The organism is Bradyrhizobium sp. WSM4874, from assembly GCF_055811835.1.
In genome coordinates, this window is sequence record NZ_JBVVPR010000004.1 from 1 (window position 1) to 52958 (window position 52958).

Here is a 52958-nt window from a genome sequence, read left to right on the forward strand (position 1 = left end):
ACTTTCCTGCTATCTCCTACCCCCGCCGTCCCGGCCCAAACCAAAAATCCTCCATCCGTTCAAGGGAGCAACAACCATGCGATACCTCCACACCATGCTGCGCGTGCGCAATCTCGATGTTGCGCTGAAGTTCTATCAGGATGCGCTGGGGCTGAAGGAGGTGCGGCGGATCGAGAACGACAAGGGGCGTTTCACGCTGGTGTTCCTGTGCTCGTCGGACGATCTCGAGGCGCTGAAGAAGCAGCCACGGTCGCGCGGCGCGCCGCTGGTCGAGCTCACCTGGAATTGGGACGAGGAGAAATATGGCGAGGATCGCTTCTTCGGCCATCTCGCCTATGAGGTCGACGACATCTATGCGACCTGCGAGAAGCTGATGAAGGCGGGCGTCACCATCAACCGTCCGCCGCGCGACGGCAACATGGCCTTCGTGCGCTCGCCCGATTTGCACTCGATCGAGATCTTGCAGAAGGGCGACCCGAAGCCTCCGCAGGAGCCGTGGTCGTCGATGCCCAACATCGGCCATTGGTAGAGCCTTTCCGCGGGAACCAGCCTTGGCCCTAAACGTTCTCTCTTCGACAATGCAATTGGAGGAGGACGCGATGGGACGCGGAATTTTGTTATGGATGTTGGGTGTGCCGATCCCGGTGATCATCTTGCTGTGGCTGTTCTTCGGCCGCTGATCGCCTGACCAGCTTTGCCCTGCAATGAAAGCTCCGCCTCGGGCGGAGCTTTTTGCATGCCGACCTTTTTGCATGTGGACCTTTCTGCATGAGAGGATCGGCGCAATCGCGCATCGCTCGCGGCGGCGGATTCCGCTATCACCCGCGACACCAAGAAACTCCTGGGGAGGATGATGTGCCGGAGCAAAAGCTGACGATCTGGGGCCGTGCCAATTCGGTCAACGTGCAGAAAGTTCTGTGGTGCCTCACCGAGCTCGGCCTGGCTTATGAGCGCATCGACGCCGGCATGGCCTTTGGCAAGACTCGCGAGGCCGACTATCTCGCGATGAACCCGAATGCGCGGATCCCGACGCTGGTCGAGGGCGATTTCACGCTGTGGGAATCCAATTCGATCATGCGCTATCTCTGCCTCGCGCACGGGCGCGGCACGCCGATCTATCCCGAGGCGCCGAAGCTGCGTGCCAGCGTCGACCGCTGGCTCGACTGGACGCTGTCGATGGTGCAGCCGGTCGACCGCCCGGTGTTCTGGGGCATCGTGCGCACGGCGCCCGCCGAGCGCGACATGATCCAGGTGCAGAAGGATGCCGATGCCGCCGCCGAGGTCTGGACCATCGCAGACCGCCTGCTCTCCACGCGCCCGTTCATGGACGGCGATGCGTTCACCCTCGCCGACATCGCGATCGGCGCCTATGCGCGGCGCTGGCTCGGCGTCGAGGGCATCACCCGGCCCGCGCAGCCGCATCTGACGCGCTGGCTCGCCGAGCTCGGCAAACGGCCCGGTTTTGCGCAATTTGTGGCACCGCCGATGTCGTGAGCGGCGACGCGGCTAAAGTGCGTTGAGAGCACGATGAATCGGCATTCGCGCGCGCGCCGCCGGGTGGTGGCGGCTACTGTGCATGGGGTTGTTTTCGCGTTTTTTTGTTTAAGGCCAGCCGCGTTCGAACAGCAGCACGCAGACGATCAGCACAAGGGTGACGGCCGCGGTGGCGAGCCGCGCGGTCCAGCTCAGGCCGCGGCCGATCCACCACAGCAGCGCGCAATACATCACGAACGGGACGATGATCTCGGGCCGCATGATGTCCGGTGGCATGGACTTCAGCGCCTGATCGTGGTCTCGACGCTGATCGAGCCGCCGATCTTGACGCAGGTGCCGGTGCTCTCGACCATATGGAAGCCGCGGCCATAGGCGGCGCAGGAGCCCGCCTTCGCGCTTCCGCCGGCACCTTTCAGCGGCAGGGCCTTGCCGGCCTGTGGGCGCTCCGCAGGCGGAAGACGCAAGGCTTCCGCCGCGGCCGCGGACATGGTCAGCAACGAGATCAAGATGAGGAGCGGCGCACGCATGCGGGCCGTTCTAGCCCGGACCGGCGCCGCGCGCCATCGGGGGTCGCTTCGCCCGGGATCAGATGAACTTGATGCCGGCCGATTTGCCGCGGCGCCACACCACCTGGCAGCTCCGCCCGGTCCGCGCATCGCGCGCAAACGCCATCCGGATCACGCCCGGGAGCTGGCTCGCATCCTCGTCCAGCGTGATCTTGGCCCCCGTGGCGGAGATGTCCTGGACCAGGCATTGCCGCGCCGCGAACCCGCCGTCGAGCGTGATCCAGGCATGCTGCGACAGCGACTTGCGGGCTGCGCGCTTTTTGGGCGGTGGCATCGGCTTAAATTCTCCCAGTCCAGCGCTAGCTCAGGGAACCTAAGAAACCGTTGAATTCGCCCCGATTGATCCTGGGGTAGGAGGCTAATCCACCGGTGCCAAAAGACCGTTCCCGAACGGCTTGCCCATGGCGGCAAAGGCCATTATAGGTTCGCCCGCTGCAGCCGCCGGGCATGACTCGGGCGGCCAGCGGCCGTGCCGCGATAAGCGGCGGGGCCTTGGGTTTGCTCCCTTCGTCTATCGGTTAGGACGCCACCCTTTCACGGTGGAGAGAGCGGTTCGATTCCGCTAGGGAGCGCCAACAAAATCAATCAGTTAGCGCCCTGCTCCGCCGCCATGTCCAACACTTGGCCAATAACCGAGAAGTGAGGGCGCGCCCATGAGCGCCGTCGACATCGTCGGTTGGGTGGTCTTGGCGGTCGTGTTCTTCGCCTCATTGAGCCTAGAAAATAGCCCGCCAGCGTGAACGAATAGGCCGCCCACTGAGGCGGTCTTACTCATTGTTCTCGGTCCAAGTCTGCGCACCGCACTCACACTTGAACATGCGCACGGTTTTACCGTTTTGCGGATTTAGCATTTTCAACGTGGACAGGGGCTTTCTGCCACACTCGCCGCAGGGCCTCGCCGGGTTTGGGTCAAAACTCGAAAACACTTCGTTTTTGAAATCACGGTCCACTATTATCACCCAGCCATCGAGCGAATCTAAGTATGAAAGTGTACATTTGTTCCAGCGATGAACGAATACCTCAAACTGGCGGAGCGATACCGGAAGGTGCTGGAAACGGCCAAGGACGCTTTCACGCGCCACCACCTGGAAGCCATGGAACAGAGCTACCGAACCCTCGCTGACAGCGAACGAGCGCTCCGGAACTCGGGCTACATGGCCTTGGACAAGCTGCGCGATAGCGGCAAATTAAAATAGACCAAATGCGGCTCGTTCCGTCCGTTGATACGCTCCCGTTCGCCACCTGTTCACGGCGGACTTGATTCCTTGATTTATCTCCAGGTTGGCACCAAACGAGGCCGCCACCTGCGGCAGCCTACTTCGGAGACTGTAGGCCGGGAGAGGTCAGCCAATCGCTGATGTGCGCGCCAGTATTAGCTAGCCGTGCTTTCTTAAGAAGCGCCTCGCGTTCAGCGCCTGCCGGTAATGCGCTGGCCTGCTCTTTGTACCTTGTTGCTAGTTCGGCCAATCGTTCCTCAAGAGAGTAGGTCTGCTTCACTCGGCGGCGCTCCGTCATGGCGCTTTCCTCGGGCCGTTAATAAACGACTCCAAAACCAGAAAACCCACGTTCAGTTCCAACGGCGGAACGAACTTAGGCGCCCCGAAGCATTCTGATAGGCCCCGCCAGCGTGAACCGGCGGGCCTCTATTGAATGAACTGAACCTTCACACTCCACGCCCATACTCACGAGTATCCGGGATTTTTGCTGATCCCGTGCCGGGGCTGGACGGATATCAAGCCGCCGGGACAAGGTATTGCGTGCCCGGCGGCTTAATTTTGGCCTATCGCTCGGGCGAGCACCTGCCGGCGTGAACGGGGGAGCTTCAAGCGGCTTTTCCCCACCTACGACACTCAGTAGCTCGCGGCCATTGGGACCCACTATCAATCGATAATTTGCGATGTACTTGCGATGCCGCTTTGATGGCGGCATGTCCCGTCCTGTCCGACGCCACACGCCTACGCATGCTGACGGCCGACCGCTGAAGATCACATTCGGCGAGATGCGAGAGATGGGACCGCGCCGCGTGCTGGTCTATTGCCATTGCGGCCATCACGTCGCTCTGGAGGCCGACCGCTGGCCTGACAGTATGAGGCTATCGGACCTTGAGCCGCGTTTCGTCTGCCAGGGCTGCGGTAGTCGGGGTGCCGACGTTCGACCTGACTTTGCCCCTCCCAAGATGGGCACCAACGCATGAAGGCCCGCCAGCGTGAACCGGCCACCTGATGCGAGTGGGCCACACACGCACGGCACCCAGTAGCTCGCGTCGCTGCGCTGAGCTTCAGGAACGTATCGCGTCAATCGCGTGGGCAATCAGGATTGCAACGCTGACCGCGATTACGATTACTAACAGCCAGGTGATCACGTTCGTCTCCATCGTGGAGTTGAACGCGCTCAATCGCGCACAGTCAAAAACAACCCGCTAAGAAGCTTAATTTGGCGCTGGGCTGAGGATTCAAGGCAACTCTTGCGTCCGCAGTCGGTCCTATCGACGGAAGGCCAGTAGGAGAAGAACACCAACAACGCACGCCGCGAGCGAGAGGAAGAGAATACCCACGGCAGCCCCGACTCACTAGGGATTTGAATTAGGAGTTATACCATGCTGAGGCCCGAGCATCCCAGGTTCCACATTTTCCTGTTGCCCATTGATCCTTGGCAGGCAAATAGCGCTCTAACGCACTGAGCGCAGACTTGGCCGGTTGGCTCATCTCCGCGAAGGCCTTCGCCAACTCTTCTGTCGTATGCCTCGCTTTGAACTGCTCCCATGCGACCTTGAAGCGGCCTTTGGCTTCCCCGAGTGAGCGAGCTTCCCCCGATGGCGCACCGAGAAGCGTCACAACGCAGGTCCACAGCCAGAACCCAGGGCTGCGCTCGCTCGTGTAGCGTATCCGCCCGACCAGCTGCCGGTCGTCGTGCACCGTATAATCATCCGAGCCGATCATCCGCAGGGTGAGAGACATGGTGGTTGCCCTTGTCAGCAACGGACTAAACCCCAGCAGCTAAAATGGTGCCAGCACTCCTGACCTGCGGTAGGAACGCTGCGCTCGCTCTGCCGTTTGCTGACTCGCCAGCTCTCTCCTTCGTGCTGGCGGAGCGGCCCCGGCCTAACCTATCCCAGGACCCTCCAAGCCGGGGCCGTCTCTCCGCTGGCCACTACACAGTTGGGACGGCCCATGAAAATACCGAGAGGCAAGTTCATTGGCGAGCGCACGGGCAAGCCCCCGGCAGATGAAGCAGAGCATTTCATCAAGTGCCCCACCTGCGGCGGATGGATCGATATGCGCGACCTCGGGTCGGTTTTCGAGCATGAGGGGCCGTTGCCGCATCCCGGCCAGGATCGGGCGCAATAGTCGCTTCGGTTGCTCCTGAAGCGAGCGGACGGAGAGACGGATGCCGATCGAGGTCTACCAAGGCCATGTGCTCGAGCCGGATCAACTGGAAGAACTGCGCGTCCGGCTTGAGATGTTCGACACAATTGAGCAAGTCGATCCCGAGATGCGCGGCATCATCGCGCGCAACTGGCCCCACCTACTACCGAAGCTCCCTCCGGAGGACTTTGAAGGGTGATCCAGCTTCTTGAAAGCCGGCCAACGCGAACCGGGAGAACGCCGCTGGGGCACCCAAAAAGCCGGCCCTGAAGGAGGATGAACCCCTTGGGGCCGGGAGTTTACTCTATGCTGCTCCGAGCACTGCCCGAAGCTGAAAAGGAAACGCTGTCCGATTGCCGGTTGTTCCCGAGTGGCAAAATACAGCGAAGCGCCTATCTTTTCGCACATGCGTATGGCGTACGAGCTTTGTCTGGCGACCGCCGGCAAGCAGGTCCCATCAGGACCGGACTGGATCCACGAGGTAAAGCACGACGGCTACCGGATGCTTGTCATTCGGGATGACCAGCGCGTGCGCCTGCTATCCCGCAACGGCACCGACTGGAGCAAGCGCTACCCCTGGATCGCCGAGGCGGCGCTGAAGAACCGGCAGAAGCATTTCGTAATCGATGGGGAGGCGGTAATTCTCGGCATCGATGGCCTCTCCGATTTCAACGCGCTGCACTCCCGCAAGCATGATCACGAAGCGCAGCTTTATGCGTTCGATGTGCTGGCGCTCGGTGGGGACGATCTTCGCGACCTGCCGCTGCACTTGCGGAAGACAAACCTCCAGAGACTGCTAGCGCGCAGGCCGGACGGGTTCACTGTCGCGCCATTTGAGCGCGGGGAAATCGGGGCTGATCTGTACCGCGCCGCCTGCCGCATGGGCCTGGAGGGGCTGGTCTCAAAGCACCGCGATCGGCCATATCGCGGCGGTCGGCAGAAGCATTGGGTCAAGGTTAAAAACCGGACGCATCCGGCAATGTCGCGGGAGCTGTGAAGGGCGGGCAAACAGATCTGGCAGCACGCAAGGCAAAGCGGAAGTTTGCCGCCTTTGGGCGTAATCGGCGGCTTGTGACACCCTTCGCGGAAATTCCTCGCCTGAAGCACAGTGATGCGCTCCGCAAATGCCCCTAAGGGACTCGTTCTGGTCGAGCGCGGCCCGACCGCTCGCCGGCCTCTCCTTGATGTAAGTCAATTCGTTTGATGCTGGATCATGCCCATTCTTTCCATGGCGGTGGGTAGCTGACGTCGGGCCGCAAATCGGCTCTGCCAGCGCATCGACATTCAGATGTTGTTCAGAGCTATTGAACTTGCCGGAGGTATCCGATGTCATCCATTCGCACATCCACCCTGATCGCCGCCACCGCACTCCTTGGCACGCTCGCCTTTGGCGCGGCCCCTACTGAGGCCCAAACCATCAATTCCCGAATTGGAGAGCTGAAATACGAGAACGGCTATCCGTCCAGGGAAACGGTGGAGAAGCTCTATGACGAAATGGATTTTCAGCGCGCCAGCCAGGCGTACATGTGGTCCTTCCCCGCCGTGAGTTTCGGCTCCGTCAGGGCCGGTATGTTTCGCGATCTGGGAGCGACCTACAACGACATCGTGCTCTGGCAGGATTTCCTAGATCCCAAAGCTCTGGTCCTCACCGGAAACGACTCGACGATATACGCCGTCAGTCAGATTGATCTGGCCAAGGACGGCCCGGTCGTCGTCGAGGTCCCCGCCGGCGCCACCGCGGGCGCGTTCGCGGATCTCTGGTTCGAGACGTCGGGCCTAGGGCGCCTCGGTCCGGACAAAGGCGAAGGCGGCAAGTACCTGCTCGTGCCACCGGGCCACAAGGGTGAGCTGCCGACACAGGGCTATTTCATTACGCCGTTCAAGACGATGGATGCCAACTTTTTCATTCGTGGCATCGTCATCAAAGGGGACGTGGCTGGAGCCGCCGATATGGTCGCGAAGTCGCGCGTTTATCCCTATAGCGAGCGTGCCAATCCCAGGCCCAACCGGGTCCTTCGCGTCTCCGGCAAATACGCCAACACGATCGAACCCGCGGGGCTCGATTATTGGAAGCTGTTATCGGAGCTGATCAACAACAACCCGGTGGCAGAGCGCGATCGGTTCTTCATGGCGATGCTCAAGCCACTTGGCATTGAGAAGGGCAAGCCGTTTGCGCCGGACGATCGCCAAAAACGAATCCTCGAAGAGGGTGCGCGTGTCGGTCATGCCATGGCGCAGAACATCAGCTTCGCTTCGCGTCTCGCCGCGTCTCCGGCCTATAACAACTGGGTGAACGTGTTTGCGTTGAACATGGAGGAGAAAACTCAGCAGGAGTCCGAGTATTACAGCCAATTGGACGAGCGGCTCAACTATCTCTACCTCGGCACCTGGCCAATCCACGCGATGAACCTGCCGTTTCCCTCCAAGGGACAACGGTATCTGGAGAGCTTCAAAGATAAGGACGGCAACCCGCTCGATGGCTCGAAAAACTACAAGCTGCACGTTCTGGCCAACCCGCCTGTCGAGGAGTTCTGGTCCGTCACGGTCTACGACAACCTCACGCGCTCCATGACCATGAACAAAGCTAACAATGCGGCAATCAATTCATTTGACAAGATCAAGCCGAACGCTGACGGCTCATGGGACCTCTACTTTGGCCCGAAAGCGCCGGCGGGTTTGGAGAGCAACTGGGTGGATACCAGTGCGTCGAAGGGGTGGTGGGTCTGGTTCCGCTTCTATGGCCCAACGAAGCCCTTTTTCGATCAGAGCTGGCAGCTGCCGGATTTTGCTAAAATCGAATAACCGAAGCCAAGCGCGAATAACTTCGGGCGTAGCCTTGGACTTTTGAAGAAGCGGCGACTTATTATTGTGGCCGCCCCATCTAAGTCGGCTAATGGGCCCATCTGCGACCTCGGAGGCCTTCACCTCTTCGGCCGATATTGGCGGTAAACCGGACATTGGGCAACCGGCCGCGATTTAGACGAGCCTCACGTTCGTGGCCATCGGCTTGCCGGTGCGTTCGTTCAAACCAATCTCGAACCCGACGTGCTGTCCGACTTCAAGCGCTCGCGTGCCAAGCGGGAGCGCCGAGGCATGGCAAAAAATGTCGTGCCCATCGACGCGGAGAAACCCGAACCCGCGCTCGCCATTCCAATTCTTTACTTCGCCGATCTTCATCTCATGTCCCCGTGGGAAGCTGCCTTAAGGCTGATCAGGCGAAGTCGCCGCCTGTCAGGTATTCAATGTCGCCGTAGATGCCCAACCCACCGGTGCGTTGCATCACCATGAGCGAGCCGGTCTGGTACTGAGTGGAAAGCACCGTCTTGCCGTATCGATTGACGACATGCGGGCTCGCAGCAAGCGTGATCGTACCAGTGCTGTACATCACGAATCCGCAGTTGAACCCGATATCGAGATCGTTGGAAACGGTCACTGTGACGTTGGCCGTATCGTCAGACCTGAAAATCTTCCCTTCGTCGTCGCGGGTTACCCTAAGGTTGCCCGTGAACGGAACGACGAACCCGCGCTGCTTTGCATAGTCGTAGCTCATGGCTTGAATCCTTCGATCTGCTTGTTGGACAGCTCGACAGCGCGGTCGTGCCAGTCATTGACCAGCACACGCGGGGCAAAATCGAGATGCTGGAGGGCTCGGAGTCCGTCCTCCAACCGGTTGCGAGACGCAAAGTGCCAGGAGCGAATGGCTTCACCTTGCGCGACGTTCTGGTTCTGCAAGGTTCTGTCGATCGCGGCCAGGCGTGCCCATGCCTCACGGAAGGCGTTGAGCGCTTCGCTGTAGGCTGCGCCGGCGGCATCCCGCTCGGCTATGAGCTGTTTCCGGTTCATGGCGTCTTCCACGGCTGATCGATTCCGAGCGCTCGTTTCAGCGGAGGCGCCATTTTCTGCTGAGCAGGCGGCTCGGGCTGGGTGACACCGGCCGCAGCATTGACGCCAGCCGCTGGTGCCTGAGGGATCTGCGGTGCGACCTGCTCGGGGGTGATGCGCTTGATCATTGTGGTCTCCTTTGGTTACGCGGCGATGGCCGTTTCGCGCGCGACATCGGCTTCAATGGCGCGCTGATCCGGAATGATCTGAGCCAAAAACTCATTGAGCGCGTGCGCGTTCGGCAGCTCCGCCACTTCGCGAGCCGCGTCGGACATGGCGGCGGTCGCGTTGGCCAGGAGCCGTACCGCGTCCCGCTCGCCGTCCAGCTCGGCCGATTTGCCGGGATGCACGAGGTCGATCGCCCGACCGCGGGCCGCCTCGACCGTTTCACGATCGGCGCCGACAAGCTCGGGAGCTTCAAGGATCGCCTGCAGATACAGCAGCGACATGGTCGGGATTGTTGCGCGGAGTTCCTTCGCCGACTTAGGCAACCGGTCGCGGACCTGGCTACGCAGGACGGCGCCGGCGGCATCGGTCTTGTCGACTGCCGGCAACTGGATGTTGGCGCGCTTCTCGTCGATCCTGGCGCTGAGCCGCCGCACGGCGGCATTCGCGCGGATCAGCTCGTGCGCCTTCTTTTTCAGTTCGTCGCGGGCCTCTTTCGTCTTTCCCTGCGCGCTGAGATCGGCGTTGCCGCGAACCCGGGCGGCGGTGGCCATGATTTCGCGATGCAGTTTCGTTAGGCGAGAGAGTGCGCCTCGCACCGCGACGTCTGGCACGCTGGCGGCCTGTGTTTCGATGGTGGCGAAATAGCGTTCGTTCATTTTGGGTATGACCTGTTGTTACGCAGCGACGCTTCGCGCGGCGGTATGGTGGGTTGGAAGCTGGCGAGGAAGGTGGGAACGTGCATGCCCCAGCGGCCGGCAACCTTGCGAGCGCCGGGCACACATCCGCTTTCGAGCGCGCGGAACACGCTCGTTTCAGTGCGCCCGATGATCGGCGCGATTGATGCCGCGCCCCATACTATTTCGCAGTGATGATTGCTGATCGACACGGTGCGAGGCTCCTTTGAAGCTCGCACCGGACGCAAAACCAGGGCGAGCACCTTAGTGCTTCTGCTCCCGGCAGCGTCCCGCTGTCGTAGAGAACCGATACGGCGTCCCGCCGCTGATCCCGTAGAGAACACCTGCAATACTACACGAAATTTCGCGCTTTTCAACCTACCCTAGGTTTGTCAACTTAAAATTGCACAAATCAACAGTTGTGTTCGCTCGAAAAGCCTGTGCACGGGCGCGCATTTGAATGGCAGCGAATCAACCCCGAAGTGATTAGTTGGTGCTTTCGTTGGTGGGCTTGATTGAAATGGACTTAGAGAAATACTGGCCTGTGATTCAAGCCAATCCCGTTGCTTTCTTGCTTTTCGGGGCGGCGGTTAGCACGGCCATCTGGTTCGTTGCCTCACTTTACTATTCAGGTCAGGTCGCGGCAGCAAAAGCGCAAACCGAGCTAGCTGAGAAGCAGCGCGACGACTTTAAACAGAAGCTATCGGTCTCAACACCAGAAGAAGCAAAAACCAAAGTAGATCGATTAGAAGGTGAACTCACTGGTCTCAACAGGATCATTTCCGTAACAGTCGGCTACAACTGGTCGCCATTGACAGATCATCAGATCGGCGACCTTGCCGATCGACTGAAGTCTTTGCAGAAGCACCGAGTCCAAATTATGTACGTCAATCAACTCGGCAAAGACCTGGCTCAATCCTTCCACAAGGCTTTTGTGAAGGCTGGTTGGGATGGCGCTACCTTTTCGGACGGCGGTGGCGCGCATCTCGGTATCATTGCTGGAGCTGGTGCGGCGAAAGCTGGATTACTAAAGCAGGCAATCGAAGCCACAACGCCATACAAGGTAGAGTTGGACAAACCTACCGTGGCCGAATATGGGGACCTGGTGTACCTTTTTGTTGGCACAAATCCAAACAAGCCTTAACAACGCGAACTTCAAACCCGGAGATACGGTTGCGGAGCGCACATTGGACTCAGAAAAGCATTTGAGATTGACCGGTGGCTTGATCATGAATCTACAAGCAGTCGAAACACTAGTGCGCTTTTTTCTCGTGCTTCGAAAAGGACAGCCGATCGACTTTCCTAAGCCGGGCGACACTGAGGCCACCGAAACGTTCGCGACAACCTTCGCGTCGCTAGGTAGCCTTATCGATTCATACAACGACGATCTATCAAACGAGGAAAAACGACGCTATTTTGTAGACCGACGCATCGTCCACATTAGAGACGCCTTCGCGCACGGCCGCCTTGTGACAGTTGGAGAATTTCCAGTAACGCTATGGAAGTTTGGTCGTCCGAATGACGGCAAGGTACCGATCGAGTTTTCGCAGGTTCTAACGGAAAAATGGCTTTTGGAAGCGAATGCTCTGTTAGCGAAACAACGCGACAGCATTGTAGCCTGCGCCAAGGAGAGGGGCTACAAGGGCCTTAGTTGATAACTGGCGAGACAAGCAACAAGCCAACATCAAATCCGCAGCTCTGTGACCCTCACCCAATGCACCGGTCCGCTTAATTCAGTCAGCGCCCATACCAGCGCGTCCACGCGATCCGGCGAATAGCCGGTGCGCGCGCGGTCGAAATCCGACGTGAACGCGCACATCTGATCTTCCAGCACCGCGAACCCGCCGACGTGGTGAACCTTGCGCTGCTCGTATAGTGCAGCGATCGGTTCGGCGCGCACCACCTTGCCGCGGCTGGCATGCACCGCTTTGAAGCTCACCCGATGGTCCAGCGCGCGGATCGTCGCCTCGACCATGGCGCCGCCGTTGTTCACTTCGGCCAGGATCCGGTCGGCCTTCTGGCGCCGGTACGCTGAGATGGCCACCGCCGCCCACTCGTGCGGCGCATAGCGGCCCGAACAATCCTCCAGCACGTAGACCGTGCCATCCGCGGCAACGCCGGCGACAATGATTCCGGTTTCGTCCGAGCCTTCGTTATTGGAGACGGCCGGGTCGATCGCCACCACGATGCGGCGCAGATCGGGTGCCGCCGATACGCGATCGCGGTCAAGCCAGTCCAGTTGCCACAGAGCGCCCGGGTTGTCCGAAAGCAGCTCGGCGTTTAACTCCTGTCGGCCAAGCCGGGTGCCCTCGTAGCGTTGACGAATGGCCGCGAGGAAGGTCGGTGCCAGATTGGCTTCGTTCTCAAAAGTCGAGCCACGGGTCACCACGACGTCTTTGCGTTCTCGCGCCAACAGCTCCTTCAGCAACTTGATCGGCTTTGGCGTGGTCGTCACGAGCCAGCGCGGGCGCCTCCCCAAGCGCAACCCGAACTGCAGCATGTCCCACGTGCCCTGCACGTCCGTCCACGCGGCCAGCTCGTCGGCCCATACCGCGTCGTGCTCGGGGCCGCGGAGGCGGTCCGCTTCCTCACTGGAAAAAGTGGTGGCGATCGCACCGTTGGGCCAAGTCACGCGACGTTTGCTCGACTCGTAGATCGGCCTATTCCACGGCGACGCGGTGTTGAGCAGCCCTGAGACGCCCTCGACCAGCGTGTCGCGGGCGTCGGCGGCGGTGGCGGCAACTAGGGCGATGCGGCCGGCTTGGCGGGTCTCGACCAGATCGTGCACCCACCCTGCCCCGGCTCGGGTCTTGCCGAACCCGCGGCCGGCCAGGATCATCCATCCGTTCCAGTCGCCGGGTGGCGCGAGCTGGCTGGGACGGGCCTTGGCGCGCCATCCACCATCCTCCAATGCATCAGCGAGGGCGCCTGCTACGCTGGTCATCGGCCGGACCCCGGCAACGGTACGGGGCACAGCGGGGGCAGCGCCGTGGCATCGATTACCATGGGCGCCCTGCCCGCATCGGCGGCCTCGGCATCGAGTTCGCGCCATGCGGCGACCGTGGCCGCGCGGGCTTCCGGAAATGCTGCCAGCGCCCTGAGCTGTGCGGCTTGGAGCCGAGCGAATATGGGGCTGTTGATGATGTTCGTTACGTTGGTGACGTTGATCGTATTCCCGGCGGGAGCGGCAATCTCCCCGGTCAGTTTGCCCAATCGTTCCAACACGCCGACCAGGCTATTCGATACCAGCGCCACGCCCCGGGCGTCTCCGGCCTCGCTGCAAGCGGCCAGGCTCGACATCAGTGCGGTTCGAGTGATGCGGAAGTAATCGAGGACCGACTCGCCTTCGGTTGCTGCTTTTGCGCCAAGTGCCTCCATTTGGCTGGGTCCGGCGAGGTAGCCGGCCTTAGCGTCGTCGGTGACGTGGCGTGTCCAATGACGGTGAATGGCGTCGCGGCTAAGCGGCTTGAACTTTTCTGCCAAGCTGTCGAGCGACGCGCCACCAGCGCGCAAAAGCTCGATTCTCCATTTCTCGGGGTGCGAGCACACCGAGCACGCTGGGCCTTTTTTACTCAAAACTCACCTGCAAAATATCGTTGCAGGTGCAACTAATATCACAACATGGTTGCAGATGCAACTAATCGACCCCGAACCCGGCCGATCGTGGTGGGATCCACGGCATAGGACCGAGCGATGTCGGCCTGTGTCTCGCCCCCAGCCAGGCGTGCAAGGGCCTCCGTGCGCTGGTGCGGCGTCAGCTTGCTTGGCCGCCCGAACCTCACGCCCCGGTTCATGGCGCGCTTGCGGCCTTCGCCTGTGCGGGCCTTGATCAACTCGCGCTCAAACTCAGCAAGCCCGCCGAGCACGGTCAGCATTAACCGTCCGTGCGGCGTCGTGGTGTCTGCCCATGTGTCCACGAGCGACCGGAAGCCGACCCCACGTTCGCCCAGCGTGTGCAGGGTGTTGAGTAGGTCCCGCGTGCTGCGCGCTAAGCGGTCCAGCCGCGTCACGAGCAACACGTCACCAGACTTGGCAACACGGAGAAGCTTGGCCAGTTGAGCGCGGTCTGTCTTGGCGCCCGATGCCGTCTCGCTGAAAATCTTGGCCGCGCCAGCTGCGGTTAGGTCATGCATCTGCGCTGCGACGCTTTGCCCATCGGTGGAGACACGCGCGTATCCGTAAACGGTCATTTTGAATCACCTGACATTTGCAGCCGACTTTTGCAGGTTAAAAGCGCCGTGGCCTCAATGCAATAGGAAAGCTGCAAAAGTTGTAAGTTATGCAGGCTCGAACAGATGCGACAACTCCAGAACGGCGTTGCGCGAACGGAAGCGCTCAACCCCTTCTAATGCGTCGAGGCTCGCACGGTCGGGATCGAATCGATTTCCAAATTGCTTTCTCCGGTTCACTTCCGTGTTGATGAGCTAAGTACTTGAATTCGTACGGACCGACCGGACCAAACACAGACCACGGTCCGACCGGTCCTCGCCGGCCATACGGACCGACCGGACCGCCCCCCTATAAGGGCGGTACGGCGGTCCCGGTCCGGTCAGGTTCTTTGAGGGAAAGGCGGCAATGGTCCGCCAGGTGCTACCTTGGAAATTGCAACGTCATCGGTAGTTGCGTGATTGATGATCCGCACGAGGTGGTCCTGAACGAAAATCAATCTATTAGCGAGCAACTTCACTTGCCGCCGGTGCAGGTCGCGGTTCGGCTTCGCCGCGCTCGGATCAACACCGCCGATCTTGAAGCATTGGTCCAGCCACTCACTTAACGTTACGGACCGACCTGGCATTTCCGGTCGCAGTTGACCTTTTGCCTTAAGCGCCTCGCCAAGCGCTTGCATGGCCAGTTTGTCGTCATCGGATAATTTGGTGGCCTTGCCCATCACGTCGCCGCTCTCCGTGACGCTGGCGACCACGAGGCTGCTTGCGGCCTTCTGATAGTCGACGCGCCTCTTCCAGCCGTCCTCGCCGTCCTTCATTTTGGTGCAATGGATTTTGCCACGGGTCAGCGGCTCGTTCGAACCGCCCTCGCGAGTGACTTGGAACATGAAATCCGAGTTGGCCCCGAAATAGACCGAGCCGAATGTCTCCCCCGATTTGTTGACGTGGTGCACTCCGATCGCCACACCTCCGCCGATCTCACCCAACTGCTGCAAGTGCTCCATGAATCGCGTGATGGATTTCGCGTCGTAAAAATCCTCGCCAGGCAAAGCGCGCCCGACGGTGTCGACCATGACGGCGGCGAACCGGCGCCCGCCGGCAATGATAGCGGCCTTCAGTTCCTCGAACTGTGCCACGTCACCAAAGTTGACCGGCGAGCGCATGAACACTATTCGGTCAGTGTCGTCGGTGATGCCGTGGTGCGCCTTGAACGCGTCGATGCGCCCCCTAAACCCCGTGGCGCCCTCACGAGCGATAAGCAGCACGTAGCAGGGAACGCCCGGCAATTTGGCGCCGTGCCATTCCTGCACGCCATACGCGAGATGTAGCAACAGATCGAACCCGATGAATGATTTGCCGCTGGCATATTCGCCATAGATCAGCCCGACGCCCTGCTCGGGGATCCAGTCGCCAACCAGCCATTTCGCTGTAGGCAGCTTGCGCAGGTCGTAAACCGTCTCGAATAGATATCGCGGGGCGGCCGGCTTTGGCGGTGCAGGAAACGGTACAACGGTCACAGGTTTTGCTTTCTGTAGGTGTTCGGTGAAACGGCGCTCGGTCCAGCGCTCGACTTTCTTGGTGTCACTGTAGGGCAGACCGGCCGCGATCCATCGTGCATAACCGGCATCGTCCAGATCAAAGAACCGGTCGAGACGTTTGAGCCGTCGCGCCTCGCGCTTGTCGCTCCACTCCTTGAGCTTGGTCTGTGATTTCGGGGACAACTGAGCCGTGCGAAAGCATTTCAGCCGGTCGTTGTTCTCCGCCTTGTGTGCGCGCTCCGCGGCCCGATCTCTGCGTTCGATTTCACTAGCCAGCACCGGCATCTTGTCGACGATGCCCTGCAGCTTTTCGCGCGTCTCCTTGTTTCGACGAGGAACGTTCCCGTCGTTGTAAAACCACTCTTGCCGCTCGTGCTTCACCCACTCGGTCGGATCGACAACCGTGGCAGAAGCAGAATCGCAATCCGGCCATTGACCAGGTACGCGAACGATCGGTCGATACTTGCGATCATAGATGACGGAGGCGCGCTCTGTGACGAACACACCATAAGGCAGAAGGTCAGGGTCTTTGATTGCAGCGATACTCATTTCGGAACTCCAGAAGCATGACGGAGCCCGCGAGATTTAGGTTGAAAATTACAGCGAGATGCGCTAGATCAGATCAGCCACGATAAGAAATGCGCCGCTCGCCGAGATTGCCGTCTCGCGGGCGGTTTTCGTTTTAGTGCCGCGGTCGCGGCGTTTTGGGTGCGAGCGGATGAGCTTGGCAAAAAAGAAGCCACTGCAGATCCTGGTGCAGTTCATCGCAGCGAGTTCGCCACGCTGAAGGCTCAATCACGATTTCCTGCCGGTATCGCTCGACGTGCTCGCGAAAAAGCGTGAACGCGTGCTCAACGGCATTGTCGATCTCCGTCGTCATGCGGCGACTCCCTGGCTGGCGGCTTCACGGGCACGCAGCCATTCGGTGTTTGCTTCCTCTGTAATGCGGACGATGCGCCCAACATTGTAGGTCCGCGGCGCTTCGCCCTGCCCGCGCAGCTTGTAGAAGAACGCCCGGCAGAAGCCGTGCAGTTGGCACCATTCGTCAATCGAAAACGATCGCATAGCGACCTCCGTTCATTAGCGCACAGCGGCGCCCGACAAAGATGGGGGGTGAAGTCGGCGCGCTACACGATGCTGAACGATGCTGAACGGTGCGAAACGAAAGTTGCCAAGGCGCTGACTATCTACGTTTATACACTGACGCTAAGTAGTTGTCAACGCTAAGGAATTTGTCAACATAAAATTGAAGTGGGAACGCTATCGGTTTGGTTCAATTCCAAGTTTACACGCTAGATGTTGTGAATCGCGGAGCGCCGGCGCGGATCGCGTCTGCAATGAAGCTCGGCGCCAAATGTCCATAGTGCTTTTCAACCATGCGAGTGGTCGAGTGTCCGAGATTCTTCGCGACAACCATCAGCGGCACACCGGCCATAATACAGTGCGATGCCCATGTGTGGCGCAGCGCGTGAAAGTTGGTGGGTGCAATCTTCGCCAGCTTGCTCGCCTCGGCGATTGGATCCTTTTGCCACGATGACTGCCACGCATCGCCGCTATCCCTCACGAACAAAGTTTCACTGGCCGCCCTGCCCTTTGTGATCTCGCGGTAAAATTCGATACCGTCGACCGTCAGAACAATGTCGCGCGGCTTGTCCGACTTGGATTGGCGAATGGCAATGGTACCACTGTCTGTGTTGAAGTCCGCGACGGTGAGACCGCACAACTCGCCATATCGCGCCCCGGTTTCCAGTGCACCACGGACCAACCGCCGGAAATCCGGCGCGCACGCGTCCAGCAGGCTCTTGGCTTCCTTGATGGTCAGATATCGGATGCGCGCCGAGTCCACGCCCTTGAACGGCTTCACCCGACGCCATGCAGCATCGGAGGGAATGGCTTTCGGGTGGTCATGGGCACAGAGGTTGAGTGCGGCTTTCAGGATCGTCAAAATCCTGTTCGTTGACGATTGCCGCCGTCGTTGGTTCTCCGGGTCGTTGGTCGACTTGAATTGTTGCTTCTCGCCCTTCTTTGTCCGGATGCGGGCCGGAGCCTTGGCCAGCTTGGAGAGCCAAGAGCGCACCTGTTCCGGCGTCAGTGCGTTGATCTCGACCGCCCCCAGCGTCGGCAGGATAAACGCCTCGGCCGCATAGCGCGCCTCTCGCCCCGATCGGCTGCGCTTCGATTCCAGATATGTGAGGTAGCTTTCAATCGCATCCTTGACGGTGAGCGGCTTTCTCTTTCCGGCCACCGCGTGCGCACGGTCGACCATGCGGGACCGCGCCAGCGTTTGCGCTTGGGCGAATGACAGGATGGCCACGCCGTCGGGGTCGCTGAAATCGTCCGCGGTGGCGATCGCCTCGATCTCGTATTTCTGCTCGCCGATGTAGTGCCGCGCCAGCCACTTGCCGGCGCCGCTAAGCGGCTTGCGATAGCCAAGGTGGAGTCCAGGCTCCAGCCCGCGCCAGTACGGCTTGCCGCGCGCCTTAAGGCGGCCGCGCGCCGTTCTCGTGTCCAATATCGCATCTCGAATTGTGCGCGCCATACATCTGTTCTCCGGTGGAGAGCGGAAACGTGTCCAACAGATGTCCAATATATGCGGGTAAACGTCAATAGACCGGCATGCACCCAAGTAGGCGGCTTCATTGAAGTTATTGAGCTATCTGGAACGCCAGTAGACGCCCATATATGCCGTACCAATTCTTTCACGGTGGAGAGAGCGGTTCGATTCCGCTAGGGAGCGCCATCATCCGGGCGTCTGGATGACACGACGAAATCTGCCACCCCGTATGAACCTCGCTGCCCCTCGCCTCCGACCAATGTCCTGTTGGAACCGGATGCAGGCCCATGGCGCAGCATAAATCTCCCTGGGACGACCAAGCCGGGATTGCCTCGCCGGCGCCGCCGCCATGGATACGCCGTACGGCGGCCTACGCGCCGGAGCGCCGCGCCAGAATGCTGGAGCACATGGCGCGCGCCAGATCGCGGCCTCAGGCCACGGCTGCGCCGGAGCCGTTGCCTACGGCCGGCACGAACATACTCGCTGACGCCTGCGGCTACGCCGTCCTATTCGGCATCATCGCGCTCCTGTTTCAGTCGCGCGTTCCGCTCTACCTCGGCGCCTTCCTCTTCTTCACCGATGGCGAGCGCATCGAACTCGCTCTTGGAAAGATCGGCGTCCGTCTCGAGCCCGACACGATCGGGCCCGAAATCATCAAGGGCTTCGTATCCCTGTTCGGATGGTTCGCGCTGCTGACGTCGCTGAAAGCGTCCGTCCCCGAATGGCTCGCGGCATGGATGCTTCCGGACACATCGTGGTCCTTGCTCGCCGGCATCGCGCTTCTGCTCGCCATCGTCGAAGCGTTCGCAACGCGCGCGATGCGGCATGCATTGCCGTGGTTCGGACTTGAGAGCCGACCGGACAGCCTTGGTTGCGCGACGATCAAGTTCGTCATGGTCATTGGCGTGCTGGCTCTGCTGGTGCTGCTCGGATAACGCGATCGTGAGGTCACGGGCCTCATAATCGCGGCGCTATGCCGCCCGTCCCGATCCGCGCATTTACCAGAAATTTACCCCTGCTCGTGAGCGCCGGTATCATTTGCTTAGAATTTGGCTGGTACCGTGGAATTACGGAAAGCCTCCGAAACACGATTGGCGCCCATGTCCGTCGCAGAGTTCCTCAGACAGCGTGCCGTGCAAGTCACCGTGAGTGGCAGCTACTCGCTGCCGCGCTGGTACGATTGCGAGGGCAAGCTGCGTACCTTCGCCTGCCGCACCAGCCGCGTGTCACCGTTCCGCATGATGGTCGACGTTCCCGTGGTCGGAAAGGTCGGCGAGCGCGTGACATCCTACTTCCAGGATTTCGGCGAATTCCAGTGCACCATCAGCGCGACGCTGAAATTGGGCTTCCTGATGGAGCTCGAGATGACGCGGGCCCGGCGCGCCTGGATGTCGGAAAAGCTGACCTGGCTCGAGAAGAAGCAGAAGGACGCCAGCGTTCAGGAGCTGCGGCGTGACGCCCGCTTCGTTCCGCAGGTCGCGCACACCTTCCTGACGCTCGCCGACGGCAGCACCCATGCCTGCTTCATCATCGACGTCTCCACGGCCGGTGTCGCGATATCCTGCGAATACGATCCGCCAGTGGGAACTCCGCTTGCGGTCGGCGCTTGCGTCGGGCGCGTGATCCGCAAATTCGAAAACGGCTTTGCTGTCAAATTCGCCGAAAAGCAGTCGCGGGACGACGTCGTCCGGCTGATCGTCCGCTCGCCCATGCTGCAATCGGCCTGATCCTCCGGCCGCGCCGCCCTATCGCAGCCCTATTTCGAGATAAGCTTTTGAAGGTCCGCGTCTCGTGCCGTGGATCATCTGCAGACTTGCGATCGGGGGACCGAATGGCAGTCGAGAAAATTACGGTCGAAAAGATCAGAGTCGAAAAGATCACCTGGGACAAGGTCGGCCGGGTCACCGAGCCCGGACGCTACATGTACACCTTCGGCTGGCTCACCATCACCGCCGGCGATCTCGATATCTGGAAGCAATACCCGCAGGCCGCGTTCACGCTGATGGCGCAGCATTCCGAGCCGGACGCATCCATCGGCGAGGAATTCCATCTCGGCGCCTTCGACGTCGCGCCCGACACACCGCCGCCGTTCACCACGCATTGAGACAGTCAAACCGGGGCTGGGGATCGGCTGGAACTCAGGCCGCGACGGGAACGCGTGGCATGGGCGTTGCTTTATCATGGCCATGACTCACATCCCCGCTGTCGATCAGGCCTTCCTGCTGTTGCTCATCGTGTTCTGCCTTGGCACGTGCCTCATACGCGCGTTCTGGGAGCTGGAGCAGGTCCGGACACGCCGGATCGCATCATCCTCCCGCGCGACGAAGCGTGACTAGACCGGCCGCGCGTCGGCCGGACGGGACGATCCCGTCTCTGGACTTGGCGCGGCGACACGTGCATCGTGAATCGAAGAAACCTGCACATTGCCTTGATCTGACTTACCAATCGCGATCCGATGACGGCGCGCGACCGTTGTCATGGATGACGAGGTGATTCTGTCATGCAATTGATTGCCCTCTGTATTGTGCACCTCGGCGACTGTCCTGATGAACGCAGGCTGTCGCGCTTGTTAAGAGACGCGACAGCTAGCGCATGACACAAGGTCGCATCGGTGAATGTAGATAAGCGGATCAAGGGAACCTATTTTCGGCGCCGATGTACCTGATTGAAGCGTTACCCACCGTCATCGGAACGGCCGCCATTGCCCCGGCGCTGCTGATGCTGTGGCTTGTCATTGCCGCCGAGGAACGCCCGGGACCGCCGGCCCAGGTCTGGACCGCGTTCCTGCTCGGCGCGGCCAGCATTTTGCTGCTGGGCCTGGCCCGCGCCCCTTTCGCTAAAATGGTCGCGGCCCCGGACAACCCTTGGGCGGCGCTGGCCATGCATTCGATCTTCGGGGTCGCGCTGCCGGAGGAAGCGGTCAAGGTGATCGTGATCGTGCTGGTCGCCTCGACAAAGCGGCGGACCTTCGCCAATCCGATGGACACCGTGGTCTATGGCGCCGCCGTCGGCCTGGGCTTCGCCGCCTACGAGAACCTCGCCTATCTCGTCCAGCACGCCGAGATGTGGCGTTCGCTGGCCGCGTTGCGCAGCGTGCTGACCGTACCGTTCCACGGCGCGCTCGGCATCATCGCCGGCGCCTATCTGACCATCGCGCGCGCCGGCACGGCGCTGGGTGCGAACCGCCATCATCGCGACTGGGCTCGTCTTTCCAGCCGGCTGCTGATCTTCGCAGGCCCGCTCGCCCTGCATTCGGCCTTCGACTTCCCCCTGCTCACACTTCAGCGCTCTCGATCCGACGCTGCGGATGTGGCTGGGCGGCGCGAGCCTGCTGATCGGCTTCAGCTCGATCGCCTTCGCCATCCGCCTGGTGCGGCGCGTCGCGCGCCATCACGCGCCCCGGACTGACGTTGCGCGCGAGCGCCTCAGCCAGCTCCGCCGGATGTGGGCGTTGCTGCTCGCGGGCGGCGGCGTCGGCTTTCTCGGTCTCGCCTTCGTGCTGACCTCGATCCATCACTGGCTCATCAACCCCGAGCGCAATCTGACGCTGGCCCTGATCCCGATCGGCTTGGTTTCGATCCTGCTCGGCCTCGCACTTCTGATCGTCACGACCGCGATCTATGTTCTCGGCCGCAACCGCATCCGCACCAGCGGCGAAGGTTTTTCGTCGGCGCACGGCGGCGGCTGAGCCGCGGGTGGCAAGCGCGGTGTGCGCGTACTAGACTAGATTGAACACACACTTCTCGATCCGGAGCTTGCCAATGACATCGCCTGAGGATTTTTCCCGGCTGCAATCCGCCATGAGCCGGACGGTCAAGGCACATTGGAAGGCCTTCCTGTTCGAAGGCATCCTGCTTGCAGTGCTCGGCGTTGCCGCGCTGATCCTGCCGCCGCTCGCAAGCCTTGCGATCGCGATCTTCCTCGGCTGGATGTTCCTGATCAGCGGCATCGGCGGATTGATCGCCACCTATTGGGCGCGCAGCACGCCGGGCTTCTGGTGGTCGCTGATCTCGGCCGCGCTCGCCGTGCTCGCAGGCATGCTCCTGCTGGCGCGGCCGATGCAGGCCGTCCTGACGCTGACCATCGTGCTCGGCGCCTATTTCCTCGCCGAGGGCGTCGCCACCATAATGTACGCACTGGAGCACCGCCGCGAGCCGGGCGGCCGCTGGTCGTGGCTCCTGATCTCGGGCCTCCTCGACATCGCGATCTCGTTCATGGTGATCACGGGATTGCCGAGCTCGGCCGAATGGGCGATCGGCATCCTCGTCGGCATCAACTTGCTGTTCGGCGGCGCCTCTTTGATCGGCATGGCGCTGGCGGCACGCAAAAGCAACAGTTAAGGCGCCCCGTGGCCATCCCGTCCATTGGGGGGTGACAACCCGCCGATCGCGCGCTATATGACGAGCCATGATCACCCTCGTCACCAGCTATTTTTGGTACTTTAGCTACGACAGCTCGCTGGCGGCAGGAGGATCGCGCTCAATCTGAAACATTGCAGCAAACGTCCGAACAAGCCGCCAGACCTGGCGGCTTTTTTATTGGCCGGCAGGGTCTCAAAATAATAGGAGCCCGCCGTGCTGAGCACGACCGACGATCTTCGTATCCGCGAACTGAAAGAGCTGAGCACGCCCGAAGAGGTGATGCGGGAAGTCCCGCGCACGCTCACGGCGACGCGCGTGGTGATGGCGGCACGCAACGCCATCCATGCGATCCTCAATGGCCAGGACGACCGGCTTCTGGTCGTGGTCGGCCCCTGCTCGGTGCACGATCCCAGGGCCGCGCTCGAATATGCCGAGCGCCTCGCGAGCTTGCGCGAAGAGCTTGCCGACCAGCTCGAGATCGTGATGCGGGTCTATTTCGAGAAGCCGCGCACCACGGTGGGCTGGAAGGGCCTGATCAACGATCCTGATCTGGACGGCAGCTTCGATATCAACAAGGGCCTTCGGCTGGCGCGCAATGTGCTTTCGGCGGTGAATAATCTCGGCCTGCCGGCCGGCACCGAATTCCTCGACATGACGACGCCGCAATACATTGCGGACCTCGTGTCCTGGGCCGCGATCGGCGCGCGCACGACCGAAAGCCAGATCCATCGCGAGCTGGCCTCGGGGCTGTCCTGCCCGGTCGGGTTCAAGAACGGCACCGACGGCAATGTGCGCATCGCAGCGGACGCGGTGAAGTCGGCCTCGAATCCGCATCATTTCATGGCGGTGACCAAGCTCGGCCGCTCGGCGATCGCCTCAACCGCGGGCAACGAGGATTGTCACATCATCCTGCGCGGCGGCAGCACGCCGAACTACGATGCGGCAAGCGTCGCAGCGGCCTGCAACGATCTGGCCAAAGCAAGCGTCGCACCGCTCGTGATGGTCGATGCGAGCCACGCCAATTCGAGCAAGAAGCCGGAAAACCAGCCGCTTGTGACGGCCGACATTGCCAGGCAGATTTCCGGCGGCGAGAACCGCATCATGGGGGTGATGATCGAGAGCAATCTCGTCGCCGGCCGCCAGGACGTGGTGCCGGGCAAGCCGCTCACCTATGGCCAGAGCATCACGGATGGCTGCATCGACTGGGCGACCACGGCAACCGTGCTCAAGCAGCTCGCTGACGCGGTCGAGATCCGGCGCAACACCAAGCGCGCAGGACTGCACGAGCGCTCCGCCTGACCAAACGATTGCGGGCGGGGTGAGGCTGTCGCATCCTGCCCGCCGTTGCGGCGCCTAACAGCCGCGGCAGATGCTCTTGATCTTCTTGTCGAGCGCCTGATTTTCCTTGCTGAGGGGATCGTTCGGGTCGCTCAGGTTCTTCTCATTTGGCACGTCGCCGGCGCGCGGCTGCCGATGACCGACGGGCGCAGGCGGCAAAGTACCCGCCGATTGTCCCGAGGTCGTCGATCCCTTGCTTCCCGTCTGCGCGAAGCCGGCGCTGCCGAACACCGTCAGAAGGGACAGTGCCAGGATGATGCTTTTCATTTTGCTTCTCCATTCCTCGAGCCAGCATCTCCATCACGACCAATCAGGTCTCGGGCGGATAGAGGTGAACGTCGCCGCAATAATCCACGATACGATAGCGCGTTTCTTGATCTGCATCACGCGCATCAGGTGCGGTATTTTGCATCGGCAACACGTAATTCGGCCCCACCGGCGACTTGCCGGCGCCGCCGGGAATGTCGATGACATAGTCGGGCTGACACAGTCCGGACACCCGTCCGCGCAGCTGCCGCATCAAATTCTGGCCCTCGGCGAGCGTCGCTCGCAGATGCGACGTGCCGGGCGCGAGATCGCCGTGATGCAGATAATAGGGCTTGATCCGGCATTCGACGAAAGCTCGCATCAAATCCGACAGAGCGGTCAAATTGTCATTGACGCCGCGCAAAAGCACGGACTGGCTCACCATGGGAATCCCGGCATCGACCAGCCGCGCGCAGGCGGCACGCGCCGGCCCCGTCAGTTCGCGCGCATGGTTGGCATGCAGCGCCACCCAGGTGGTGGCGCCTTCGACCTTCAGCGCAGCCACCATCTCCTCGCTGATGCGCGCGGGCTCGGCCACCGGCACGCGGGTGTGAAGGCGGATGATCTTGACGTGATCGATGCCGGCAAGATCCGCCATGATCTCGCTCATCCGCCGCGGCGACAACATCAGGGGATCGCCCCCGGTCAGGATCACCTCCCAGATCTCGCCGTGCGCGCGGATATAGTCGATCGCCGCGCGATAGGCGCCGTCCGAGAGCGCGTTCTCCTTGCCGGGTCCGACCATCTCGCGGCGGAAGCAGAAGCGGCAATAGACCGCGCAGACGTGAACGAGCTTGAACAGCACGCGGTCAGGATAGCGATGCACGATCCCGGGAACCGGCGAGTGCGGATGATCGCCGATCGGATCTGCGTTCTCGCCCGGCTGCATCTCCAGCTCCGCGGCAGTCGGAACGAATTGCCGCGCAATGGGATCGTCGGGATCGGACCTGTCGATCAGATCGACCAGCGCCGGCGTGATCGCGACCGCATAGCGTGCGGCAACGCGATCGAGCGCCGGCAGCGCTGTGGCCGGCGCCAGCTGCTCGGCCACAAGGTCGGCCGGCTCGCGCAATGTGCGTGCAAGATTGCTCTTCGTCATGTCTCGCTTAACGTTTCATTTGTAGGCGGCGTCCACACTACCTGATCAATTCGCGACGCGCCGCTCGCCAGCATCACCAGCCGGTCGAAGCCGAGCGCGACGCCGCTTGCCTCCGGCATCGCCGCGACCGCGGCCAGAAAGTCCTCGTCCAGCGGATAGGCTTCGCCGTAGCGGCGCTGCTTCTCCGCCATGGATTGCGTGAAGCGCTTGCGCTGCTCGTCGGCGTCGGTCAGTTCGCCAAAACCGTTGGCGAGTTCGACACCGCAGGCATAGACCTCGAACCGCTCGGCAACGCGGGGATCGCCCGCCTTCACGCGCGCCAGTGCCGCCTCTGGAGATGGGTATTCAAACAGAATGGTCAAACGCCCCTGCCCCAGATGCGGCTCGACATGCTCGACCAGAAGCTTGCTGAAGATGTCGGACCAGGTGTCATCCTCGGCCACGCGGATCTTGCCGGCAGCGGCCCGGGCGAGCGCGGCGCGGTCGCCCTCGCCGCCGGAAATGGTCGCAAGCAGGTCGATTTCCGCAAACTGCTCGAAGGCGCCGGCTACCGTCACAAGCTCAGGCTCGGCGAAGGGATCGGCGGTCCGGCCGCGGAAGGCGAAGGTGCCGATACCGGTCGCCTGGGCCGCGCGGGCGATGAGGACGACGCAGTCGGCCATGATGGCGTCATAGGGGGCGTCTGCCCGGTACCATTCCAGCATGGTGAATTCGGGCAAATGCAGGTCGCCGCGCTCGCGGTCCCGGAACACCCGGGCGAACTCGAAAATCCGAGTCTCTCCGGCCGCCAGCAGCTTCTTGCAGGCGAATTCCGGCGAAGTTCGCAAATATCGGCTCACACGGCTGCCGTCGGGTCGCATGATCTCCGTCCGGGGGGCGTGCAGGTGGGTCTCGTTGCCCGGAGAGACCTGGAGAACGGAGGTTTCGACCTCGACGAAGGCCTGCTCGGCGAAAAATCCCCGTAGAGCCCCGGTGATGGCTCCCCTGGCCTGCAGGAACGGCTGGCGGTCGAGATGCCGCGAGGGGGACCAGAACGGCGACATCGGCTTGTCCCCAGACATTAGCCGGCCGCCCCGCAGGCCAGCAAAATGCTGGCATCCAACGGCAAAACCAGTATGTTGCGGCCCGAAACAGGTGCCGCGGTCTGATTTGGGGCCCCAGGTCCCCCATCAATTTGACCACGTCCTGGCCCGAGCCGGGCCAAGCAAGCAGGAAATACAGCTTTGAGAGTCATCGCCAGTTCTATTCGCAAGGGCAACGTGATCGAGCAAGACGGCAAGCTATATGTCGTCGTGACCGCCGAGAACATCCATCCCGGCAAGGGCACCCCGGTCAGCCAGATCGAAATGCGCCGAATCTCGGACGGGGTAAAGATCTCCGAGCGCTACAAGACCACCGACCAGGTCGAGAAGGCCACGATCGAAGAGCGCAACTTCACCTATCTCTATGAAGACGGTGACGGTTTCCACTTCATGAACCCGGAAACCTATGACCAGGTCCAGGTGTCCAAGGACGTCATCGGCGACGCCGCGGCCTATCTTCAGGAGAGCATGACGGTCAAATTGTCGACCCATGACGTCAACGTGGTGTCGATCGCGTTGCCGCAGCGCGTGACGCTGGAAGTGGTCGAGACCGAGCCCGTGACAAAGGGCCAGACCGCTTCCTCGTCCTACAAGCCCGCGATTTTGTCGAACGGCGTGCGCACCACGGTGCCGCCGCACATCGCCGTCGGCACCCGAATCGTGGTGATGACCGAAGACGGCTCCTACTCCGAACGCGCCAAGGACTGACGGGGCCAAAGCGAGCGCAACAGGTGCCGCCGGGGGGCGAGACAGTGGTTGGGAACGGTTTCCGCTTCGTCTCGCAACTTCTGGCGTCGCTTTCGCTCCTCATTGCCTCTCCGCTCGCTGCGGATGAGTTCCGCAGCCCCTCGCTCACGGCGCTGCGCGTCGATTGGCGCGCGGCGCTCGACCAGCTCCGCACCGAAATCAACACCCATCCACGGGCCGCGGACGATTTCATCTTCGCCCCCCGTCGTTCGGTGCCGCGCTACGATCCACGTGCGATGCCGGCGCTGGTGCAGCTCAACGCGATCTCTTCGCAATTTTTCACCGGCATCCCCCGCAGCTCCGTGCCCGTGCTGCTGCCGTTCGACACAGCCGCTTATTTCGAAGCACGGCGCAATGGCGCGCCGACGACCCTCGCGCTGTCGCGCTACCAGGCCGACTTCAGTTCCGTCGACATGTTCGATGCCGGCCCCGCCGGCTACAGCGCGACCTTTTCGTTCGCGCCTGGCGCCGGAGACGGCATGCCGAGCCGGGTGTTCGCAAGGCCGGTCGAGGTGCAGATCACGGGTTCTGCGCTCGTCTATGACATTGCCGATCCCTCAGGCGGCAAGGGCGAGCCGGTCAAACCGCTCGCGGCGCTCTACCCGGACCTGCGCAAGTTCATCAGGGAAGGCTATGTGCGCTACGCTTTCACCCGTTTCGGCGTCGCCTATGTGGTGTCGATCCAATGCCTCGACAGCGTCGCCAAGCCGCGGCGGCTTGCCTGCAAGGAGGCCTATCCGGTCGCCGAACGCTTCCTGAAGGCGCTGCGCGTGGCCGGCGGCCAGCGCATGCGGCCGCTGACGGACATCGCTTCCAACATTCTCGATCGTCCCGGGGTACGTTCCCCGGACTTCACCTACCGGCCGAGCGGCGACATCATCCCGAACACCGGCTATCGCAAGCAGGGCGGCCATCCCGACGTGATGGCCTACGCACAGATCCGCTTTCCTCTCGATAAGGCGCCCGCGTTCGTACACTCGCAATCCTATGCCAAGCGCGACAAGATGGAGAGCACGACCGCCTATCCCTGGCGCGACAATTTTTGCGAGTCCCGCAGTTTCGAGGTCTGGCAATGCGGCGGCGGTTATGGCCATCAGGGCGAGGACATCCGCGCGGCTGAGTGCCCACCGCCTGGTGAAGGCCGCCCAGCCTGCGATCCCAAGCAGCGCGCCGTCGTCGCCGTGCGGGATGCGAGGGTCATACGCGCTTCCAAGGACCAGGCCGTGACGCTGCAAATCAACAGCCGGACCGAGCACATCCGTTTCCGCTACATGCATATGAACCCGCAGGCGCTGAACGCCGATGGCCTGCTCAATGGCCGCATCGTATCGGAGGGCGAGAAGATCGGCGTGGTCTCGAACTATCTCGACCATCCCGCCGGCACCTCGATGCACCTGCATTTCGACGTGCAGGTGTTCACTCGCGACGGCTGGATCTGGGTCAGTCCTTACGTCACGCTCGTCTCGGCGTACGAGCGCCTGATCCGCGCCCGCGGCCGCGAGGTCGGCCCGGAGATCGCCGGCACGCCGCAGCCCGTGGCGCATGCGCTGCCGGAGGACGTGCTCAAGCCGGACCTGCGCGAGGGATCGGGCGGCGACGAGAACTGACGGCTTGCTCCTTCCATTGCCAGGCAGTGCAACAGCGTGTTTGTCGCACACACCGCCCGCTGGAAGGCCGAAGGAACTGGGTTGATGAGTGTCGGACTGATTGGTCTTCTCGACGATATCGCGGCGATTGCGAAGGTTGCGGCAGCCTCGCTCGACGATGTAGCGGGCCAGACGGCCAAGGCGGGAGCAAAGGCGGCTGGCGTGGTCATCGATGATGCAGCCGTCACGCCGAACTACGTGATCGGCTTTGCCTCGAAACGCGAACTGCCGATCGTGGGCAAGATTGCGGTCGGGTCGCTGCGCAACAAATTGCTGATCCTGCTGCCGATCGCCCTGTTGCTTGGTTATTTCCTTCCCGCCGCCGTCACGCCGCTGCTCATGCTGGGCGGCGCCTTTCTCTGCTACGAGGGTGCCGAGAAGGTGCTCGAGGCCGCAATGCCGCATGATGCGCACCACCACGAAGCTCAGTCCCAGCCGATTGCATTGAATGCGCGGTCGGTCGAGGACGAGAAGGTTGCGAGCGCGATCAAGACGGATTTCATCCTGTCGGCGGAGATCATGGCGATCACGCTGGCAGCCGTGCCGGCGGGCAGCATCTGGACGCAGGCGCTCGTGCTGGCGCTCGTCGCCATTTTCATCACAGTTGGTGTCTACGGCGTGGTCGCCCTGATCGTGAAGGCGGACGATGTCGGCCTGGCCCTTGCGCGGTATGACGGCGCTTCGGTCATTGGCAGCGCAATCCGCTTGCTTGGACGTGCGCTCGTCCGCGGCATGCCTGCCTTCCTGGCGGTGCTGAGCACCATCGGCACTGCGGCCATGATCTGGGTCGGCGGCGGCATCATCCTGCACGGCATCGAACAATACGGCCCACCGGCGATCGGCCAAACGGTCCATGCCGCGACCGAGGCTGCCGCGCACCTCCTTCCGTCCATTGCCGGCATCGTCGAATGGTCGGTCGAAGCAGCCATCTCAGGCGTCATTGGGCTCCTTGTCGGCGCAGTTGCGATACCGGCCGTCACATACGGTCTTTCACCGCTATGGAAACGTGTGAAGCGATCGCAGCCCACCTGAACAAGAGCCGCTTCGGATTGCGAGTGCCGGCTACTCCAGCAACGTCGTGAGTTGCGCGCCCTCGTCGGCCACGAACACCGCGATCAATTCCGCCGGCTCCGTGGTGCTGGCATTGGCCGAAACCAGATGGGTCGAGCCGGGCGGCTCGAAGAAGGACTGGCCGACGCCGAACGTCTCGACCGGGCCGCCGCCGAGCTGGGAGCGGATCTCGCCCTTGGTGATGTAGGCGGTGACGGATCCTGCGTGACGATGCGGCCGCGAGAACCCGCCGGGACCGTAGAACACGCGCACGATGGTGACGCGCTTGCCCGGTACGTTCGGCAGCGCGTAGGAGCCGATCGGTTCGATCTTGTCGAGCGGCGAGCTTTCGGCGGCTGTGGCGCAGAGCGGCGAGAGTGCGCCGGATATGGTGTCCATCGTCACCGGCAGCGCCTTCCCAATCGCAAGCGCGCAGGCGAGCCCTCCGACGACGGCGATCGCCATCGAGCGCGATGGCAACGGGCGTGGTGTGGTGGGCAGACTCATCGCTGTCATCATGATCTCCCTTCGTTGCAATCAGGATGCCGCTGCATTCGCTGCGACCGGCCGCTTCGCCGGCGTCCAGCGAAACGCCGCACCAAAACGGTTCCAGACGTTGATGGAGGCGACCGCCGAGGTCAGGTATGTCAGCTCGGTCTCCGAGAATTCACGGCTCGCCTCGGCGTACACGTCTTCGCCGACGCCGTCGGGCAGGCAGGTCAGCGCCTCGGTCCAGGCCAGCGCGGCACGTTCCCGCGCGGAAAAGATCGGCGCCTCGCGCCAGACCACGACCAAATTGAGCTTGTCCACTGGGACGCCGATCCGCTCCGAAAGCAGGATGTGATGCTGCAGGCAGAAGGCGCAGCCGTTGATCTGCGATGCGCGCAGCTTGACCAGTTCGAGAAGCTGCTTGTCGAGGCCGGCCTTGGCCGCGACCCGGCCGAGCGCCAGCACCAGCTCATACGCGTCGGGCGCGATCTTCTTGAAATCCTCGTATTCGCTGCGGGCGTGTGACATTGCCGTTCACCTCGTGGTATTGTAAGAGTGCTGATACATTATAAGAGCACTTATATGACGCGCAAGCCGCCTGATATCACGAGATCGCAACCGCGGCGGCAGGCAGCCACTGCCGCCCCGGCGGTTCGGGTGCCAGCGCCAGGGGAAGGCAAGCGCGGCGAACAAGGCTATCTCGGCTATCTGCTGCGCCAGGCCCACGCCGCAGTCCGTCTGACGATGGAGCGGTCGCTGGCCGATCTCGGTGTCACCTCACCGCAATTCGCGGTGCTGACCATGCTCAATGCCTATCCGGGACTGTCGGGGGCCGACGTCGCCCGCCTCACGTTTCTGACGCCCCAGACCGTCGGCGTCATCATCCGCAATCTCGAACGTGACGGTGCGATTGTGATGACGCCCCATCCCGTCCACGGCCGCATCCAGCAATGGACGCCGACGCCGCGCGGCGCGACGCTTTTGAAAGCGTGCCGGGAACGGGTGATTGCGTTGGAGAAGCGCCTTGCGGTCGGGCTCGATGCCAGGGCCGAGGCAAGCATTCGCCGCTGGCTCGCAGGCATCGCGGCCGATTTGCAGGAGGATTAGGCGAAGCGCGTTCGCCGCTGACGGGTCCTAGTCGCCGCCTCCTCCATCGCCGCAGCCGCCACCGTCCGAATCCGGGAAGTCACTTGCGGCGCCGTTGCCTCGAATACCGCGCCCAAAGTTCTCCGCAAGGATCATCAGGATGACGACGAACAACCCGGCGCCGAACGGCCAGGGATTGGCGCGGATGATGTCGAACAGCTCCTGCATTCACGCATTGTGCGCAGACGGAAGCGAATCGACCGTAAAGCGACAGGCTCAAAATTGGGGATACCCGACCCATTGCAGGCGCGCCCTACCCGCCCTTCAACACTTTCTTAACCTCGCCATCAGGCCAGGTCTCGCCCGCTGCAATCACCCGCACGCGGCTTTGATCGGCATCATTCACCAGCTCATGCGAACTCACCCGATCGCCGCTTCGCTCCAGATGCAGATCGGTTTCGGGCTTCCAGCTCAGCGTGGTCGCGAGATCGCCGGGAAAGATCTGCCATAGCGATCCGTCGTCGAGCTCGACGACATGGCTTTCCGCATGCGCGCGTATCTTCATTCCACCCCGAATCCTCGATGAACGGACGGCGGGCCCCGACGATCGGCCGGGGCCCCACTCCATCAGTCGTTGTCGTGATGAATCACGGTCTTGCTGCGATTGCCGAATTCGTCTTCCTTCTTGATCACCGTGGTGCGGTCGGCGGGTTCGCGCTCCTTGATGACGGTGGTGCGGTCGCGATCACGGTCCCGCTCACGATATTCGTGAGACTGTCCGACCGTCACGCCGGCACCGACCGGACCGACGTGAACGCCGACTTCGTCGGCAAACGCAGGCGCGGCGATGGCCGTGACCATGGCGGCGGCAAACAGATATTTCCTCATCTTCTCCTCCTCTAATTTGGTGCTGGGGGAATGCGGGAGTGCGACAGTTTGTTCCGGGGAACGCGTGCCTGCGTCTCTTCCTCTAGTTCCAGGAACCGGGTCACAGCCGCCATGTTTCCCGCTAGAATGGGCCCATGAAACACGCTGATTCCATTGCCTCCCGCAGCCGCCGCGCTCTGCTTCGATCCACGCTCGGCGCGGCCGCACTCGTCGCAATCCCAACGCGCATCCTGGCCGCGCCTCCAGGCTTCGAGGAATGGCGCGAGGGCTTTCGCGCACGTGCAATGGCCAAGGGCATCTCCGCTGCGACCTGGCAGCGCGCGATGGCGCGGGTCGAGCCCGACATGAGCGTGTTCAAGCAGATGCGCAACCAGCCCGAATTCCATGAGCAGGTCTGGCAATACATCAACCGCCGCGTCTCCGACTGGCGCATCATCAACGGCAAGATTGCGCTGAAGAACAACGAGGCGCTGCTCGCGCGCGTCGAGCGCGATTTCGGCGTCGAGCGCGGCACGCTGCTGGCGCTGTGGGGCGTCGAGTCCGCCTATGGCGATCCGCTGGTGCAGCAGAACCACATGACGCCGGTGTTTCCCTCGCTCGCCGCCCTCGCCTGGAACGAGCCGCGCCGCAAAGCCTATTGGGAAACCGAGCTGATCAACGCACTGCGCATCGTCGACAAGGGCTGGAGCACGCCGGAGCAGATGCAGGGCTCATGGGCCGGCGCGATGGGGCATTCACAATGGATGCCGGAGGTCTGGCTCAATGTCGGCATCGACTACGATGGCGACGGCAAGGTGTCGCCGTTCGGCAAGCCCGACGACGCGCTGGGCTCGACCGCAAAATATCTCGTCAACCGGGGCAAATGGCACCGCGGCGAGCATTGGGGCTACGAGGTGCGCGCGCCCGGCGAGATGAGCGGCACCCGGACCTATGCGGCTTGGCAGGCAGCCGGCGTCACCCGCGCCGACGGCCAGCCATTCCCGCAAGCCTCCGCATCCGCGCAAATGTGGACCCCGGTTGCGGGCGGGCCGACGTTTCTGCTGGGACCGAATTTCAACGCGGTGAAGAGCTACAATCCCTCGATGAACTATGCGCTGGCGATCTGCCATCTCGGTGACCGCTGCCTCGGCGCGCCGCCTTTCATCCAGCCATTCCCCGGCTCCGAGCGCGCGCTGACGCTCGCCGAGGTGCAGGAGATGCAGACGCGGTTGACCAAGGCGGGCTTTGACACCGGCGGCACCGATGGCCGTGTCGGCAATGACACCATGAAGGCAATCAAGGATTTTCAGCAGCGCGCGGGCATCACGCCCGCGGACGGCTATGGCGGGCTGAAGGTGCTGGCGAAGCTGCGCCAGGGGTCGTAGGCGGGGGTCGTAGGCAGGCTCAGTGCCTGTACTGCGGCTCCTCCGCATCGAGCTGGCGACGGATTGCGGCGAGATGCAGCCGGGCGGATTCGGAATCGCCCTCGCGCATCTGCCTGTACGTCTCGGCCGCAATGGCGGGATCGACCGGCAGTACCTGACGCCCCGTCGACATCGCCAGCACCTGCACCTCGGCAGCACGTTCGAGATAATAGAGATCGTCCCAGGCTTCCGCGATGGTCGGTGCCAGCACCATCACGCCGTGATGCTTCATAAAGACGATGTCGGCGTCCCCCACGGCCGCTGCGATGCGCCCGCCTTCGCGGTTGTCGAGCGCAAGGCCGTTGTAGTCGCGGTCCACGGCCGTGCGACCGTAGAATTTCAGCGCGGTCTGGCCGGCCCAGATCAGCGGATCGCCCTCGGTCATCGACAGCGCCGTGGCGTAGGGCATGTGGGTGTGAAAGGCGACCTTGGCGCGCGGCAGGCGCTTGTGCATCTCGGCATGGATGTAGAACGCGGTCGCCTCGGGCACGCCCTCGCCGTCGAGCACGTTGCCGTGGAAGTCGCAGATCAGCAGTTTTGACGCGGTCAGCTCGCGGAACGCGTAGCCGTAAGGGTTGACCAGGAAGAGATCGTCATGGCCCGGCACCACGGCCGAGAAGTGGTTGCAGATGCCCTCCTCAAAGCCGTTGCGCGCAGCCATGCGAAAGCAAGCGGCAAGGTCCTCGCGCGCGCTGCGGATCGCGTCGGTGACGAGGTCCGGACGGTTCGAGCGGAACGTTGCTGGCATGGATGACGAAGAGTGAAGGCTGTGCGCCATGGCGGAAGGACACCTCTGTCGATCGGAAGACGCCCGCGTTGTACAGGTCCGACGCCTGCGCGTCAGCCCCCGCGGGCGCCACCCTGCCCTTCGCAGCCCGCGCGGCGGCTTATTGCCGCCGCGGCACGCCGCCGGCATTCATGCCGCCGTCGATGACGAGCTCGCTGCCGGTGACGTAGCGCGAGGCATCGGAGGCCAGATACAGCACGCCGGAGGCAATTTCCGCGGCCTGGCCGGCGCGGCCGAGCGGCGTGACGACGCGCGCACGCTCCTCGGGATCGATCGGCGCGTTGGCCTGGTTGCCGGTCGCGCCGGTCGGGATCTTGCCCCAGATCGGCGTGGCGATGATGCCGGGATGGACCGAGTTGACGCGGATGCCGTCACAGGCCGCCGCACACTCCATCGCGATCGATTTTGCGAACAGCCGCACGCCGCCCTTGGTCGCCGAATAGGCCGACAGCCCGGGCGCGCCGCGCAGGCCCGCGAGCGAGGACATCATGACAATCGAGCCGCCGCCGGTCTTGCGCATCAAGGGCAGGCAATACTTCACCGAGAGGAACACGCCGTCGAGGTTGATCGCGTTCTGCTTGCGCCAGTCGCTGAGCGTCATGTCGACGATCGAGGGCACGGCGATGCCGATGCCGGCATTGGAGACGAGAATATCGAGCCGGCCAAAGCGCTTCGCGATCTCGGCTGTGATCTCGATCCAGCGCTCTTCGCTGGTGACATCCTGCTCCAGGAAAATTGCCTTGCCGCCGGCCTTGGTGATGCGTTTGGCGAGCTCGGGGCCGCGCAGCTCGTCGATGTCGGTGGCGATGACGGTGGCGCCCTCGCGCGCGAACATCTCGACGATGGCCTCGCCAATTCCGGATGCGCCGCCGGTCACCAGCGCGACCTTGCCCTCAACCTGCCCTGCCATGTTCACTCCCTTTTTTGCCGTTAGCTTTTTTGTTGTTTGCCGGACCTATCTAATCATGGATGGTCCCTGGTCGGGTAGCGCGACGTCGATGACGCGGAATTGCACACGCTCGGCGCCCTGGTAGCGATCGACCGACAATGATCCCGCGACATGCAGTTGCTGGCCGCGATTGGCAACGAGCGCGTTGCCGAGCTTCTGTCCGATCGAACGGAACGCGATGCCGTTGACGATGGCGCCGTCGCCCGATTTGAAGCGTAGCCTCAAATGTGCCTGTCCCACCTCGTCGGCATAGACGAGCTGGTGCGCCGGCAGCGCCAACACGACTTCCGGATTGCCGCTGCCGAAGGGACCTGCGCGGTTGAGCGTCGTTGCAAGCTCGGTCGTCACCGCGCGCGCGGAGACCGCGCCGTCGATGTAGAGCTCGTTGACGTGGCGCGCCTCGGCGACGTCGCGTGCCAACGCATGCTCGAGGTAGGCGCGAAATTCGGCGAGCTTTTCCTTCCGCAGCGTGACGCCCGCAGCCATCGCGTGACCGCCGCCCTTGAGAAGAATGCCGTCGGCGACCGCCTGCCGCACCGCCTTGCCGAGATCGACGCCGGCAATCGAGCGGCCGGAGCCGGTGCCGATGCCGCCGGGCTCCAGCGCGATCGCAAAGGCGGGCCGCGAGAACTTCTCCTTCAGCCGGGACGCAACGAGACCGACCACGCCGGGATGCCAGCCTTCGGAGGCCGTCACGATCACGCCGATCTTGTCCTCGAGCCCGATCGAGGCGAGCGCCTCGGCTTCGGCCTGCGCTTCGGCCGCCTGCTCGATGATACGACGCTCACTGTTGAGGCGGTCGAGCTCGGCGGCGATCCGCGCGGCCTCGACGCTGTCACCCTCCAGAAGTAGCCGCACGCCGAGATCGGCGCGGCCGATGCGGCCGCCGGCATTGATGCGCGGCCCCAGCATGAAGCCGAGATGCCAGGCCTCCGGCGGGCCGTTGAGCCGCGCCACGTCCATCAGCGCGGTGTGGCCGACATGGTCGCGCCGCCGCATCGCGATCAGGCCCTTGGCGACGAAGGCGCGGTTGAGACCAATCAGCGGCGCGACATCGGCAACCGTGCCGAGCGCGACGTGATGCAGCATGCCGAGCAGATCAGGCTCGGGCATCTCCGCTTTCCAGAAGCCGCGCTGGCGTAATTCACGATTGACCGCGACCAGCGTCACCAGCACGAGGCCGACAGCGGCGAGATGGCCGAGGCCGGAGAGATCGTCGAGCCGGTTCGGATTGACCAGCGCGTCGACCTCTGGCAGCTCCGTGCCGGCCTGATGATGGTCGATCACGACGACGGACATGCCGAGACGTTTTGCCTCGGCGAGCGGCTCGATGCTGGTGGTGCCGCAATCGACGGTGACGAGCAGCGTGGCGCCCTTTTCGGCCAGCGCACGCACGGCTTCCGTGTTGGGCCCGTAGCCCTCGAAGATGCGGTCGGGAATGTGAATCAGCGGATCAAGCCCGCAATGGCGCAGATGCCAGGTCAGCAGCGCCGCCGAGGTCGCGCCGTCGACATCGTAATCGCCGAAGATCGCGACCTTCTCGCCGTTCGCCGCGGCATCCGCGATCCGCTTTGCGGCGGCTTCCATCTCCGTTACCGTGAACGGGTCCGGCAGGAGCTTGCGGATGGTGGGATCGAGGAAATCGGCGACGGCGTCGCTGTCGACACCGCGGCCCGCCAGCACCCGCGCCAGCAGCTCGGGCAGTTGGTGGCGCTGCACGATGGCAAGCGCCTTCGCCGCCCCGCGCGCATCCAGCCGGTCGCGCCAGAGCTTGTCGGTGAGCGAGCGCGCCACTCCCAGGAACGCCTGGGGCGTTTCGACGGGCAAGGCGGTGGCGGGCGGCGTCATGAGCTGCGGTCGGTTTGAGGAACCTGGGAGCCGGAGGTATTGCATCGCCCGGCCGGCGGGACGATTGGCCCGCAATCCCCCGGGATTTGCAATCTCTGCGCCGCACAAAGCGGTGGATTGCTGCTTTGCTACGCGGACTGACTATCATTTGAGCATTCCGCAAAACAGCAAATTAAGCAGGCGTTAGGCGGAATCTTCGAAAAAGAATTGTATTCGATCTGTCAGTGATTGTTCCGGGTTCGTTGCAGATCAGACCTCATTGCCAAGGGAAGCCCCCGATGTCTGCTGCGCTGGGTCTCAAAGCCAAGCCGATCGCAAATGAACCCGCTGATGATGATTCCGACATCTCCGCGCTGATCAATCGCCTCACGGCGGAGGTCAACCAGATCGCGGTCGACAAGACCAGGGCGATCCAGCAGATCACCAACCAGATGAAGATGCTGGCGCTGAACGCGCTGATCGAAAGCTCGCGCGCCGGCGCGCAGGGCGCGGGCTTCGCCGTGGTGGCGCAGGAGGTCCGCGGCGTCGGCCAGCAGGTCGAGACCATCGCCCGCGAGCTCGAAAGCCAGCTGACGAAACGGACCGGCGATCTCGTCTCCTCGATCGACCGGATGAGCCAGCGCTCGCGCGGCGAGCGCATGGTCGATTTGTCGCTCAACGCCATCGAGCTGATCGACCGCAATCTCTATGAACGGACCTGCGACGTGCGCTGGTGGGCGACCGATTCCGCGTTGGTCGATTGCGCGGCCTCGCCCGACGGCGCGGCCGTCTCCCATGCCTCGCAGCGTCTCGGTGTGATCCTGGGGGCCTACACCGTCTATCTCGACCTCTGGCTCTGCGACCTCGATGGCAACGTCATCGCCAACGGCCGCGCCGACCGCTTTCGCACCGTCGGCCAGAACGTCGCCCACACCAAATGGTTTCGCGAGGCCACGACCCTGCGCTCCGGCGACGACTATGTCGCCGGCGACGTCGAGAACCAGCCGCTGCTCGGCAACGCGCAGGTCGCGACCTATTGCGCCAGCGTCCGCGCCGGCGGCCAGGCCAACGGCGCGCCGATCGGGGTGCTCGCCATCCATTTCGACTGGGAGGCACAGGCCCGCGCCATCGTGCAGGGTGTGCGCGTCGGCGATAGCGACAAGGCACGCGTACTGCTGGTCGACTCCAATCTTCGCATCATCGCCGCCTCGGACGGCCAGGGCATCCTCAGCGAGCGCATCTCACTCTCCCTGGACGGCCAGCGCTCCGGCTTCTATCAGGACCGCTCGGGCACGCTGGTGGCGTTCCACGCCACGCCGGGCTACGAGACATATCGCGGCCTGGGCTGGTATGGCGTGATCGTCTGCGGGGCGTGAAGCTGGCGGCGGTCTGCCCATCCAACTCAAAACCGTGAAAACAACCCCATGCACAGTAGCCATCTGGTTGTTTTCATGACGGTTTTTTTCGCGATTTGACGCCGGCAAAACACCGGCACGCATGCCATCATGGCGTCGTTCGCGGTCCAGACTCAGAGCGCTAGGCTCTGGTGATATCGTCTTCGACGGCCTGCTGCGTCGCAATTCCAAGCGTTTGCGACGGACGCTCCCCGAACATTGCAAGGTAATATTGCGAGAACCGGCCGAGCTCGTAAAAGCCCTGTTGCATGGCGACGGCTGTCACGGTGGTCGAGCCGGGTGCGCTCTGGTGCAGGATCGAATGAACAGCGCAGAGACGCTTGTGCCTGAGGAAGCTGACCGGGCCGAGACCGAATACCTCCTGAAAGGCGCGGTGGAGGGTGCGCCGCGATACGCCGAGCACCGCGCAAATTTCCGACACATGCACCGGACGCGTGCCGGCGTCGTCGAGAAACTCCTCGACCTTGCGGATCAGCCGTCGCGCGGAAGGCAGCCAGCCATTGCCATCAGGTGGCAGCGACGACGCGACGTTGGCCGCCATGCATTCGGCGATCGATCGTTTCCAGAAATCGGCAGTTGATGGCGTCAGCCCATATTTGTTGTCGCGCAGGTGCGACATGACCCGGACCAGGCGGCGCGAGGCGATCGCGCCGGTCTCGATGTGCGCGCGGAAATGACCGCGGCTGCGCCAGGTGTCGGGATCGCTTAGGCGCGCTTCTCCGCCGAACAGCGTCGCGACCTCGTTGATGTCGAATCGCATGGCGGCGTAAGCGGAGCCGCCGTGAAAAACACCGTCATGTTCGAGCCGCGGCGGAATGACGAGCACATCATTAAGCTGCATGTCGAACGACCAGTGGGCGACGCGTTCTTCGGCTGCGAGCAGCATCCCGATGATCAGTCTGTCGTCGCTGGAAACCCGCTGCGTGCGCATGCCGACGTTGAAAGCACCAATGCTGAGCGAGAAGTCGCCGATGCCGACATGGGATAAAGTTCCGCGCAACCGACCGCGGCCGAGTTGCATCACATCGACATGCGAGCCGTGGACGGCCTGCTGAAGACCTTCGAAACCGTCCAGCTTGCGCGAATCAACCAGAAGGAATTGCCCCATGGCTGTACCGTGTTACTGAAGCGCGACAATTCTGCGGCAGGCAGCAGCGAAATACCACCACAACGCGAGGTGGGCGCGACAAGCCGACTTCGCGTTTTGAGGCAAATCATCGCCGAATTTGTCGCGAGATATGCCACTGAATTGCCTCTGCATTGAGGGATTTGCGACATGGGGCGCCAGGGTGCGTACCCATAAAATCTGCTGCTAAGAGTAGGTGCGCAATGTCCGCTTGTCCTCCAATAGCGGCGCGAAAAGCGGACGTTGTCGGACTTCCAAGAAGGGCTGATCGCCGACACGTGCCATCGCGCCAACCATCCGCTACCAAGAGATCGTCAACGCTTCGCCCTTCTCAAACCTTGTCAGACGTTTTGACAAGTTAAACGAGGCAAAGACTTCGGCAAGTTGATCTTGGCTCTCTCTCAGATGCCCCCATCCCTCATTATGCACAGCGACTAAAGCTGCATCCGGGAAGGCGTGCGCAGCCTCCAGCGCGTCCTCGCTACCCATCGTCATGTGAAACCGCCCGCGGGGTTCGGCCGCGCCTGTGTGTAGGATGACAATCCTGGGCGAAAACTTCCGCGCCACCTCAGACGTGCCGTCGAACCAAAGCGTATCGCCTGTGATATAGATCAGGTCGCCGGCCTGCTCTGTTCCAAGCGCAAAGCCGACCACGTCACCAGCCTCGACGCCAACAGGGCCATGGCGAGCCGGCGTGGCAGTCACGATTAACCGCTGACCATCCTTTCCTTCGAGAAAACGAGCCTCAAATGGGTCAATGCCGACGGCATTTCCACCTAAACGTTGAGCTCCCGACATGGTCGTGTAGACCGCGCCGACCTTCGGTAACATAGCCCGGCCCAAATTATCGAGATTGTCAAAATGGTGGTCGTGGCTCAACAGGACTGCATCCAGCCTTCCGACATTCTCCACCGAGATACTCGGCCCTTCGGTCTTGACGTGTTTCACGGGGCTGTGCGGCCCCTGATATTGCCCAGGTGGATCAAAGGTAGGATCAGTCAGTAGGCGAAAGCCATTGTGCTCAATGAGCACTGTTGGACCACCGATCAAGGTGAGGGTGATTGAACCGGACATAGAGCTCTCTTCAATGTTGTCCAACCTTAGATAATCCACTGGCCATCGGATAAAAATCCACTATCTTCTCCCAATGGCTGTTAAAAATCGCACAGCGCTTGATTGGGAGAATGTTCGGGTCTTTCTCGCGCTCGCTCGCCACGGGAGTTTGTCGGCTGCCGCGCGTGCCCTCTCCGTAAATCACGCGACGGTCGCCCGCCGCGTGAAGTCGTTAGAGCAATCTCTTGGTGAGCGGCTGGTCGAGCGGCGTCTCGACGGTTATTTGCTGACACCTGCGGGCACCCGTCTTCTCGGTCCAGCCACTGAAATGGAAACAGCGGCGGCAAACCTCAGCCGTGGCGGAGGCGAGGACAAGCCTATTGGGCTTGTTCGAGTAAACGCGCCGCCAAGTCTCTCGCAACACTTTCTCGTTTCTCGGCTCGCCAAACTGTGCAGGCAACATCCAGGGCTCGATGTCGACTTGGCGACCGACTTTCGGTCGGTGAGTTTAGAACGACATGAAGCGGATATTGCCCTCCGTTTCGGACGCCCGCAGGATGGTGACGTTGTTGCCAAGCGGCTGCTGCCAATCGGGTTCGGCTTTTACGCTAATGCCGAATGGCGACGCCGGGTTCAAGCCGGAGCCGAGCCGGTCTTTGTCGGGTTCGATGAAGTGAACGCGCATTTGCCGGAAGCACGCTGGCTGTCTAAGCACTTTCCACGCTGTCGATTATCTTTTCGGACCGACAGTCAGTCCGCCCAGGCGGTCGCCGCTCGTGCGGGCGCAGGCATTGCACTTTTACCGCATTTCGTTGGCAAATCGAAAGACGGCCTCTTCACATGCAATCTTGAGCGTGAACCGCTGATCCGCGAGCTGTGGCTGATCATGAGGCGTCAAAGTCGAGAAAGCCTGCCTATCAAAACCGTCGCGGACCATATTGCTTTTACTTTCGACGACGAGTCCAAATTGTTTCAGTAAGATCGATCCACGGTCAAATTGCTTGAGCCATCGGGCGAACCACAATCTCATTTATATCGACATTGGCGGGTTGCTCCATTGCAAACGCGATTGCACGAGCTACCGCTTCGGGCGGAATCGCATTTTTGTAGATCTCAAGCATGCGCGCACTGTCGGAGCCTGTGGTCTTATGTTGGATGCCGGTGTCGACGGCACCTGGCGTGATTAAAGTCGACCGTATTGGCGTGGTTGCAAGTTCGGCTCGAAGACCCTCGGATAGCGCCCGGAGCGCAAATTTAGAAGCCGAATGCACCGCGCCGCCTGGCGAAAACACTTTGAGGCCGTGGATGGAACTGACACTGACGATATGCCCGCGCTGCTGGCGCATGAAAACCGGCAGAACAGCCGCGATTGCCCACAGCGCCCCCTTAATATTTAAGTCGACAGTGGTCTCCCATTCCACGGTGTTGATCTCGATCAGCGGGCGGACAAACATGATCCCGGCGCAGTTGATCAGCGTATCCAGCGAACCAAAATCCTGAGCGACCTTCGCGACTGTTGCCTTTACCTGCTCTTTCTGTGTCACGTCGACGGGATAGGCGCGGCTTTCGCCACCCGTGTTGCGTATCACCCTTGCAACATCCTCGGCCTTCGCTTCGCTGATGTCGGCGACCGCGATCTTCGCCCCTTTTGATGCGAGATCCTTTGCCGTTGCTGATCCGATGCCGCCAGCGCCACCAAGAATAAGAACAACTTTGTCTTTAACGTCGCTCATCCGCCATCCCTCTACGTTGTGCGAAACGTAGCTCACCAAAGTGCCGTGTTGAATGAGCATTTTTGATCAGCGACGGCGAAAAAATGAGTCGGCTTGATCTGCTTTAACCCGTACTTCTATCGCGCTCGCAACCTCGTCGAACTGTTCTTCAACAGGATCAAGCAGTGCCGTCGGGTGGCGACGCGCTACGACATGCTTGCAGGAAACTACCTTGCCGTCGTCCAACTCGCATCTATCCGGCTATGGCTGGCCGCGCGTTGTGAGTCCGCGCCCTAGGTCTCACCAAATGCCCGCAGACTGGCACAAACTGCACATCACAGCCGTCCAATCTTCGGGTACCGTTTGCAGCCTTAGCGATATTCAGCGGACGCGCTCTGCGGATGGCGGAGCGGACGCGGCATGATTTGCCGCGTGCTCGAAAACGTGCGTGCGAAGGAAAGAGATCTTGACGCAATGCAGCGTCTTCCTCTCCCCCGAGCACCAAAAAAGAGGGGACTAGACAATGCGTCCAGTGGGCCGGGCAAAGAGCTATCGTCGAAGTCTGCCAGAGTTGGCGCAGTAGCATCGAGTGGAATGCGAGTATCGGACCTTCCACCATGTTGCGAGCGGATCTGGATCACTGCGAGTGGTTGCCGGATGATTTGAAGACCGGCGAGATGGTCTTCATTCCCGGCGGAACCTTTCGCATGGGATCCGACCATCATTATCCCGAGGAAACGCCGAGCCATCGCGTCGCTGTCGACGGCTTCTGGATTGACCGCACGCCCGTGACCAACCGGCAGTTCAAGCAGTTCGTCAACGCAACCGGCCATGTCACCGAGGCGCAGATCGTTCCCGATCCGAAGGACTATCCAGGCGCGCTGGCAGAGCTGCTCTACGCCGGATCGCTGGTGTTCTCACCGCTGCCGCGCATCACCGATCTGACCGACTGGAGCCAGTGGTGGACTTTCCTGCGCGGCGCCAACTGGCGCCATCCTTATGGCCCCGGCAGCAACATCAAGAACCTCGACGACCATCCCGTCGTCCACGTCTCCTTTAGCGATGCGGCAGCGTATGCCCGCTGGGCCGGCAAGGACTTGCCGACGGAGGCGGAATGGGAGTTCGCGGCGCGTGGCGGCCTCGAGGCGGAGGAATACGCCTGGGGCGATGCGCTGATGCCGGGCGGCAAGCACATGGCCAATGTCTGGCAGGGCAACTTCCCCGTCCAGAATCTCGGCGAGGATGGGTACGAGCGTACCTCGCCGGTCATGGCCTTCCCGCCGAACGGCTACGGCCTCTACGATATGATCGGCAATGTCTGGGAATGGACCTCCGACTGGTGGTCGTCAAAGCACGCCGACGCTGCAAAACCCTGCTGCATTCCCAAGAATCCCCGCGGCGGCGGTGAGCACACGAGTTACGACCCTCGCCTCCCCGACATCCAGATTCCGCGCAAGGTCCTCAAGGGCGGCTCGCACCTCTGCGCGCCGAACTATTGCCGCCGATATCGTCCGGCCGCGCGGCACGCCGAGCCGGTCGATACCTCGACCAGTCATGTCGGATTCCGGTGTGTGGCGCGGATGCCGTCAGTAACCGAACGCCAACAAGAAGAACGTGCTGCAATCTAACGCCGCCGCCGGCGGACGCCGGCGACAGCACTGCGCGCCGCGCCTCGGACTATTTCGATACCCAACTTTATCTATCGGCGATCGGATAGACGTCTTCGGCATTTTTCGACAAGGCAGGCCGGTTACAGGCAAGAGCCCGCCCCATTTCCCCGGTAAGAGTCGCCTCATCGCTTTCGCGACGCGCGCGCCGTCGATCCTGAAACGCTCGCGCTCGCAACGTGCCGAGGAGACATGCCATGAAGATCGTCGTGATCGGCGGGACGGGATTGATCGGATCCAAGCTCGTAGCGAAACTCAAGCAGCAAGGCCACGACGGCGTCGCGGCTTCGCCGAAATCAGGCGTGAACGCCGTGACCGGGGAAGGCCTCGCCGCTGTGCTGGCGGGTGCGGATGTCGTCGTCGACGTTGCCAACGCGCCGTCCTGGGAGCCTGCCGCCGTGCTCGAATTCTTCGAACGTTCGAGCAAAAACCTCGCTGCGACTGAGGCGGCTTCAGCCGTGAAGCATCATGTGGTCCTCTCGATCGTCGGAACCGAGCGCTCGCCCGATAACTCCTATTTTCGCGCCAAGCTGGCACAGGAGACCATCGTCAAGGCATCTCCGGTCCCCTACTCGATCGTCCGCGCCACCCAGTTCTTCGAATTCCTCAGCGCCATCGGCGATATGGGTGCGGCCGACGACCGGATCGTCGTTCCCACGGCATTGTTTCAACCGATCGCGGCCGAGGACGTGGCTGATCGCCTCGCAGAGGTCGCGATGGGCCAGCCGCTCAACGGCACGATCGATATCGCAGGGCCTGAGAAGGCGCCCTTCAATGAGTTCATCGCACGGCGCCTGGAGGCGTCCGGCGACGCCCGACCAGTGGTGGGAGATCCAAAGGCGCCGTACTACGGCGCTCCCATCGACGACACATCGCTGAACCCTCTCGGCGAGGCGCGACTTGGCAAAACGCCGCTAGCAACATGGCTCGCGAGACTTTGAGGAGGCTTCCATGCGCCGATTGCTGATCGCGTCCGCTGTTTATGCCGCATCATTCCTGACGGCCCATGCCGCCGAGACGCCGACACCTACGGCCAAGGTGACGGTCGTATTCGACCAGGCGCTGCCCAATGTCCCGGGCAAGAGCATGAAAGGCGTGCTGGTCGAGTATGGTCCCGGAGGCTCCTCTCCGGCCCACATCCACGCGCCCTCGGCTTTCATCTACGCCACCGTCCTGGAAGGAGCGATCCGCAGCCAAGTGAATGACGGCCCCGCCAAGGTCTTTCATGAGGGAGAGAATTTTTCCGAACGACCTGGCGACCGTCATGCCGTCAGCGCCAATGCCAGCGACACCGAGCCCGCGAAGCTGCTTGCCGTGTTCGTGGTGGATACAGCCGACAAGGAACTGACGACGCCTCTCGCGAAGTAGCGCCAGGTCAGCAGACGGCGATGCTGGAACGGGACGCTGGCGTCAACCCGCGCTCGCCACGAACGCGACCGGCGTACCTTTCGAGACACTGGCTGCCACCCGTTCAGCGTCCCAGTTGGTGAGACGCACGCAGCCGTGGGATTCCGCTTTGGAGATCTTCTTCGGCGAAGGCGTGCCGTGAATGCCGTAGCCCTCGGCGGACAGGTTGATCCACATCGTGCCGACCGGATTGTTCGGACCGGGCTGGATGGTGAAGGGCTTGCGCGAACGGACGTCCCTGAAGTGGTAATCGGGGTTGTAGCGATAGTGCGGATTGCGGCTGATTTCCGTGACCTTCAGGGTGCCCGAGGGCGATGGCTTCTCTTCGCTTCCTACCGTCGCAGGATAAAAGCCGATCAGCGCATTCGACTTATCGAACAGCTTCAACGTCTGTCGGCTCTTGTCGATCTCGACCCTGTCGGCTTTGGCAGGCGTAGCGCCTCCACTCGCGGTATCCACGATGACGATGGTGTCGCCGGCACGATCGAAGCGGCGCCCGGGGTTGAGCGCTGCCAAGAGCTCCTCGCTCATGTGAAATTTCTCGGCCAATCCTTCGCGCGGACTCGTGAATCCAAGCTTCGGAATTCCTTTCATCTCCTCCATGCTCGACGGAAGCCTGCTCAGGAAAGGGCCCGCCACGTCCTGCTGGGCAATCGTGTAGATCGCCGTTGCCGGCCGGTCGTCCGCCAGCAACGCCTTCCAGATGTCTTCCGAGAGAGCCTCCGAACTCGGCAATTGCTGCGCTTCCGCATAGGCGCGCAGCGCCTTCCTGGCGTTCTCTCCGAACTTGCCGTCGATCTCGCCGGGCGAGAAACGCGCCCTGTCCAGGAGGACCTGCAGCCGGACGCCGGCCGGCGTCGGCTTCTCGTTCGAGAGAAGCTTGTTGGTTGGCTGGGCGGAATTGATGGCGGCAGCGTCCATCGCCGCGGCGAACGCTGGCGGCGCCGTCAGAGCGAAGACCAGAAAGATGCAAATCTGCCCCGCTTTTCCGAGCGACATCGCCGGGTCCTTTCACGTTTCCGACGGTTCAGTGATGAATTCCCGAGCCACGGCGGCAGACAATTTGCGGTACTGATCTTCGTACTGCCTCGCCCTTCGGCTCGCGGAAAAGCGCTCCTCGAACCGGGAGCGCACCTTCCTTCGATCCAGCTTGCCCAATTCGCCGACTGCCCTGACGGCCTGCTCCTCGTTCTCGACGATGAAGCCTGTCAATCCGTGCTCGACGACTTCAGGGACGGAGCCGGAGCGATAGGCGATTACCGGGGTTCCGCACGCCATGGCTTCGATCATGACCAGCCCAAACGGCTCCGGCCAGTCGATCGGGAACAACAGCGCAGCGGCTTCGGCAAGGAAGGGTTGTTTCTTCGCGTCATCGACTTCACCAACAAGCTGGATGTTCTTGCCGTCGATTTTGGGCTCGATGTGCTTCCTGAAGTAGGCTGTCTCGGCGCGCGGGACCTTCGCGGCGATGCGGAGGGGCATCTGGACCGCGCGTGCGATGCGAATGGCGTCCTCCGGACCCTTGTCTGCGGTGAGACGTCCGAGAAATGCCAAATAGGACCCCTGTTCGTAGGACGGGCGAAACAGGTCGGACGGCAGCCCGTGCTGGATTGTTCCGATCCATTTCGCATCCGGAAGCGGCAGGCGCTGATGATCGGAAATCGACACGAAGCATGCTTCAGGAAATTGCCTGGCTACGTCCGGTAGCCCAGGCAAGTCGAGGCGCCCGTGCATGGTCGTAAGGAACGGCACGCCGAGACGACTGAGCAACGGCAACGACAGCCAGTCGACATGCGCGTGGATCACGTCGAACTCCTTCGCACGCCTTGCAATCGCCTCCATCAGCATCGCGCTCGCGGCCGTCGGGTCCGCCCCCTTCCGCCCGAGACGCAGCGCGCGTGGCCAAACCGGATGAAGCGCACCATTCGTCCTGGAATCGCCGCTCGCAAACAGCGTGACCTCGTGGCCGAGCTCGACCAGCCCATCCACCAGCCAGGCCACTACCCGCTCGGTGCCGCCGTAAAGCTTCGGAGGGACGCTTTCGGCGAGGGGAGCAAGCTGAGCGATGCGCATGAGAGGCTACCCGTTAAACCGCCGCACGCACGATCAGAATGATCGCGGCGGACAGAAGGTTCGAAATCGCGAGCAGCGTCCAATTCGGCCTGGCACTTGCGGCCGCGACCCGGCAGACGAGCCCTTCCATGAGCCTCAACATTCGTCGTCAGGAAGCCGATCGAGGTAGGCAATCCCGAATTGCGTGAGTTCTTCGGCATCGCTCCCGCGCGCTTTCCATCTCCCTTGCAGATGACGCTCAAGCAAACAGCGACGACTATCCGCGGCATCGACGTGGCGATGCCGGGCGCGGTAAACGGACCAAGCAATATCCACCGCCGTTCGTAGCGGGTCGTCGTCGACCATGTTCCAACTCCGAGATGGAGACGTTCATGCGACGGCAACTCGTTACGAGGACGGAAGTTTCCACTTTTTCCCGGAAAGTCCGAAACTGCGCGGCCACCGCAGACACAAGCAGGCGCCCACCTCCCCGTCGGAGAAATCAGGCGACGCGACGCACGGCCATCTCCGCGGCGAGCAACACCGCGGCGCGGCTGGCACCGACTGATGCAATGCCTTGGCCGGCGATGTCGTAGGCAGTGCCGTGGGCGGGCGTGCAGATCGGGAACGGAAAGCCGCCGAGCAACGTTACGCCGCGATCAAAACCCATCAGCTTCATCGCGATCTGGCCCTGGTCGTGATACATGGTCAGCACCGCATCGAAGGTCCCACCCTTGGCGCGCAGGAACACGGTGTCGGCGGGAAACGGTCCCTCCACGGCGATGCCATCGCGCTGGCCGGCTGCGACTACCGGCGCAATAACATCGATCTCCTCGCGGCCGAAATTTCCGCCGTCGCCGGCATGCGGGTTGAGACCGGCGACCGCGATGCGCGGCCGGGCGAAGCCGGCATTGCGCATGCAGGCATCAGTCAGCTTGAGCGCGCGATGAATACGTTCGCCGGACAACAGCGCGGCGACGTCCTTGAGCGGGATGTGGGACGTCACGCGGGCGTTCCAGAGCCGGTCCAGCACATTGAATTCGCTTGCGGGAGTTTTGAGTCCGACCACTTCCGCCGAGAACGCGATCTCGTCGTCATACTCGGCGCGAGCCAGCCGCATCGCCTGCTTGTTGAACGGCGTAAAGCAGACGGCATCGACCCGGCTGTCACGGCCGAGTTCGAGCGCGTGCTTGTAGTTGGCAAGCGCGAACCTGCCGCCGGCTAGGCTCGCAATGCCCTGCCTGATGTCGCCGGGATCGAGGTGGCCGAGATCGACGAACAGCGTCTCGCCCACCGCCTCGCGCAGATCGGCCCCCTGCTCCACCATTGTCAGCTCCGGCTTGACGCCGGCAATGCGCGCGCCTTCGTCGAAGATGCGGCGGTCGCCGATCACGACGATCCGGCTGCGGGCGCGGATGTCGTCCTGCACGACCAGCTTTGCGGTCAGCTCCGGACTGACGCCGGCAGGATCTCCCATTGCCAATGCAATGAGGGGCTTTGCGGTCATATGGTCACCTTCTCTCGAGCGGTCTCTTCGGCCGTTGTCTCGGTCGCGGCAGATGCGGGTTTGCGCCAGAGACGCGGCAGCTGCAGCACGAGCGGAAGCAGCAACAGCGCGATGCCGGCCAGGATCAGGCACGTCACCAGCTTGTTGGCGAAGAAGATTCCGAGCGATCCCTTGGACATTAGCATCGACTGCCGGAACGCGTCCTCGGCCTTGTCGCCGATGACGATCGCGAGCACGAGCGGCGCCAGCGGATAGAACAGCTTCTTGAAGAGATAGCCGACGATGCCGAAGCCGAGCATCATGACGACGTCGAGATAGGAGTTCGACACCGAATAGGCGCCGACGACGCAGATGATCACGATCAGGGGTGCGATGATCACGAAGGGAATCCGCATCAGTGCCGCGAACACCGGGACGGTCAACAGCACCAGCACGACGGCGACGATGTTGCCGACATACATCGAGGCGATCAGGCCCCAGACAAAGTCCTTCTGGTCGACGAACAGCATCGGTCCGGGATTGAGACCCCAGATCATCAGCCCGCCCATCATGACGGCCGCGGTGGCCGAACCGGGAATGCCGAGCGAGAGCATGGGCAGAAGCGCGCTGGTGCCTGCGGCATGATCGGCCGTCTCCGGCGAGATGATGCCTTCGACCTCTCCGGTGCCGAAGTATCGGCCACGGCGCGAGAAGCGTCGGGCGATGCCGTAGCTCATAAAGGACGCCGCTGTCGGGCCGCCCGGCGTGATGCCCATCCAGCATCCGATGGCAGCGCTGCGCAGCAGCGCAACACTGTGCCGCGGCAGGCGGCCGATCGCGCGAAACACCTCGCGCCACTCGATCTTCGACGAGACCGCGCGGGCATGAAACTCCTCTTCGACGGCCACGAGCAGCTCGCCGATGCCGAACAGGCCCATCACCGCGACGACGAAGTTGACGCCCTTGACCAGCTCGTCGACACCCATCGTGAGGCGCACGCTGCCGGAGACGGTGTCGATGCCGATAGCCGCGATCGCAAAGCCGATCGCCAGCGCGACGATGGTCTTGATCGGCGCCGACCCGCCCATGCCGACGAAGCTGGCGAAGGCCAGGAAATAGACCGCAAAATATTCCGCCGGCCCGAAGGCGAGTGCGACCTGCGCCACCCATGATGCGAGGAAGGTGATCAGGATGACGCCGATCAGCGCGCCGAACGCCGCCGAGCCGAAGGCGGTGGCGAGCGCCGTCGTCGGCCGTCCGTCGCGGGCCATCGGATAGCCGTCGAAGGTGGTGGCGACAGACGACGGCTCGCCCGGAATGTTGAACAGGATCGAGGTCACGGACCCCCCGAACAACGCGCCCCAATACATGCTGGAGAGCAGGATGATGGCAGAGACCGGCTGCATGCCGAAGGTCAGCGGCAGCAGCAGCGACACCCCGTTCGGAGCACCCAGCCCAGGCAGCACGCCGACGAGAATGCCGAGCAGCACGCCGATCACCATCAGCGCCAGATGCGGCAGCGTGATCGCGATGCTGAAGCCGTGAAGGAGTTCCCCAAGATTGTCCATCGGCCTCTCCGTCAGAAGCCGAATGCCGCGGCGAGCGCGCCGTGCGGCAAGCTCACCTGGAACATGCGCTCGAACACGACATAGAGCGCGAGCGCTGTCGCCGCCGCCATGCCAAGCGCGCGCGGCACGGATTGTCGTCTGGGGATCGCCAGCACCGCGAAGATGTACAAGGCTGAGGCGACGTACATCCCGGCCAGCGGGATCGCAGCCACGAAAATCGCGGCCGGCACGAACAGGCCGGCAAGCCGGCGCAGCTCGATCGGCGTGATGGCAATTGGGACGCTGGCGAGCGTCGCGGCCGGCACGACACCTCGAACCAGGTTGTAGAGGCTCCCGAGTACGATGATGATCCCGGTCAGGAACGGAAACGTCCCGGCCTCCACACCCGCGCTCGACCAGCCGATACCGTTATCGAGGCTGGAGACGACGACGGTCACACCGAAGCTGCCGGTGAGGACGGCGGTCGCAAATTCGAGAGCGCGGCGCGATATCATCGAAGGCTCCGCTCAGTCGGCGGGCGACGGCTGGTCGTGCATAACGCGCGTACTTTTCCCAGCGTTCGCTGTCGTCCCGGCGAAGGCCGGGACCCATAACCCCAGGGAGGAGTTTGACGACGACTTGACGTTACAGCCACGTCGGTACAACGACCAACCCTCCTCGAGAGATCACGCGGTCTGGGTCCCGGCCCCCCCGTGCGCAATTGCGCACTAGGCAGGGACGACGGAGGAGTTTGAGGCGTACGCCGCCTCACTTGACCAACCAGCCCTGCTCGCCCGCGACCTGCTTGACGTGCTCGAGGTCCTCCTTGATGAACTTGTCGAACTCGGCGCCGGTCAGGAAGGTGTCGACCTGGGAGGTCTTCTCGATGTAGTCCTTCCAGTCCGGGGTCGCCTGCACCTTCTTCATCAGGTCGACATAGAACGCGGCCTGGTCCGGCGTGACCTTGCCGGGGAGCCACACTGTCCGCGGCTGCTCATACTGCTTGATGTCGAGGCCCTGCTCGACGCAGGTCGGAACGTCGCCCCAGCCTTCGGTCGCGGTGACTTTGGCGCCCTGCGGCAGCCGCTTCGGGCTGAAAACGCAAAGCGGCCGTTGCGTTCCACCGCGCCATTGCCCGAGACTCTCGCTGGGATTGTTGACGTGGGAGTCGAGGTGTCCGCCGGCCAGCTGCACGGCGGTCTCAGCGCCGCTCTTGAAAGGGATGTAGGTCAGCTTGATGTGGCCGGCCTTCTCGATCATGCGGGTCAGCACCTCGTCGGTGTCCTTTGACTGCGCGCCGCCCATCTTGAATTCGCCTGATGCTGCCGCCTTCAGGTAGTCGCCCGCCGTCTTGTAGGGCGCGTCCTGCTTGACCCAGAGCAGGAACTCGTCCTGCGCCATCGCCGCGATCGCAGTGAGATCGGTGTAGTTGAAGGCAACCTTGGAGACGAGCGGCTGCTGCCAGGCATTCGACGTGCCGAAGATCACCTTGTAGGGATCGCCGGCGGATGCCTTGCCGTAGACATAGCCTTCCGCGCCGCTGCCGCCGCCCTTGTTGACGACGACGATCGGTTGCTCCACAAGCTTGTGCTTGGTGATGATGTTCTGCACGGCGCGCGCGAGATTGTCGGTGCCGCCGCCGGGCCCGGCGGTCGCCACGAACTCGATCGGCTTTTGCGGCTGCCAGGCGCTGAGCGCCGGCATCGTACCGGCGAGCACGGTTGCGGCGGCGGAGAGCAGAAGTGTTGACGTCCGACTCATGATTTCCTCCAGCTGATTTTTTGTCTCTTGTTGTTTTCGACGTCCGGTCAGGCGACGCGTTCCTCGCGTCTTCCTGATGCCAGGACGATTGCGCCTTCTTGTTCGAGCGCTTCGATCTGCTTCTGGTCGAACCCGTGCTCGACCAGCACCTCGCTTGTATGCTCACCGTAGACCGGGGCGCCCGTGCGGACTTTGCCTGGGGTCTCCGAAAACTTGACCGGCAAGCCGATCGTCTTCACGGGACCGAGCGTGGAATGCTCGACCTCG

General features: G+C 62.4%; 64 protein-coding genes, 1 tRNA gene and 2 pseudogenes (1 of these 67 running past the window's edge). 28 read left to right on the top strand and 39 right to left on the bottom strand.

Features of this window, described 5'->3' with window-relative positions; genetic code table 11:
• Nucleotides 1-76: 76 nt before the first annotated feature.
• Both AC0L3P_RS05190 and AC0L3P_RS05195 read left to right on the top strand, forming a co-directional pair.
• A complete protein-coding gene (locus AC0L3P_RS05190) occupies nt 77-529 on the top strand; it encodes a VOC family protein (protein WP_354203577.1) in 453 nt (150 codons plus the stop codon).
• Between the two features lie 326 nt (nt 530-855).
• Complete coding sequence (locus tag AC0L3P_RS05195; protein WP_473301182.1) at nt 856-1494, top strand: glutathione S-transferase family protein; 639 nt, start codon at nt 856-858, stop codon at nt 1492-1494.
• A 108-nt stretch (nt 1495-1602) separates the two neighbouring features.
• Here AC0L3P_RS05195 and AC0L3P_RS05200 read toward each other — a convergent pair whose 3' ends face one another.
• Genes AC0L3P_RS05200 through AC0L3P_RS05210 form a run of 3 tightly spaced genes read right to left on the bottom strand, consistent with a single transcriptional unit; the run spans nt 1603 to nt 2334 of the window.
• Entirely contained in the window at nt 1603-1770 is a 168-nt protein-coding gene (locus tag AC0L3P_RS05200) for a hypothetical protein (protein WP_247397846.1), read from the bottom strand.
• A 5-nt stretch (nt 1771-1775) separates the two neighbouring features.
• Nucleotides 1776-2021 (bottom strand): hypothetical protein, encoded by a 246-nt coding sequence (locus AC0L3P_RS05205; protein ID WP_354203583.1) that lies wholly within the window; start codon nt 2019-2021, stop codon nt 1776-1778.
• A 58-nt stretch (nt 2022-2079) separates the two neighbouring features.
• On the bottom strand, nt 2080-2334 hold the full coding sequence (locus AC0L3P_RS05210; protein WP_007591415.1) for a PilZ domain-containing protein: 255 nt from the start codon (nt 2332-2334) through the stop codon (nt 2080-2082).
• 226 nt (nt 2335-2560) lie between these two features.
• On the opposite strand from AC0L3P_RS05210, the gene AC0L3P_RS05215 reads away from it, so the two are divergent.
• From AC0L3P_RS05215 to AC0L3P_RS05225, 3 genes are all read left to right on the top strand, one after another.
• Nucleotides 2561-2635, top strand: a tRNA-Glu gene (locus AC0L3P_RS05215).
• Nucleotides 2636-3067: 432 nt separating this feature from the next.
• Nucleotides 3068-3256, top strand: a complete 189-nt coding sequence (locus tag AC0L3P_RS05220) for a hypothetical protein (protein WP_473301184.1) — start codon at nt 3068-3070, stop codon at nt 3254-3256.
• Nucleotides 3257-3987: 731 nt separating this feature from the next.
• The gene (locus tag AC0L3P_RS05225) at nt 3988-4254 is read left to right on the top strand and encodes a hypothetical protein (protein ID WP_473301185.1); all 267 of its coding nucleotides are present in this window, start codon (nt 3988-3990) and stop codon (nt 4252-4254) included.
• Between the two features lie 388 nt (nt 4255-4642).
• Here the strand turns inward: AC0L3P_RS05225 and AC0L3P_RS05230 are convergent, their stop codons facing one another.
• Nucleotides 4643-5017: a hypothetical protein gene (locus AC0L3P_RS05230; protein ID WP_473301186.1), complete on the bottom strand. Its 375-nt coding sequence runs from the start codon at nt 5015-5017 to the stop codon at nt 4643-4645.
• Between the two features lie 430 nt (nt 5018-5447).
• On the opposite strand from AC0L3P_RS05230, the gene AC0L3P_RS05235 reads away from it, so the two are divergent.
• The 3 genes from AC0L3P_RS05235 (at nt 5448) to AC0L3P_RS05245 (ending at nt 8227) form a co-directional block, all read left to right on the top strand.
• Entirely contained in the window at nt 5448-5624 is a 177-nt protein-coding gene (locus AC0L3P_RS05235) for a hypothetical protein (RefSeq protein ID WP_473301187.1), read from the top strand.
• 213 nt (nt 5625-5837) lie between these two features.
• Nucleotides 5838-6422, top strand: coding sequence for an ATP-dependent DNA ligase (locus AC0L3P_RS05240; RefSeq protein WP_473301361.1), 585 nt, complete (start codon nt 5838-5840; stop codon nt 6420-6422).
• Nucleotides 6423-6751: 329 nt separating this feature from the next.
• Nucleotides 6752-8227, top strand: coding sequence for a DUF1254 domain-containing protein (locus AC0L3P_RS05245; protein WP_473301188.1), 1476 nt, complete (start codon nt 6752-6754; stop codon nt 8225-8227).
• A gap of 174 nt (nt 8228-8401) precedes the next feature.
• On the opposite strand, the gene AC0L3P_RS05250 is transcribed toward AC0L3P_RS05245, so the two are convergent.
• The 6 genes from AC0L3P_RS05250 to AC0L3P_RS05275 are packed head-to-tail and all read right to left on the bottom strand — an operon-like array spanning nt 8402 to nt 10361.
• Nucleotides 8402-8602 carry a cold-shock protein gene (locus AC0L3P_RS05250; RefSeq protein WP_473301189.1) on the bottom strand — a complete coding sequence of 67 codons (201 nt, stop codon included), beginning with the start codon at nt 8600-8602 and terminating at the stop codon, nt 8402-8404.
• A gap of 34 nt (nt 8603-8636) precedes the next feature.
• On the bottom strand, nt 8637-8975 hold the full coding sequence (locus AC0L3P_RS05255) for a hypothetical protein (protein ID WP_473301191.1): 339 nt from the start codon (nt 8973-8975) through the stop codon (nt 8637-8639).
• Nucleotides 8972-9280: a hypothetical protein gene (locus tag AC0L3P_RS05260; protein WP_473301192.1), complete on the bottom strand. Its 309-nt coding sequence runs from the start codon at nt 9278-9280 to the stop codon at nt 8972-8974. Before AC0L3P_RS05260 ends, AC0L3P_RS05255 begins: the two co-directional genes overlap by 4 nt.
• Nucleotides 9265-9435, bottom strand: coding sequence for a hypothetical protein (locus AC0L3P_RS05265; RefSeq protein WP_473301193.1), 171 nt, complete (start codon nt 9433-9435; stop codon nt 9265-9267). Before AC0L3P_RS05265 ends, AC0L3P_RS05260 begins: the two co-directional genes overlap by 16 nt.
• 15 nt (nt 9436-9450) lie before the next feature.
• Nucleotides 9451-10131, bottom strand: coding sequence for a hypothetical protein (locus AC0L3P_RS05270; RefSeq protein WP_473301194.1), 681 nt, complete (start codon nt 10129-10131; stop codon nt 9451-9453).
• On the bottom strand, nt 10128-10361 hold the full coding sequence (locus AC0L3P_RS05275; protein WP_473301195.1) for a hypothetical protein: 234 nt from the start codon (nt 10359-10361) through the stop codon (nt 10128-10130). Before AC0L3P_RS05275 ends, AC0L3P_RS05270 begins: the two co-directional genes overlap by 4 nt.
• A 278-nt stretch (nt 10362-10639) precedes the next feature.
• On the opposite strand from AC0L3P_RS05275, the gene AC0L3P_RS05280 reads away from it, so the two are divergent.
• Both AC0L3P_RS05280 and AC0L3P_RS05285 read left to right on the top strand, forming a co-directional pair.
• Entirely contained in the window at nt 10640-11293 is a 654-nt protein-coding gene (locus tag AC0L3P_RS05280; protein WP_473301196.1) for a hypothetical protein, read from the top strand.
• 43 nt (nt 11294-11336) lie between these two features.
• Nucleotides 11337-11804, top strand: coding sequence for a hypothetical protein (locus AC0L3P_RS05285; RefSeq protein ID WP_473301197.1), 468 nt, complete (start codon nt 11337-11339; stop codon nt 11802-11804).
• A 29-nt stretch (nt 11805-11833) separates the two neighbouring features.
• On the opposite strand, the gene AC0L3P_RS05290 is transcribed toward AC0L3P_RS05285, so the two are convergent.
• The 7 genes from AC0L3P_RS05290 to AC0L3P_RS05320 all read right to left on the bottom strand — a co-directional run bounded on the left by AC0L3P_RS05290 (nt 11834) and on the right by AC0L3P_RS05320 (nt 18392).
• Nucleotides 11834-13093, bottom strand: a complete 1260-nt coding sequence (locus tag AC0L3P_RS05290) for a DNA-packaging protein (RefSeq protein WP_473301198.1) — start codon at nt 13091-13093, stop codon at nt 11834-11836.
• A complete protein-coding gene (locus tag AC0L3P_RS05295) occupies nt 13090-13662 on the bottom strand; it encodes a hypothetical protein (RefSeq protein ID WP_473301199.1) in 573 nt (190 codons plus the stop codon). Before AC0L3P_RS05295 ends, AC0L3P_RS05290 begins: the two co-directional genes overlap by 4 nt.
• 101 nt (nt 13663-13763) lie before the next feature.
• On the bottom strand, nt 13764-14339 hold the full coding sequence (locus tag AC0L3P_RS05300) for a recombinase family protein (RefSeq protein ID WP_473301200.1): 576 nt from the start codon (nt 14337-14339) through the stop codon (nt 13764-13766).
• 359 nt (nt 14340-14698) lie between these two features.
• The gene (locus AC0L3P_RS05305) at nt 14699-16402 is read right to left on the bottom strand and encodes an AAA family ATPase (protein ID WP_473301201.1); all 1704 of its coding nucleotides are present in this window, start codon (nt 16400-16402) and stop codon (nt 14699-14701) included.
• A 133-nt stretch (nt 16403-16535) separates the two neighbouring features.
• On the bottom strand, nt 16536-16733 hold the full coding sequence (locus AC0L3P_RS05310; protein ID WP_473301202.1) for a hypothetical protein: 198 nt from the start codon (nt 16731-16733) through the stop codon (nt 16536-16538).
• Nucleotides 16730-16918: a transcriptional regulator gene (locus AC0L3P_RS05315; RefSeq protein WP_473301203.1), complete on the bottom strand. Its 189-nt coding sequence runs from the start codon at nt 16916-16918 to the stop codon at nt 16730-16732. Before AC0L3P_RS05315 ends, AC0L3P_RS05310 begins: the two co-directional genes overlap by 4 nt.
• Before the next feature lie 220 nt (nt 16919-17138).
• Complete coding sequence (locus AC0L3P_RS05320; protein ID WP_473301204.1) at nt 17139-18392, bottom strand: tyrosine-type recombinase/integrase; 1254 nt, start codon at nt 18390-18392, stop codon at nt 17139-17141.
• Between the two features lie 302 nt (nt 18393-18694).
• On the opposite strand from AC0L3P_RS05320, the gene AC0L3P_RS05325 reads away from it, so the two are divergent.
• The 7 genes and pseudogenes from AC0L3P_RS05325 to AC0L3P_RS05355 all read left to right on the top strand — a co-directional run bounded on the left by AC0L3P_RS05325 (nt 18695) and on the right by AC0L3P_RS05355 (nt 24067).
• Nucleotides 18695-19342, top strand: a complete 648-nt coding sequence (locus tag AC0L3P_RS05325) for a hypothetical protein (RefSeq protein WP_473301205.1) — start codon at nt 18695-18697, stop codon at nt 19340-19342.
• A 165-nt stretch (nt 19343-19507) separates the two neighbouring features.
• On the top strand, nt 19508-20134 hold the full coding sequence (locus AC0L3P_RS05330) for a pilus assembly protein PilZ (RefSeq protein WP_007609965.1): 627 nt from the start codon (nt 19508-19510) through the stop codon (nt 20132-20134).
• 104 nt (nt 20135-20238) lie between these two features.
• The gene (locus AC0L3P_RS05335; protein WP_473301206.1) at nt 20239-20511 is read left to right on the top strand and encodes a hypothetical protein; all 273 of its coding nucleotides are present in this window, start codon (nt 20239-20241) and stop codon (nt 20509-20511) included.
• A 76-nt stretch (nt 20512-20587) separates the two neighbouring features.
• Nucleotides 20588-20743 (top strand): hypothetical protein, encoded by a 156-nt coding sequence (locus tag AC0L3P_RS05340; RefSeq protein WP_275172004.1) that lies wholly within the window; start codon nt 20588-20590, stop codon nt 20741-20743.
• A 319-nt stretch (nt 20744-21062) separates the two neighbouring features.
• Nucleotides 21063-22095, top strand: a pseudogene (locus tag AC0L3P_RS05345) (PrsW family glutamic-type intramembrane protease).
• Nucleotides 22096-22168: 73 nt separating this feature from the next.
• The gene (locus tag AC0L3P_RS05350) at nt 22169-22747 is read left to right on the top strand and encodes an HdeD family acid-resistance protein (protein WP_354054676.1); all 579 of its coding nucleotides are present in this window, start codon (nt 22169-22171) and stop codon (nt 22745-22747) included.
• A 234-nt stretch (nt 22748-22981) separates the two neighbouring features.
• Nucleotides 22982-24067: a 3-deoxy-7-phosphoheptulonate synthase gene (locus AC0L3P_RS05355; protein WP_275172001.1), complete on the top strand. Its 1086-nt coding sequence runs from the start codon at nt 22982-22984 to the stop codon at nt 24065-24067.
• Between the two features lie 54 nt (nt 24068-24121).
• Here the strand turns inward: AC0L3P_RS05355 and AC0L3P_RS05360 are convergent, their stop codons facing one another.
• From AC0L3P_RS05360 to epmA, 3 genes are read right to left on the bottom strand one after another with little or no spacing between them, the layout of a single operon-like run.
• Nucleotides 24122-24373, bottom strand: coding sequence for a hypothetical protein (locus AC0L3P_RS05360; RefSeq protein WP_275172000.1), 252 nt, complete (start codon nt 24371-24373; stop codon nt 24122-24124).
• Nucleotides 24374-24416: 43 nt separating this feature from the next.
• The gene (locus tag AC0L3P_RS05365) at nt 24417-25511 is read right to left on the bottom strand and encodes a lysine-2,3-aminomutase-like protein (RefSeq protein ID WP_275171999.1); all 1095 of its coding nucleotides are present in this window, start codon (nt 25509-25511) and stop codon (nt 24417-24419) included.
• Nucleotides 25508-26572 (bottom strand): EF-P lysine aminoacylase EpmA, encoded by a 1065-nt coding sequence (gene epmA / locus AC0L3P_RS05370; RefSeq protein ID WP_275171998.1) that lies wholly within the window; start codon nt 26570-26572, stop codon nt 25508-25510. Before epmA ends, AC0L3P_RS05365 begins: the two co-directional genes overlap by 4 nt.
• A 162-nt stretch (nt 26573-26734) precedes the next feature.
• Here epmA and efp point away from each other — a divergent pair, with 162 nt between their 5' ends.
• The 3 genes from efp (at nt 26735) to AC0L3P_RS05385 (ending at nt 30018) form a co-directional block, all read left to right on the top strand.
• Nucleotides 26735-27301, top strand: a complete 567-nt coding sequence (gene efp / locus AC0L3P_RS05375; protein WP_027569909.1) for an elongation factor P — start codon at nt 26735-26737, stop codon at nt 27299-27301.
• 23 nt (nt 27302-27324) lie between these two features.
• The gene (locus AC0L3P_RS05380; RefSeq protein WP_473301207.1) at nt 27325-28947 is read left to right on the top strand and encodes a M23 family metallopeptidase; all 1623 of its coding nucleotides are present in this window, start codon (nt 27325-27327) and stop codon (nt 28945-28947) included.
• Nucleotides 28948-29031: 84 nt separating this feature from the next.
• On the top strand, nt 29032-30018 hold the full coding sequence (locus AC0L3P_RS05385; protein WP_275171996.1) for a DUF808 domain-containing protein: 987 nt from the start codon (nt 29032-29034) through the stop codon (nt 30016-30018).
• A gap of 30 nt (nt 30019-30048) precedes the next feature.
• Here AC0L3P_RS05385 and AC0L3P_RS05390 read toward each other — a convergent pair whose 3' ends face one another.
• Both AC0L3P_RS05390 and AC0L3P_RS05395 read right to left on the bottom strand, forming a co-directional pair.
• On the bottom strand, nt 30049-30552 hold the full coding sequence (locus AC0L3P_RS05390; RefSeq protein WP_275172017.1) for a cupin domain-containing protein: 504 nt from the start codon (nt 30550-30552) through the stop codon (nt 30049-30051).
• 21 nt (nt 30553-30573) lie between these two features.
• Nucleotides 30574-31053: a carboxymuconolactone decarboxylase family protein gene (locus AC0L3P_RS05395; RefSeq protein WP_275171995.1), complete on the bottom strand. Its 480-nt coding sequence runs from the start codon at nt 31051-31053 to the stop codon at nt 30574-30576.
• Between the two features lie 54 nt (nt 31054-31107).
• Here AC0L3P_RS05395 and AC0L3P_RS05400 point away from each other — a divergent pair, with 54 nt between their 5' ends.
• A complete protein-coding gene (locus tag AC0L3P_RS05400) occupies nt 31108-31632 on the top strand; it encodes a MarR family winged helix-turn-helix transcriptional regulator (RefSeq protein WP_275171994.1) in 525 nt (174 codons plus the stop codon).
• 27 nt (nt 31633-31659) lie between these two features.
• Here AC0L3P_RS05400 and AC0L3P_RS05405 read toward each other — a convergent pair whose 3' ends face one another.
• From AC0L3P_RS05405 to AC0L3P_RS05415, 3 genes are all read right to left on the bottom strand, one after another.
• Nucleotides 31660-31839 carry a hypothetical protein gene (locus AC0L3P_RS05405; protein ID WP_275171993.1) on the bottom strand — a complete coding sequence of 60 codons (180 nt, stop codon included), beginning with the start codon at nt 31837-31839 and terminating at the stop codon, nt 31660-31662.
• Nucleotides 31840-31924: 85 nt separating this feature from the next.
• The gene (locus AC0L3P_RS05410) at nt 31925-32176 is read right to left on the bottom strand and encodes a hypothetical protein (protein WP_354054694.1); all 252 of its coding nucleotides are present in this window, start codon (nt 32174-32176) and stop codon (nt 31925-31927) included.
• A gap of 62 nt (nt 32177-32238) precedes the next feature.
• A complete protein-coding gene (locus AC0L3P_RS05415) occupies nt 32239-32499 on the bottom strand; it encodes a hypothetical protein (RefSeq protein ID WP_219680264.1) in 261 nt (86 codons plus the stop codon).
• A gap of 134 nt (nt 32500-32633) precedes the next feature.
• Between AC0L3P_RS05415 and AC0L3P_RS05420 the strand changes: the two genes are divergently transcribed.
• Complete coding sequence (locus AC0L3P_RS05420) at nt 32634-33863, top strand: lytic murein transglycosylase (protein WP_354203605.1); 1230 nt, start codon at nt 32634-32636, stop codon at nt 33861-33863.
• 19 nt (nt 33864-33882) lie between these two features.
• Here AC0L3P_RS05420 and AC0L3P_RS05425 read toward each other — a convergent pair whose 3' ends face one another.
• From AC0L3P_RS05425 to recJ, 3 genes are all read right to left on the bottom strand, one after another.
• Nucleotides 33883-34680 carry an aldolase gene (locus AC0L3P_RS05425; RefSeq protein ID WP_354203607.1) on the bottom strand — a complete coding sequence of 266 codons (798 nt, stop codon included), beginning with the start codon at nt 34678-34680 and terminating at the stop codon, nt 33883-33885.
• A 109-nt stretch (nt 34681-34789) separates the two neighbouring features.
• The gene (locus AC0L3P_RS05430; RefSeq protein WP_473301208.1) at nt 34790-35599 is read right to left on the bottom strand and encodes an SDR family NAD(P)-dependent oxidoreductase; all 810 of its coding nucleotides are present in this window, start codon (nt 35597-35599) and stop codon (nt 34790-34792) included.
• Nucleotides 35600-35644: 45 nt separating this feature from the next.
• Entirely contained in the window at nt 35645-37486 is a 1842-nt protein-coding gene (gene recJ / locus AC0L3P_RS05435) for a single-stranded-DNA-specific exonuclease RecJ (protein ID WP_473301209.1), read from the bottom strand.
• A 278-nt stretch (nt 37487-37764) separates the two neighbouring features.
• On the opposite strand from recJ, the gene AC0L3P_RS05440 reads away from it, so the two are divergent.
• On the top strand, nt 37765-38841 hold the full coding sequence (locus AC0L3P_RS05440; RefSeq protein WP_473301210.1) for a methyl-accepting chemotaxis protein: 1077 nt from the start codon (nt 37765-37767) through the stop codon (nt 38839-38841).
• Between the two features lie 160 nt (nt 38842-39001).
• Here the strand turns inward: AC0L3P_RS05440 and AC0L3P_RS05445 are convergent, their stop codons facing one another.
• Both AC0L3P_RS05445 and AC0L3P_RS05450 read right to left on the bottom strand, forming a co-directional pair.
• Nucleotides 39002-39988, bottom strand: a complete 987-nt coding sequence (locus AC0L3P_RS05445) for a helix-turn-helix domain-containing protein (protein ID WP_473301211.1) — start codon at nt 39986-39988, stop codon at nt 39002-39004.
• A 318-nt stretch (nt 39989-40306) separates the two neighbouring features.
• Nucleotides 40307-41080, bottom strand: a complete 774-nt coding sequence (locus tag AC0L3P_RS05450; RefSeq protein WP_473301362.1) for an MBL fold metallo-hydrolase — start codon at nt 41078-41080, stop codon at nt 40307-40309.
• 73 nt (nt 41081-41153) lie between these two features.
• On the opposite strand from AC0L3P_RS05450, the gene AC0L3P_RS05455 reads away from it, so the two are divergent.
• Complete coding sequence (locus tag AC0L3P_RS05455) at nt 41154-42038, top strand: LysR family transcriptional regulator (RefSeq protein ID WP_473301212.1); 885 nt, start codon at nt 41154-41156, stop codon at nt 42036-42038.
• Between the two features lie 13 nt (nt 42039-42051).
• Here AC0L3P_RS05455 and AC0L3P_RS05460 read toward each other — a convergent pair whose 3' ends face one another.
• Entirely contained in the window at nt 42052-42792 is a 741-nt protein-coding gene (locus AC0L3P_RS05460; RefSeq protein WP_473301213.1) for an SDR family oxidoreductase, read from the bottom strand.
• 96 nt (nt 42793-42888) lie between these two features.
• On the opposite strand from AC0L3P_RS05460, the pseudogene AC0L3P_RS05465 reads away from it, so the two are divergent.
• The 4 genes and pseudogenes from AC0L3P_RS05465 to AC0L3P_RS05480 form a co-directional block, all read left to right on the top strand.
• Nucleotides 42889-43068, top strand: a pseudogene (locus tag AC0L3P_RS05465) (IS5/IS1182 family transposase); the annotation flags it as partial.
• Between the two features lie 320 nt (nt 43069-43388).
• Complete coding sequence (locus tag AC0L3P_RS05470; protein WP_473301214.1) at nt 43389-44399, top strand: formylglycine-generating enzyme family protein; 1011 nt, start codon at nt 43389-43391, stop codon at nt 44397-44399.
• Nucleotides 44400-44635: 236 nt separating this feature from the next.
• Nucleotides 44636-45379 (top strand): SDR family oxidoreductase, encoded by a 744-nt coding sequence (locus AC0L3P_RS05475; protein WP_473301215.1) that lies wholly within the window; start codon nt 44636-44638, stop codon nt 45377-45379.
• 10 nt (nt 45380-45389) lie between these two features.
• A complete protein-coding gene (locus AC0L3P_RS05480; protein ID WP_473301216.1) occupies nt 45390-45806 on the top strand; it encodes a cupin domain-containing protein in 417 nt (138 codons plus the stop codon).
• A 42-nt stretch (nt 45807-45848) separates the two neighbouring features.
• Here the strand turns inward: AC0L3P_RS05480 and AC0L3P_RS05485 are convergent, their stop codons facing one another.
• From AC0L3P_RS05485 to AC0L3P_RS05520, 8 genes are all read right to left on the bottom strand, one after another.
• Nucleotides 45849-46844 (bottom strand): L,D-transpeptidase family protein, encoded by a 996-nt coding sequence (locus tag AC0L3P_RS05485; RefSeq protein ID WP_473301217.1) that lies wholly within the window; start codon nt 46842-46844, stop codon nt 45849-45851.
• Nucleotides 46845-46856: 12 nt separating this feature from the next.
• Complete coding sequence (locus tag AC0L3P_RS05490) at nt 46857-47918, bottom strand: glycosyltransferase family 4 protein (RefSeq protein ID WP_473301218.1); 1062 nt, start codon at nt 47916-47918, stop codon at nt 46857-46859.
• 135 nt (nt 47919-48053) lie between these two features.
• Nucleotides 48054-48263, bottom strand: coding sequence for a hypothetical protein (locus AC0L3P_RS05495; RefSeq protein ID WP_275171975.1), 210 nt, complete (start codon nt 48261-48263; stop codon nt 48054-48056).
• Nucleotides 48264-48399: 136 nt separating this feature from the next.
• Nucleotides 48400-49404 (bottom strand): 4-hydroxythreonine-4-phosphate dehydrogenase PdxA, encoded by a 1005-nt coding sequence (locus AC0L3P_RS05500; RefSeq protein ID WP_473301219.1) that lies wholly within the window; start codon nt 49402-49404, stop codon nt 48400-48402.
• A complete protein-coding gene (locus AC0L3P_RS05505; protein ID WP_473301220.1) occupies nt 49401-50951 on the bottom strand; it encodes a tripartite tricarboxylate transporter permease in 1551 nt (516 codons plus the stop codon). Before AC0L3P_RS05505 ends, AC0L3P_RS05500 begins: the two co-directional genes overlap by 4 nt.
• A gap of 11 nt (nt 50952-50962) precedes the next feature.
• Nucleotides 50963-51445 carry a tripartite tricarboxylate transporter TctB family protein gene (locus AC0L3P_RS05510; protein ID WP_354203630.1) on the bottom strand — a complete coding sequence of 161 codons (483 nt, stop codon included), beginning with the start codon at nt 51443-51445 and terminating at the stop codon, nt 50963-50965.
• A 253-nt stretch (nt 51446-51698) separates the two neighbouring features.
• The gene (locus AC0L3P_RS05515; RefSeq protein ID WP_473301221.1) at nt 51699-52691 is read right to left on the bottom strand and encodes a Bug family tripartite tricarboxylate transporter substrate binding protein; all 993 of its coding nucleotides are present in this window, start codon (nt 52689-52691) and stop codon (nt 51699-51701) included.
• A gap of 47 nt (nt 52692-52738) precedes the next feature.
• Nucleotides 52739-52958: the 3' end of a CaiB/BaiF CoA transferase family protein gene (locus AC0L3P_RS05520; RefSeq protein WP_473301222.1), read on the bottom strand. Its footprint extends 1040 nt past the window's final position; the window shows 220 of its 1260 coding nt (coding positions 1041-1260); the start codon falls outside the window, past its right edge; the stop codon is at nt 52739-52741.

What these genes read in the sequence shown, in the direction of transcription:
- AC0L3P_RS05190 (WP_354203577.1), top strand. Translation starts at nt 77, where the DNA reads ATGCGATACCTCCACACCATGCTGCGCGTGCGCAATCTCGATGTTGCG.
- AC0L3P_RS05200 (WP_247397846.1), bottom strand. Translation starts at nt 1,770, where the DNA reads ATGCCACCGGACATCATGCGGCCCGAGATCATCGTCCCGTTCGTGATG.
- AC0L3P_RS05205 (WP_354203583.1), bottom strand. Translation starts at nt 2,021, where the DNA reads ATGCGTGCGCCGCTCCTCATCTTGATCTCGTTGCTGACCATGTCCGCG.
- AC0L3P_RS05210 (WP_007591415.1), bottom strand. Translation starts at nt 2,334, where the DNA reads ATGCCACCGCCCAAAAAGCGCGCAGCCCGCAAGTCGCTGTCGCAGCAT.
- AC0L3P_RS05220 (WP_473301184.1), top strand. Translation starts at nt 3,068, where the DNA reads ATGAACGAATACCTCAAACTGGCGGAGCGATACCGGAAGGTGCTGGAA.
- AC0L3P_RS05225 (WP_473301185.1), top strand. Translation starts at nt 3,988, where the DNA reads ATGTCCCGTCCTGTCCGACGCCACACGCCTACGCATGCTGACGGCCGA.
- AC0L3P_RS05230 (WP_473301186.1), bottom strand. Translation starts at nt 5,017, where the DNA reads ATGTCTCTCACCCTGCGGATGATCGGCTCGGATGATTATACGGTGCAC.
- AC0L3P_RS05235 (WP_473301187.1), top strand. Translation starts at nt 5,448, where the DNA reads ATGCCGATCGAGGTCTACCAAGGCCATGTGCTCGAGCCGGATCAACTG.
- AC0L3P_RS05240 (WP_473301361.1), top strand. Translation starts at nt 5,838, where the DNA reads ATGGCGTACGAGCTTTGTCTGGCGACCGCCGGCAAGCAGGTCCCATCA.
- AC0L3P_RS05245 (WP_473301188.1), top strand. Translation starts at nt 6,752, where the DNA reads ATGTCATCCATTCGCACATCCACCCTGATCGCCGCCACCGCACTCCTT.
- AC0L3P_RS05250 (WP_473301189.1), bottom strand. Translation starts at nt 8,602, where the DNA reads ATGAAGATCGGCGAAGTAAAGAATTGGAATGGCGAGCGCGGGTTCGGG.
- AC0L3P_RS05255 (WP_473301191.1), bottom strand. Translation starts at nt 8,975, where the DNA reads ATGAGCTACGACTATGCAAAGCAGCGCGGGTTCGTCGTTCCGTTCACG.
- AC0L3P_RS05265 (WP_473301193.1), bottom strand. Translation starts at nt 9,435, where the DNA reads ATGATCAAGCGCATCACCCCCGAGCAGGTCGCACCGCAGATCCCTCAG.
- AC0L3P_RS05270 (WP_473301194.1), bottom strand. Translation starts at nt 10,131, where the DNA reads ATGAACGAACGCTATTTCGCCACCATCGAAACACAGGCCGCCAGCGTG.
- AC0L3P_RS05290 (WP_473301198.1), bottom strand. Translation starts at nt 13,093, where the DNA reads ATGACCAGCGTAGCAGGCGCCCTCGCTGATGCATTGGAGGATGGTGGA.
- AC0L3P_RS05300 (WP_473301200.1), bottom strand. Translation starts at nt 14,339, where the DNA reads ATGACCGTTTACGGATACGCGCGTGTCTCCACCGATGGGCAAAGCGTC.
- AC0L3P_RS05305 (WP_473301201.1), bottom strand. Translation starts at nt 16,402, where the DNA reads ATGAGTATCGCTGCAATCAAAGACCCTGACCTTCTGCCTTATGGTGTG.
- AC0L3P_RS05310 (WP_473301202.1), bottom strand. Translation starts at nt 16,733, where the DNA reads ATGACGACGGAGATCGACAATGCCGTTGAGCACGCGTTCACGCTTTTT.
- AC0L3P_RS05315 (WP_473301203.1), bottom strand. Translation starts at nt 16,918, where the DNA reads ATGCGATCGTTTTCGATTGACGAATGGTGCCAACTGCACGGCTTCTGC.
- AC0L3P_RS05320 (WP_473301204.1), bottom strand. Translation starts at nt 18,392, where the DNA reads ATGGCGCGCACAATTCGAGATGCGATATTGGACACGAGAACGGCGCGC.
- AC0L3P_RS05325 (WP_473301205.1), top strand. Translation starts at nt 18,695, where the DNA reads ATGGCGCAGCATAAATCTCCCTGGGACGACCAAGCCGGGATTGCCTCG.
- AC0L3P_RS05330 (WP_007609965.1), top strand. Translation starts at nt 19,508, where the DNA reads ATGTCCGTCGCAGAGTTCCTCAGACAGCGTGCCGTGCAAGTCACCGTG.
- AC0L3P_RS05335 (WP_473301206.1), top strand. Translation starts at nt 20,239, where the DNA reads ATGGCAGTCGAGAAAATTACGGTCGAAAAGATCAGAGTCGAAAAGATC.
- AC0L3P_RS05340 (WP_275172004.1), top strand. Translation starts at nt 20,588, where the DNA reads ATGGCCATGACTCACATCCCCGCTGTCGATCAGGCCTTCCTGCTGTTG.
- AC0L3P_RS05350 (WP_354054676.1), top strand. Translation starts at nt 22,169, where the DNA reads ATGACATCGCCTGAGGATTTTTCCCGGCTGCAATCCGCCATGAGCCGG.
- AC0L3P_RS05360 (WP_275172000.1), bottom strand. Translation starts at nt 24,373, where the DNA reads ATGAAAAGCATCATCCTGGCACTGTCCCTTCTGACGGTGTTCGGCAGC.
- AC0L3P_RS05365 (WP_275171999.1), bottom strand. Translation starts at nt 25,511, where the DNA reads ATGACGAAGAGCAATCTTGCACGCACATTGCGCGAGCCGGCCGACCTT.
- epmA (WP_275171998.1), bottom strand. Translation starts at nt 26,572, where the DNA reads ATGTCTGGGGACAAGCCGATGTCGCCGTTCTGGTCCCCCTCGCGGCAT.
- AC0L3P_RS05385 (WP_275171996.1), top strand. Translation starts at nt 29,032, where the DNA reads ATGAGTGTCGGACTGATTGGTCTTCTCGACGATATCGCGGCGATTGCG.
- AC0L3P_RS05390 (WP_275172017.1), bottom strand. Translation starts at nt 30,552, where the DNA reads ATGACAGCGATGAGTCTGCCCACCACACCACGCCCGTTGCCATCGCGC.
- AC0L3P_RS05395 (WP_275171995.1), bottom strand. Translation starts at nt 31,053, where the DNA reads ATGTCACACGCCCGCAGCGAATACGAGGATTTCAAGAAGATCGCGCCC.
- AC0L3P_RS05400 (WP_275171994.1), top strand. Translation starts at nt 31,108, where the DNA reads ATGACGCGCAAGCCGCCTGATATCACGAGATCGCAACCGCGGCGGCAG.
- AC0L3P_RS05405 (WP_275171993.1), bottom strand. Translation starts at nt 31,839, where the DNA reads ATGCAGGAGCTGTTCGACATCATCCGCGCCAATCCCTGGCCGTTCGGC.
- AC0L3P_RS05410 (WP_354054694.1), bottom strand. Translation starts at nt 32,176, where the DNA reads ATGAAGATACGCGCGCATGCGGAAAGCCATGTCGTCGAGCTCGACGAC.
- AC0L3P_RS05415 (WP_219680264.1), bottom strand. Translation starts at nt 32,499, where the DNA reads ATGAGGAAATATCTGTTTGCCGCCGCCATGGTCACGGCCATCGCCGCG.
- AC0L3P_RS05420 (WP_354203605.1), top strand. Translation starts at nt 32,634, where the DNA reads ATGAAACACGCTGATTCCATTGCCTCCCGCAGCCGCCGCGCTCTGCTT.
- AC0L3P_RS05425 (WP_354203607.1), bottom strand. Translation starts at nt 34,680, where the DNA reads ATGGCGCACAGCCTTCACTCTTCGTCATCCATGCCAGCAACGTTCCGC.
- AC0L3P_RS05430 (WP_473301208.1), bottom strand. Translation starts at nt 35,599, where the DNA reads ATGGCAGGGCAGGTTGAGGGCAAGGTCGCGCTGGTGACCGGCGGCGCA.
- recJ (WP_473301209.1), bottom strand. Translation starts at nt 37,486, where the DNA reads ATGACGCCGCCCGCCACCGCCTTGCCCGTCGAAACGCCCCAGGCGTTC.
- AC0L3P_RS05440 (WP_473301210.1), top strand. Translation starts at nt 37,765, where the DNA reads ATGTCTGCTGCGCTGGGTCTCAAAGCCAAGCCGATCGCAAATGAACCC.
- AC0L3P_RS05445 (WP_473301211.1), bottom strand. Translation starts at nt 39,988, where the DNA reads ATGGGGCAATTCCTTCTGGTTGATTCGCGCAAGCTGGACGGTTTCGAA.
- AC0L3P_RS05450 (WP_473301362.1), bottom strand. Translation starts at nt 41,080, where the DNA reads ATGTCCGGTTCAATCACCCTCACCTTGATCGGTGGTCCAACAGTGCTC.
- AC0L3P_RS05455 (WP_473301212.1), top strand. Translation starts at nt 41,154, where the DNA reads ATGGCTGTTAAAAATCGCACAGCGCTTGATTGGGAGAATGTTCGGGTC.
- AC0L3P_RS05460 (WP_473301213.1), bottom strand. Translation starts at nt 42,792, where the DNA reads ATGAGCGACGTTAAAGACAAAGTTGTTCTTATTCTTGGTGGCGCTGGC.
- AC0L3P_RS05470 (WP_473301214.1), top strand. Translation starts at nt 43,389, where the DNA reads ATGTTGCGAGCGGATCTGGATCACTGCGAGTGGTTGCCGGATGATTTG.
- AC0L3P_RS05475 (WP_473301215.1), top strand. Translation starts at nt 44,636, where the DNA reads ATGAAGATCGTCGTGATCGGCGGGACGGGATTGATCGGATCCAAGCTC.
- AC0L3P_RS05480 (WP_473301216.1), top strand. Translation starts at nt 45,390, where the DNA reads ATGCGCCGATTGCTGATCGCGTCCGCTGTTTATGCCGCATCATTCCTG.
- AC0L3P_RS05485 (WP_473301217.1), bottom strand. Translation starts at nt 46,844, where the DNA reads ATGTCGCTCGGAAAAGCGGGGCAGATTTGCATCTTTCTGGTCTTCGCT.
- AC0L3P_RS05490 (WP_473301218.1), bottom strand. Translation starts at nt 47,918, where the DNA reads ATGCGCATCGCTCAGCTTGCTCCCCTCGCCGAAAGCGTCCCTCCGAAG.
- AC0L3P_RS05495 (WP_275171975.1), bottom strand. Translation starts at nt 48,263, where the DNA reads ATGGTCGACGACGACCCGCTACGAACGGCGGTGGATATTGCTTGGTCC.
- AC0L3P_RS05500 (WP_473301219.1), bottom strand. Translation starts at nt 49,404, where the DNA reads ATGACCGCAAAGCCCCTCATTGCATTGGCAATGGGAGATCCTGCCGGC.
- AC0L3P_RS05505 (WP_473301220.1), bottom strand. Translation starts at nt 50,951, where the DNA reads ATGGACAATCTTGGGGAACTCCTTCACGGCTTCAGCATCGCGATCACG.
- AC0L3P_RS05510 (WP_354203630.1), bottom strand. Translation starts at nt 51,445, where the DNA reads ATGATATCGCGCCGCGCTCTCGAATTTGCGACCGCCGTCCTCACCGGC.
- AC0L3P_RS05515 (WP_473301221.1), bottom strand. Translation starts at nt 52,691, where the DNA reads ATGAGTCGGACGTCAACACTTCTGCTCTCCGCCGCCGCAACCGTGCTC.